The organism is Morganella sp. TYF_1 (assembly GCF_043105645.1).
In the GTDB taxonomy this organism is placed as follows: Bacteria; Pseudomonadota; Gammaproteobacteria; order Enterobacterales; family Enterobacteriaceae; genus Morganella; species Morganella morganii_B.
In genome coordinates, this window is the sequence record NZ_JBICLU010000002.1 from 1 (window position 1) to 44,250 (window position 44,250).

A 44,250-nucleotide genomic window follows, 5' to 3' on the forward strand; every position below is an offset into this window, starting at 1 on the left:
ATAATTTCTTATCTGCCGTTCTCTTTTTTCCTGCCGGACCGCGTGTTAGCGCGTTGTTCCGTGTCAGTGGAGGTGCATTATAGGGAGTCGCTTTCAGAAGACAAGTGTTAATTTTATATTTTCTGACTGTTTGCTGCATTCCCCAGCAAAACCCCTGCTTATACCGGGTTACACACAAAGTTATCCACAGGTGGTAAAAAATCACAAAATTCACAAGCAACACGCAAACGTTTGCGTTACAATCTGCTGCATTCGTGTACCGTTGCTTTTTACTCCGGGTTTTGAAATCTTATGAGATACACCGATTTCACCTGCAACCTATTGTCATCTATTCGTTGAATTCAAGGGATCCAAACTCATGCAACAGCTTCGCCCAATCCGTCGCGCTCTGCTCAGTGTCTCTGACAAAACCGGCATCACTGAATTTGCTCAGGCTCTTTCCGCCCGTGGTGTTGAATTGTTATCAACCGGCGGTACTGCCCGCCTGCTGGCTGACGCCGGTCTGCCGGTGACTGAAGTCTCCGATTACACCGGTTTTCCGGAAATGATGGACGGACGTGTCAAAACCCTGCATCCGAAAGTACACGGCGGGATCCTCGGCCGCCGCGGCACCGATGATGAAATTATGGCGAAGCATCAGATTTCCGCTATTGATATGGTGGTTGTGAATCTCTATCCGTTTGCGGAAACCGTGGCAAAACCCGGCTGCACATTGGAAGACGCGGTTGAAAATATCGATATCGGCGGGCCAACCATGGTGCGCTCCGCCGCGAAGAACCATAAAGATGTGGCGATTGTGGTAAAAAGCAGTGACTACAGCAATATCATTGCTGAGATGGATGCCGGACAAAACAGCCTGAGTTTCGATACCCGTTTTGATCTCGCCATCAAAGCCTTTGAGCATACAGCGGCTTATGACAGCATGATCGCCAACTATTTCGGTCAGAAAGTCAAACCGTACTTCGGCGATACCACTCAGCCTTCCGGTCAGTTCCCGCGTACCCTGAATCTCAACTTCATTAAAAAACAGGATATGCGCTACGGCGAAAACAGCCATCAGAATGCCGCCTTCTATATAGAAGAGAATATTCAGGAAGCCTCCATCAGTACTGCTGTGCAGTTACAGGGCAAAGCCCTCTCTTATAATAATATTGCTGATACAGATGCAGCCCTTGAATGTGTAAAGCAGTTTGATAAACCGGCCTGCGTAATCGTCAAACATGCCAACCCGTGTGGCGTAGCCGTTGCCGATACTTTACTGACCGCCTATGACAATGCCTTCAAAACTGACCCGACCTCCGCATTCGGCGGTATTATCGCCTTTAACCGCGAACTGGATGCCAAAACGGCGGCTGAAATTATTGAACGTCAGTTTGTGGAAGTGATTATTGCCCCGTCCGTCGCGGAAGATGCGCTGCCGGTTCTCGCGGCAAAACAGAATGTCCGCGTGCTGACCTGCGGTCAGTGGCAGCATCCGGTTGCTGCCCTTGATTTCAAACGGGTGAACGGCGGCCTGCTGGTGCAGGATCGCGATCTCGGGATGGTCGGCGATAACGACCTGAAAGTGGTCAGTAAACGTCAGCCGACAGAGCAGGAGCTGAAAGATGCCCTGTTCTGCTGGAAAGTGGCGAAGTTTGTTAAGTCCAATGCCATTGTTTATGCGAAGAATAATATGACCATCGGCGTGGGTGCCGGTCAGATGAGCCGTGTTTACTCCGCGAAAATTGCCGGGATCAAAGCCGGTGACGAAGGACTGGAAGTGGCGGGATGCGCCATGGCCTCCGATGCGTTCTTCCCGTTCCGCGATGGAATTGACGCAGCCGCCGCTGTCGGTATTACCTGCGTGATCCAACCGGGCGGCTCTATCCGTGATGATGAAGTCATTGCGGCGGCAGACGAACACAATATCGCGATGATTTTCACCGGCATGCGCCATTTCCGTCATTAATACCCGGAGCTGACTTATGAATATCCTGATTATCGGTAATGGCGGACGCGAACACGCGCTGGCCTGGAAAGCTGCACAATCCCCGCTGGCAACCAATGTTTATGTCGCGCCCGGTAATGCCGGTACCGCACAGGAACCAAACCTGACCAATGTGGATATCAGCGCGACAGATATTGACGGTCTGGTCGCGTTTGCCCGTGCCAATAATATCGGCCTGACGATTGTCGGCCCGGAAGCCCCGCTGGTACTGGGTGTGGTTGATGCATTCAATGCCGCCGGTCTGACTATCTTCGGCCCGGCCAAAGGTGCCGCGCAGCTGGAAGGCTCCAAAGCATTCACCAAAGATTTTCTGGCGCGTCACCATATCCCGACAGCGGACTATCAGAACTTTACTGAGGTTGAACCGGCACTGGCTTATCTGAACAAAACCGGTGCGCCGGTGGTGATCAAAGCTGACGGCCTGGCGGCCGGTAAAGGTGTGATCGTCGCCATGACCCTGAAAGAAGCACAGGACGCGGTACATGACATGCTGGCCGGTAATGCTTTCGGTGATGCCGGGCACCGCATTGTGATTGAAGAGTTCCTGACCGGCGAGGAAGCCAGTTTTATCGTCATGGTGGACGGTAAGAATGTGGTGCCGATGGCGACCAGCCAGGATCACAAACGGGTCGGTGACAATGACACCGGGCCGAACACCGGCGGCATGGGCGCTTACTCCCCAGCACCGGTAGTGACCGATACCGTTCATCAGCGGGTGATGGAAAAAGTGATTTATCCGACTGTTGAAGGTATGGCGGCGGAAGGTCATACCTATCAGGGCTTTTTATACGCCGGGCTGATGATTGATGAACACGGCGAGCCGAAAGTGATTGAATTTAACTGCCGCTTTGGTGACCCGGAAACCCAGCCGATTATGATGCGGTTACAATCAGATCTGGTTGAGCTCTGCCTGGCCGGTGCACAGGGAAAACTGGCGGGAAAAACCTCACAGTGGGATCCGCGTCCGGCGCTTGGTGTGGTGATGGCAGCCGGTGGTTATCCGGGGGATTACCGCAAAGGTGATGTGATCAGCGGACTGGATGTTCAGGAAGCAGACTGCAAAGTCTTCCAGGCCGGAACGGCGCTGAAAGAAGGTGCGGTTGTCACTGACGGCGGCCGGGTGTTGTGTGTGACGGCACTGGGTGAGGATATTGCTCAGGCGCAGAAGCAGGCTTATGCCGCACTGAAACATATTCACTGGGATGATGCATTTTGCCGCAGTGACATCGGTTACCGTGCCATTGACCGCCTGAATAAGTAAACGGCGTTAATAACCTGCGGGAGATTTACAGTGAATCTTCCGTAGGTTCCCATTTACAGAAGTTATCATTTGCCGCCAGCAGTATTTCCCGTCCTTCCGGTGAATCCAGCCATGCAATGTAGATAGGTGATGCACTGCTGCGCTGACGCTTCGCCAGGAACCGCTCTGTTTCCGCATCAAATTCAATATACGATTTATTACCCCGGCAATCCGTGACATAGTTGTCGCGCCACTGCCCCTGCTTCAGCCGGATATCACCGACCACCAGTGCGCTGTTAAGCATCAGCTGCCTGTCAGCCACAAAGGTCATCCGCGTGATTTCATCCGTGGTCAGCGGGGATTTATGCCCGTCTTTATCACGCTGCATAAAGATGGTATTGCCCTCGTGATCCAGCCGTATCTGTTCAGAGAAACCGTTATCACCCAGATATTCTGCGCGGATCTGCCAGAGCCTGCCCCTGCGGTATTCATAAACGGTGACGACAGTCTGCTGTCCGCTGCGGTAAGGACTGAAAACACTCATCAGGACACGGGGTTGGTTGTCGGCGTTGAGACGCCACATTCTGACAGCGCCGTCATCCGCGATATAGCCGGATGCGCTGAAGGGAGGAAACTCAGACTGAACAGAGCAGGCGCTGAGCAATGAGCCAAAACCCAATGCAAGCAGCCCCTGTCTGATCAACAAAAGGGGACGAAATCCCCCTCTATCAATCTGTTTTTGCAACGCAATTATTTTACTGCGTCTTTCAGTGCTTTACCGGCAGTGAAAGCAGGCACGTTTGCTGCTGCAATTTTGATTTCTTTACCGGTCTGCGGGTTACGGCCAGTACGCTCTGCACGATGGTTAACTTTAAAAGTACCGAAGCCAACTAATTGTACAGCATCGCCTTCTTTCAGAGAGTCAGTGATGGCCGCCAGAGTTGATTCCAGCGCTGCTTTAGCTTGTGCTTTAGACAGCTCTGCTTTTTCTGCGATAGCATCAATCAATTGAGTCTTATTCATAAAATATCCTTACAGTGTGTTTATCGTTTGCAAAGCATCGAGTGCGTCGGATGTGCCTTTTGACAGCCCTGATACACGCGCCCCGATAGCCACTTCTTTTCGCCCCCCACTGTAGACCAGAGACGGGGCAAATGTGAAGCCTTTAACACCGGCATTTATAGGCTTAAATCACGTTTTTTGATTTAATCGCCTAAACTAACGCCAATATTGCTGATCCCCGCATCACGGAGATCGGATTTCAAGCCTTTTATCAACTCAATATCGCGCTCTTCGCAGGCGGCCAATAAGCGGTAAATTTCCCACTGAATGTCCCACTCTTCTTCCACGGCGGGCAATTCATTTAATTCGTCGTCGGACATTTCGCGTCCGGCGTGTGTCATTTCCAGTACCGCGACAGTGCCGACAGAAATCTCACTGACCGCAATCGCATGCTCCAGTGTTTCCCCGCTCAGGCGGGTATGGATAAGCTCACTGAGTGCCGCGCAGGCATCAATCGCCGGATACACACCGTAAATATCATAGTTATCTGCATCAGGGATGACATCTTCCAGCTTTTCCAGCTGGTTATCAAAGTTCACTTTTGCGTCTTTGACGGTCAGGATTTCCCAGATGAGATCCAGAATACGCCGGTAAAGCGATGGATCGGTAAACCCGGTCTGCTGACAAAAAACGGCATAATTCGGGTACATTCTCTCGCACAGACAGGCCGTGAAAGTGAGATGCTGCCAGCTTTCCAGTTTTTCCAGCCGTAAGTGGATCGGGTTCTTTAACATTCCGCTTTACTCGTTACTCTGATGTGAGCCGCAGTTTACCTGAAAATCCATGATATCCACATCTTTACGTGGAAAATCGGGAAATTTCTGTTTCAACCGGACAAAAAATGTTCGATTTGAGGCAATACCATCAGCCCAGCGGGTCGGTTCCGGCAGGCGGTAACCGCGTGTCAGGGCTTTTACCCAGGTCAACGCGGTATTGATGCTCATATGATGACCGGGGGAAATGAACAGCGGATTACAGCGGTTTTTGCTGCGCCAGACCCAGCCGAGCGGCTCACCGTTGTCTGTCAGCAGTGACTGCGCCCCGGCCTCTTCCGCCAGCGGTTCAAATGTGCCGCATAACCGGCTTTTGGCCACACCGATGGCGGGTAAGTCCAGCAACACCCCGAGGTGACCGGCAACACCGAGACGGCGGGGATGGGCACGGCCCTGCCCGTCCACCAGCACCAGATCCGGTTTTAACGTCAGTTTCTCCCACGCGGCAAGGGCAGCGGGAATTTCACGGAAGGAGAGCAGCCCCGGGATATAGGGCAGTTGGGTGGGAATACGGGCGGTCTGATACTCCGCCACTTCCAGCTCAGGCCAGGTGAGGATCACCACAGCAGCCCGGGTGATGTTTCCCCCGTCCTCAAAGCCGACATCCACCCCCGCAATATAGCGGGGATTGAGAGGTACATCCTGCAAACTGACCTGTTGTGCCAGTTCCGTCTGCCGGGCTTTCAGGGCGCGGGTGTCAATGGCTGTCATGGTGACCTCCGTGATCTGTCAGTGATCAGCCCTGATGATATTTGGCTGACAGGCGGTGTACCGATTCAACGAATGCACCGGCATGCTCAGGCGGAACATCCTGGTGGATGCCGTGCCCGAGGTTAAACACATGACCCTCGCCCTGCCCGAACCCGGCCAGAATGGATGCCACTTCCGCTTCAATACGGGCAGGTGATGCATAGAGCATGGACGGATCCATATTACCCTGTAAGGCCACTTTATTACCGACGCGGCGGCGGGCATCCGCGATATCCATGGTCCAGTCGAGCCCCAGCGCATCACAGCCGGTTTCCGCCATGGCTTCCAGCCACTGTCCGCCGCCTTTGGTGAACAGAGTAACCGGCACACGGCGGCCATCGTTTTCGCGGATCAGGCCATCGACAATTTTGTGCATGTAATTGAGTGAAAACTCACGGTAATCACGCCCGGTCAGCACACCGCCCCAGGTGTCGAAAATCATCACGGACTGCGCACCGGCTTTAATCTGCGCGTTGAGATAGAGGATCACGCTGTCCGCCAGTTTATCCAGCAGCAGGTGCAGGGTCTGCGGTTCGGCATACATCATCTTTTTGATTTTGGTAAAGGCTTTGCTGCTGCCGCCTTCCACCATATAAGTCGCCAGTGTCCACGGGCTGCCGGAAAAACCGATCAGCGGCACATCACCGTTCAGGGCTTTGCGGATGGCGCGCACGGCATTCATGACATAACCGAGTTCCTGCTCCGGGTCCGGCACCGGCAGTTTTTCAACATCGCGGGCATTCTGGATCGGATGCACAAAGCGCGGCCCTTCGCCGGTTTCAAAATAGAGCCCGAGGCCCATCGCATCAGGAATGGTGAGAATATCGGAAAAGAGAATGGCCGCATCCAGCGGGAAACGACGCAGCGGTTGCAGGGTGACTTCACAGGCCAGTTCGGTGTTTTTGCACAGCGCCATAAAATCCCCCGCCTGTTCGCGGGTGGCTTTATATTCAGGCAGATAACGCCCGGCCTGGCGCATCATCCACACGGGGGTGACATCCACCGGCTGACGCAGTAATGCCCGCAGATAGCGGTCGTTTTTCAGTTCACTCATGACAGACTCCAAAAAGTTGTTGGCCGCGTAACGTATTGACGTCCTGAATAAAACCCATTGTAGCACGCCTGCCGCCCGGGGTCAGGGCGGTGTTATGCGTCTTCGTCATCCTGACGGCACAGTGCAACCGTATCTTCAATCAGACGGCGGGCAATGGTATCCGGCGGCGGAATAACCGGCAGATTATCATAGCGGTACCAGTCTGCACTGAGCAGTTCTGACGGATCGTGATGAATTTCACCGTCTGCATAATCCGCCAGGAATCCCATCATCAGCGAGTGCGGGAACGGCCACGGCTGCGAGGAGACATAACGGATATTCTGAATCTCAATCCGGCTCTCTTCCATCACCTCACGGGCAACGGCTTCTTCCAGGGTTTCACCGACTTCGACAAACCCGGCGAGCACGGTAAACAGCGGCGCGCTTTTGTGGCGGCGGTGCTGTGCCAGCAGAATAGAGTCATGACGGCGGATGCCGACAATAATACACGGCGCTATCTGCGGATAGTAACGCTCGCGGCAGCTGTCACACAGACACGCCCATTCACTTTCACTGTATTTCATGGCTGCGCCGCAATAGCCGCAATAGCGGTGCGAGCGGTAAAATTCCGCCAGCTGCACGCCGCGTCCGGCCATTTTGAAGAGATCATCATTCTCTGCGGCAATAATGCGCGGCGAACACATATCGGAACGCATTTTTTCGCGGATCAGCCAGACCGGCAGCCCCTGCCACTCCCCGATACGCACCGCCGGTTTCCCGGTCAGCATCCATTGCGCCGCACTGCCCTCCGGCAGTTGTCCTTCCGGCAGCCAGACGCGGTTATCCGCGCTGATCACCCAGTAGCCGGTTTCATTGCCTGTTAAAATCTGCTGCATAATAGAGACATCATGTTAATGAAATAATAATGGATTAAATCATACTCCCTTTGCCGGGAGAATACTCAGCATAACGAGGGATGCATTTCCCTGTCACCCGTCTGTCAGAAAAGTGTCACACGGGTGTCAGTTGCCTGTCACAAACACGTCATACCCTAGCCTCACCACTGATACTGAATCAGTTAACTGACGAGGGTTTTATGACACGTTTTCCTGCTGCCAAAATATTGCTGACCGCCGTTGCTGTTTCCGCCTCTTTCTCTGCATTCTCTGCCGGACAAAATACCATTCCTGAAGAACTGATTGCCGCAGCCAAAAAAGAGGGCGTGGTTTACAGTGTCGGAATGCCGGATACCTGGGCCAACTGGAAAGGCACTTGGTCTGATCTTGAAAAGCTCTACGGCATCCGCCATCAGGATACCGATATGAGCTCCGCCCAGGAAATTGCCAAATTCGCCGCTGAAAAAAGTAATGCCACCGCAGATATCGGGGATGTGGGTGCCGCCTTCGGCCCTGTCGCCGTACAGAAAGATGTGGTGCAGCCTTACAAACCGACCACCTGGGATCAGATCCCGGATTGGGCAAAAGATAAAGACGGTAACTGGGCGCTGGCCTATACCGGCACTATTGCATTTATCATCAATAATGATCTTGTCAAAGAACAGCCGAAAAGCTGGGCTGATCTGCGCAACGGTAACTACCGCGTGACAATCGGTGATGTCGGTATCGCGGCGCAGGCTAACAGCGGCGTGCTGTCTGCGGCCTTTGCCCTCGGCGGTAATGAAACCAATATCCAGCCTGCCATTGAGTTGTTTGCTGATCTCGCCAAGCAGAAGCGTTTATCCCTGAATGACCCGAGCGTGGCCAACCTGGAGAAAGGGGAAGTGGAAGTGGCGGTAATGTGGGATTTCAACGCCCTTAACTACCGCGACCAGATTGATGCCAAACGCTTTACCGTGGTGATCCCGTCTGACGGCTCTGTCACCTCCGGTTACACCACCATCATCAACAAATATGCGAAGAACCCGAACGCCGCCAAACTGGCGCGTGAATTTATCTTCAGTGATAAAGGACAGCTCAACCTGGCCGAAGGCTATGCCCGCCCTATCCGCGCCGCACACCTGACTTTACCGGACGATATCAAAGCCAAACTGCTGCCGGAATCCCAGTACAGCAACGCCAAACCGATTACTGATTTTGACGGCTGGGAAAAAACCTCCCGCCAGTTGCCGAAACTGTGGCAGCAGAACGTTATCATCAACATGAATTAACGGAATGACAATGAATAACCCAGTTATCCTGGTTGTTCTGGATGGCTTAAACTACCGCACAGCCCATGATTGCATGGGCTTTATGCAGGGGTTAGCCGAATCCGGGGACGCCACACTGTACCGCCTGAGCTGTGAACTGCCCTCGCTCTCCCGCCCGCTTTATGAATGCATTCTGACCGGTGTGCGCCCGGTTGACAGCGGTGTGGTGCACAATCAGGTGGTGCGCCTGTCACACAACGACAGTATTTTCTCCCTCGCACAAAAAGCCGGAAAAACCACCGCTGCCGCCGCTTATCACTGGGTCAGTGAGCTGTATAACCGTGCCCCGTTTGATGCAGTCCGTGACCGTTTCACTCACGATGATTCGCTTGCGATACAACACGGCTGTTTTTATCAGGTGGATCATTATCCGGACGACCATTTATTTCTCGATGCGGAATATTTGCGCCGTCACTACCACCCCGACTTCCTGCTTATTCACCCGATGAATATTGACGATGCCGGTCATAAGTACGGTGTCGATTCACAGCAGTACCGCAACAGTGCCCGCCGTGCAGACGGCCTGCTCTCCGCGTATCTGCCCGGCTGGCTGGAGGCCGGTTATCAGGTGCTGGTGACCAGTGATCACGGCATGAACAATGACCGCTCTCACGGCGGGATTCTGGATGAAGAGCGCACCGTCCCGCTGTTTGTTGCCGGTGACGCCTTCTCTCATGAGGCCGATCTTCCGGTGCAGCAGACACAGCTGTGCGGCACCATCTGCCGGTTGCTCGGCCTGAGCGGGCACAACAAAACCGCTGTACCGCGCCTGCTGCGGGAGACGCAACATGGCTGATATTCTGCCGGAGCTGACCGCGATGAAAAGTAAGCAACATACCCGCCCCCTGTCACGCCGTCTGCCGCTGAAACCGATGCTGTTACTGCTTCCTGCCGCGCTGCTGTTCGCGCTTTTCCAGCTTGCGCCGATGTTATGGGTGATTATCAACAGTTTCGTGTATGACGATGCCTGGTCATTCGGTAACTTTACCGACATCTTCAGCAGCCCTTTTTATATTCAGTCCTTTGAAAATACCCTGTGGATTTCCGGGGTATCGTCAGTCGGCGGGCTGATCCTCGCCGCACTGTTTGCCGCTTCCTTACAGCACGCCCCGCCGCGCCCGCGCCGCTGGCTGATCGCATTTACCAATATGACCGGCAATTTCAGCGGTGTGCCGCTGGCGTTCGCTTTCATCATCATTCTCGGCGTCAACGGAGCCATTACCCTGCAACTGAAAGCCTGGGGGGTGATTGAGGATTTCAATCTGTACAGCGCCGCCGGACTGATGCTGATTTACCTCTATTTTCAGATCCCGCTGGGAATTCTGCTGCTCTATCCGGCCTTTGATGCCCTGAAACCGGAATGGGAGGATGCCGCCAAAACCATGGGTGCCGGTCGCCTCGCCTACTGGCGCTATGTTGCGCTGCCGGTGCTCTCTCCGGCGCTGCTCGGCACCTTTATCATCCTGTTTGCCAATGCCGCCGGGGCTTATGCCTCCACTTATGCGCTGACCACCGGGAACTACAATATGGTGACCATCCGTATCGCCAGCCTGGTGTCCGGCGACCTGTTCCTGGAGCCGAATATGGCGGCGGCACTGTCTGTTCTGCTGATGGTTATCCTCGGATTCATCACTACTGTCTATCACTGGCTGCTGAAACGGAGTTACCATGCCACGTGCTGATCTCACACTTAATCCGCCGTCCATGGCGCGTTATCACAAAATCATGCTCAGCCTGATTGTGATCCTGCTGCTGTTGCCGATTATCGCGACCCTGCTGTATTCCTTCTCCACCCGCTGGGGAGCCACGGTACTGCCGGACGGCCTGACGTTACAGTGGTATCTGAAGCTGTGGCAGGATCCGCGTTTTCTCGCCGCGTTCGGCCGCTCGCTGTTTATCTGTTTTGTCACGCTCGCCATCAGCACCCTGGTGATCCTGCCGCTGGTGTTTGCCGTGTTTTATTACTTCCCGCGACTGAAAGGGCTGATGGAGATCCTGATTATTCTGCCGTTCGCCGTGCCGCCGGTGGTCTCTTCTGTCGGCTTACTGCAGCTGTTTGCTGACGGGCCGCTGCCGATTGCAGGGACGCCGTGGATCCTGATCGGTACCTATTTCACCATCACCCTGCCGTTTATGTACCGGGCGCTGGCTAACAGTCTGAACGGCGTGCCGCTGAAAGATCTGCTGGATGCTGCCCATCTGCTCGGTGCAGGGACTTTTAAAGCGTTTCTGCTGGTGATCGTACCGAATATCCGCAAAGGGTTGCTGGTGTCACTGCTGATCGCCTTCTCCTTCCTGTTCGGCGAGTTTGTGTTTGCTAATATCCTGGTCGGTACCCGTTACGAAACCCTGCAAATCTATCTCTATAACATGCGCCAGACCAGCGGTCACTTCACCTCCGCTCTGGTGGCAAGCTACTTTATTTTCACCCTGATCCTGACCCTGATCGCGACACGCTTAAGCCGCTGAGGAATCACTGATGAGCTATGTAATTGCTGAAAACCTGACAAAATCCTTTGCTGCCACCCCGGTCTTTTCCGGTCTGAATTTTTCTGTCAGCAAAGGGGAATTTATTACCCTGCTCGGCCCGAGCGGCTGCGGTAAATCCACCCTGCTGCGTTGTCTCGCTGGGCTGGAGCCGGTCAATGATGGAAGAATTTATGTGAATAAACAGGATATTACGTTATCACCGCCACAGCAGCGGGAAATCGGCATGGTATTTCAGAGCTATGCGCTGTTCCCGAATATGACCACCGAACGCAACATTGCCTTCGGCCTGAAGATGCAGAAAGTCCCGGAAGATGAACAGCGCAAAGCCGTTGCAGAGGTGATTGAGCTGGTCGGTCTGAAAGGAAAAGAACAGCATCTGCCGCATCAGCTTTCCGGCGGTCAGCGCCAGCGTGTGGCACTGGCACGGGCACTGGTGATGAAACCGCGCATCCTGCTGCTGGATGAACCACTTTCCGCACTGGATGCGCAAATCCGCAAACATCTGCGTCAGCAAATCCGTCAGATCCAGCGCGAACTGAATCTGACCACCATTTTTGTCACTCACGACCAGGAAGAAGCGATGCTGATGTCGGACCGTATCTTCCTGATGAACAAAGGTGAAATCGTGCAGAGTGATACCGCCGAAAACCTCTACACCCAGCCTGCCAATGAGTTTGTCGCGCGTTTTATGGGGCATTACAATCTGGTCAGCGCGCACAACGCCAACAGCCTGCTCGGCCTGAATCTCAGCGGTATTGTGGCGATCCGCCCGGAATCCATTTATGTGCGTGAGGCCGGAAGACAATACGGGGAACACATTTCCCACCCGGTTTCAGGTACAATCCGTGACAGTCAGTTACTGGGCAATATTATCCGTTATCAGGTGGATACCGGACTGGGCGCGCTGACCGTGGATCTGCTGAACCGCTCTTCTGAGCGGCTGTTTGAACAGGGCACTCAGCTGGAACTGATGTTCAATAAAAATGAAATCCGCGCCCTTGCCCCGTCAGTCAATTAAAGGAACGTCATGTCAACATTAGCGGTTTTCGATCTCGATCACACCTTAATCGCTGCAGACAGCAGCCTGTTATGGACAGATTATCTGTGGGAAAAAGGCATTATCACTGATCCGGCCTTTCTTGCCGCAGATAAGCAGATGATGGCGGATTACAGTGCCGGGAAGCTGGATATGGCCGCGTATATGGCCTTCAGTCTGAAGGCGTTGGGTAATGCCACCGTTGCACAGATTGATGAGTTGGTGGCTGATTTTACCGAAAGCAAAGTGCGCCCGCTGGTCTACCCGGATGCGCTCAAAACCCTCGCGTTTTATAAAGAACACGGCGTGCCGGTGATCATCATTTCTGCCACCGCCGATTTTATTGTCAAACCGGTGGCGAAGATGCTGGGAGTGAATCTGGCCTTTGGTATTGAGCTGGAAGTCCGGGATGATCACTACACCGGCGCATTGCAGGGGATCACCACCTTCCGGGAAGGGAAAGTGGAAAAACTGGCTAACTTTTTGGATATTCGCCAGTTTTTACCGGAACGTACGATCTTTTATACCGATTCCGCCAACGATTTACCCCTGTGCCGCTATGCCACCGATGTGCTGACGGTCAACGCCGACCCGGTATTGCAGGCAGAAGCAGAAAAACAGGGTTGGATGCAGCTGACGTGGTCGCTAAACCCAATAAACGGCTGATCTGCCTGCCTGTCACTGATAAATACGATACCCGCTGCCGGAGATACGGCAGCGGATATCAGCCGGATCAGGCCGCGTTGCTTCCCAGCCTGAATTGGGTCATGACCTGCATCAGTTGTCCCGCCTGCTGATGCAGGCTTTCCGCTGCCGCCGCATTTTCAACCACCAGCGCGGCATTCTGCTGTGTGACTTCATCAATCTGCTGTACCGCAATGCCGACCTGCAAAATACCCTGAGACTGTTCATTTGCCGCCAGCGTCAGTTCGTCAATCATCTGACTGACGCCCTGGGTCTGAGTAACAATCACCTGCATCGATTCACCGGCTTCTGCCACCAGCTTGCTGCCTGCATTCACCTGCTCAACGCTGGCATTAATCAGATTTTTTATCTCACCGGCCGCCTGTGCACTCCGTTGTGCCAGTGTCCGGACTTCGCCGGATACCACCGCAAAACCGCGCCCGTGTTCGCCGGCACGTGCGGCTTCCACCGCCGCGTTCAGTGCCAGGATATTGGTCTGGAATGCAATGGAATCAATCACGCCGATAATGTCAGTGATTGTGCGGGAAGAGTTTGAGATATCCTGCATGGCATGAATAACCAGATCCACTTTCTCACCACCGTGACGGGCGGTTTCGGACGCTTCCGCTGCCATCATATTCGCTTTTGCCGCGATCTCCGCACTGCTTTTTACCGTGGCAGATAACTGTTCCATTGATGCTGCGGTCTGCTGCAGACTGCTGGCCTGAGATTCAGTACGCTGGCTCAGATCCGCATTACCGCTGGTTATCTGCATTGTGCCGGTCACAATGCTGTCACTGTTATTACGCACCGTGCCGACGATACCGGCCAGGTTCCTCTGCATTGCCTTCAGGGTACTCAGCACACTACCGTCCGGAACCGGATGCGTTTCATCGGACGGCGACAGATCACCGGAGGCCACCCGTTCAGCCACTTCTTTCAGTTGTGCGGGTTCAGCACCCAGCGCACGGGTCAGATTGCGGATAATCATCACCCCGGAGACAATCGCCAGCGTTAACGCCAGCAGCGCGAACACCAGAATAATATTGCTCTGGCGCTCAAAATTGGTATTAAATTCCTGAATAAGCTGATTACCGGTTTCCGTGCCGTGATCGCGGCTGGCACGGAATGACAGGATATAGGCATCCGAGGCCGCATATTCGGCATCCATCATTTTCGCAATCGCCTCCTCATGCCGTCCCTGCTGATCGAGTTCAAGCACTTCCCGGGTCACGGCGGCATAGTGTTTTTCATCCGCTATCATCTTATCAAGCAACGCCCGCCCCTGCGGATCCATGCCGAACTCATTGACCATATCCAGCAGCGCCTGCGTTCTCTTACTGACTTTCCCGTCTTCTTCTTTAAAACGGTTCAGTTCTTCTGTTTTATCTTTCTTATCAGTTGCATTGATCATATCCCGCAACATGATCGCCCGCTCTTCCGTCGCATGGCGGACTTCATACGCCTGAACCTGAAGTGCATATGTCCCGTTAACGTAATTCGTGAACATCTCTTTGTCTTTATACAGGTTCATCACCGCCATTCCGGAAACCAGCGCCAGAATGGCGATCAGAACACCGAATGTGACAGATAACCTGACCCGGATCGTCATATTTTTAAGATTCATTTTTTTTCCTGATGCAGAAAGCAATCAATAAGGCCAATAAATAACCAATTGTTTTTTCTTAATATGCCGTAATAAGGCACGCCGACAGAAAACATCGGCAACTGACCGGAAATTATCAGTTTTAATTTAATTTTTTTTATCTTTAGCCGCAGCGGCGTAACCGCTGAATATCAGGGAGGATGACCGGGAATGCTTCAGGTAAATAAATGATGTTATAAAAAGGTTGTAGTTTCCGGGCAGCTTCTTATACTGAAATCTTTCTTGTCGGAGTGCCCAGCATTTATCCCTGTGATAAATCGGGCTGAGACCGTTAATTCGGGATCCGCGGAACCTGATCGGGTTAGTACCCGCGAAGGGAACAAGAGTAATCTTTTCTTTTTTAACCGCCGTTTTTCAGCCGCCGCCATGCGCGGTTTATCAGCAGCCGGTTATCACGCATTACTCCTGACGCACCTCCAGACAAGCAATTTCTCACTTTTTCTTCCGGTTTTACCGGTTTCACTGTAAGGAATTTGCTATGTCCCGTGAACAACGTATTGATACCACTGATCTCTCCCCGGGTGCAGAAACCGCAGCCCCGTCCAAAGCCCGTACCCGCCGTGAACAGCGCGATGCGGCAGAGGAATATATCAGCACCCTGAAAGGGGTGAATTTCCCGAACTCCTCCCGTATTTATCTCACCGGATCGCGCCCGGATATCCGGGTGCCAATGCGGGAAATTGCCCTGTCGCCGACCCTGATCGGCGGCGATAAAGCCAATCCGCAGTATGAAGAGAACGAGCCGGTGCCGGTTTATGATACCGCCGGGCCGTACGGCGACCCGCAGGTAAAACTGGATGTCCGCACCGGTCTTGCCCGTCTGCGTGAACAATGGGTTGCAGAGCGGGGCGATACCGAAGCGGTGACACAGCTGAGTTCTGATTTTACCCGTGACCGGCTGGCCGATAACGGCCTTGACCATCTGCGCTACCCGAACCGCCCGGCACCGCTGAAAGCCAAAGCCGGAAAATGCGTGACACAACTGCATTATGCCCGGAAAGGGATTGTCACCCCGGAGATGGAATTTATCGCCATCCGCGAAAATATGGGGCGTGAACGCATCCGGGGCGAAGTCTTGCTGCAACAGCATCCGGGACAGCATTTCGGTGCCAATCTGCCGGATAATATCACCCCGGAGTTTGTCCGTGATGAAGTCGCTGCCGGACGCGCCATTATCCCGTCCAATATTAACCACCCGGAATCCGAACCGATGATTATCGGCCGCAATTTTCTGGTGAAAGTGAATGCCAATATCGGCAACTCTTCAGTCACCTCCTCCATTGAGGAAGAAGTGGAAAAACTGGTCTGGTCCACGCGCTGGGGGGCAGATACGGTGATGGATCTCTCCACCGGCCGTTATATTCACGAAACCCGCGAATGGATCCTGCGTAACAGCCCGGTGCCTATCGGTACCGTACCGGTGTATCAGGCTCTTGAAAAAGTGAACGGTGTTGCCGAAGACCTGACCTGGGAGATGTTCCGCGATACCCTGCTGGAGCAGGCGGAACAAGGGGTGGATTACTTCACTATTCACGCAGGTGTCCTGCTGCGCTATGTGCCGATGACGGCAAAACGCCTGACCGGCATTGTGTCACGCGGCGGTTCGATTATGGCGAAATGGTGTCTGTCCCATCATCAGGAAAACTTTCTTTATCAGCACTTCCGTGACATCTGTGAAATCTGCGCGGCCTATGATGTGGCGCTGTCTCTCGGTGATGGTCTGCGTCCGGGCTCCATTCAGGATGCCAACGACGAAGCCCAGTTTGCTGAACTGCATACCCTCGGCGAACTGACCAAAATCGCGTGGGAATATGACGTACAGGTGATGATTGAAGGCCCGGGTCACGTGCCGATGCAGATGATCCGCAAAAACATGACGGAAGAACTGGAACACTGCCACGAAGCACCGTTCTACACCCTGGGGCCGCTGACCACCGATATCGCGCCGGGCTATGACCATTTCACATCCGGCATCGGCGCGGCACTGATCGGCTGGTTCGGCTGTGCCATGCTCTGTTATGTGACACCGAAAGAGCATCTCGGTCTGCCAAATAAAGAAGATGTTAAACAAGGGCTTATCACCTATAAAATCGCCGCGCATGCTTCTGATCTCGCCAAAGGGCATCCGGGAGCCCAAATCCGCGATAACGCGATGTCAAAAGCGCGTTTCGAGTTCCGCTGGGAAGATCAGTTCAATCTGGCGCTGGATCCGGAAACCGCCCGGACTTACCACGATGAAACCCTGCCGCAGGCATCCGGCAAAGTCGCGCATTTCTGTTCCATGTGCGGACCGAAATTCTGCTCAATGAAAATTTCACAGGAAGTCCGCGACTACGCCGCCGGAATGGAAGAGATGTCTGACGCCTTCCGCGCCAAAGGCAGCGAGCTGTATCACAGTGCAGAGGAGCGTATCGATGAATCTGCCTGACGCGCCGTTTGCCCGGACGGAACACCAATTAGGGCTGTATCCGGTGGTCGATTCACTGGTGTGGATTGAGCGGCTGCTGGCATCCGGCGTGCGGACAATCCAGCTGCGCATCAAAGACAAAACCGATGCACAGGTGGATGAGCAGATCCGCACCGCTGTTGTGCTGGGGAAAAAATATCAGGCGCGGTTGTTTATCAATGACTACTGGCGCCTTGCCATAAAGCACGGCGCTTACGGTGTGCATCTCGGCCAGGAAGACCTGGATATTGCTGACTTACGGGCGATTCAGCAGGCAGGTCTGCGCCTCGGGATTTCCACTCACGATGACAACGAGTTGCGGCGCGCCAAAGCGCTGCGTCCGTCCTATATCGCACTGGGACATATTTTCCCGACACAAACCAAAATCATGCCCTCATCCCCGCAGGGATTAGAAAACTTAGCCCGTCAGGTTGCCGCCACGCCGGATTTCCCGCTGGTCGCCATCGGCGGTATTTCCCTTGAACGCGCCCCCGCTGTGGCTGCCACCGGAGTCGGCAGTATTGCGGTGGTCAGTGCGATCACCAAAGCCGCTGACTGGCAGGCTGCCACCCGGCAACTGATGACACAGACCGGGGAAATCGCTGAATATCAGGAGGTCAACCATGCTGAATGATCATGATTTTATGCGCTACAGCCGCCAGCTGCTGCTGGAGGATATCGGCCCGGAAGGTCAGCTGAAACTCAAGCAGTCTCATGCAGTGATCACCGGTCTCGGCGGACTGGGCTCCCCTGCGGCACTGTATCTGGCAGCAGCCGGTGTCGGTGAACTGACTCTGATTGATGATGATGAAGTGCATCTCTCCAACCTCCAGCGCCAGATCCTCTATACCGAAGCCGATGTACCGGATAATAAAGCCCGTACGGCAGCGGCACGTCTGCGGGCGCTGAACCCGGCACTCACACTCAATGTGATCACCGAACGCCAGACCCGAAAAACACTGCAACACATTGTACAAACAGCAGATATTGTCCTCGATTGTACCGATAACATGGCGACCCGCCATGCCATCAATGCCGCCTGTGTCACGCAGCAAAAAACCCTGATCAGCGGCAGTGCGGTTGGTTTCAGCGGACAGCTTCTGGTACTGCAGCCGCCGTTTGAACACGGCTGTTACTGCTGTCTTTATCCCGATGATGTCATTCCGGAACGCAACTGCCGCACCGCCGGTGTTCTCGGCCCGGTTGTCGGCGTGATCGGCACGCTTCAGGCGCTGGAAGCGATCAAACTGCTGGCCGGATTGTCTTCCCCGCTGAACGGGAAATTACGCCTTTTCGACGGCAGACAGCAAAGCTGGAGCACATTACAGCTCCGGCGGGCAGCAGACTGCCCGGTGTGTCAGGAGGCAACCGCATGCGCATAACGGTGAATGACGAGGTGATGGATATTGATTCCCCCGTCACCGTCAGTGAACTGCTGACATTTCTCGGCCGCCCGGTGGCGGGCATTGCTGTTGCGGTAAACCAGACCATTGTTGTCCGTGGCAGCTGGTCAGAACACGTTGTCCGCGACGGCGATCAGATTTTACTTTTTCAGGCTATCGCAGGAGGTTAATGATGCTGACGATTGCAGATACCACATTTACATCCCATTTATTTACCGGCACCGGGAAATACACCAGCAGCCGGGTGATGCAGGAAGCGATTGCCGCCTCCGGCAGCCAGTTAGTCACCATGGCAATGAAGCGTATCGATCTTTCTCAGGGACACGATGATATCCTTGCCCCGCTCCGTGAACTCGGTATTAAACTGCTGCCGAATACCTCCGGCGCAAACAATGCCCGGGAAGCGGTATTTGCCGCACAACTGGCGCGGGAAGCACTCGGCACCAACTGGATCAAACTGGAGATCCACCCCGATGCCCGTTACCTGCTGCCTGACCCGGTGGAAACCCTGGCGGCGGCGGAAATACTGGTGAAAGAGGGGTTTGTTGTTCTGCCTTACTGCAGTGCGGATCCGGTACTATGCCGCCGGTTGCAGGAAGCCGGATGCGCCGCCGTTATGCCGCTGGGTGCGCCTATCGGCTCCAATCAGGGATTACAGACCCGCGATATGCTGCGCATTATTATTGAACAGGCCACGGTTCCGGTCGTGATTGATGCCGGGATCGGCGCACCAGGCCACGCCCTCGAGGCCATCGAACTGGGCGCGGATGCCGTACTGGTCAATACCGCGATGGCGGTTGCCCGTTCACCGGTCACCATGGCAAAAGCCTTCCGTCAGGCCATTGAGGCCGGGCTGCTGGCACGGGAAGCCGGACTTGCGCCGGTGCAGCAGCAGGCATCGGCCTCCAGCCCGCTGACCTCATTCCTGGGAGCACTGTGATGAGTGAAAAAACCTTCAGTGACCGCTGGCAGCAACTGGACTGGGATGACCTCACCTTACAGCTCAACAGCAAAACCGCCCGCGATGTCGAACGGGCACTGAGTGCGGACACGCTGACCACGGCGGATTTTATGGCGCTGATTTCCCCTGCCGCCCGCCCGTATCTCGAAGTGATGGCACAGAAAGCGCAGACGCTGACCCGGCAGCGTTTCGGTCATGTCGTCGGGATGTATGTCCCGCTCTATCTCTCGAACCTGTGTGCCAACGACTGTACTTACTGCGGTTTTTCCATGAGTAACCACATTAAGCGCAAGACTCTGACACCGGAAGAAATCCATACCGAATGTAAGGCAATAAAAGCCCTCGGCTTTGACAGCCTGCTGCTGGTCACCGGCGAACATCAGCGCAAAGTGGGGATGGACTACTTCCGCGAAACCTTCCCGCTGATCCGCGATTATTTCAGCACCATGATGATGGAAGTGCAGCCGATGGCGACAGAGGAATACGCCGAGCTGCGCACACTGGGGCTGGACGGCGTGATGGTGTATCAGGAAACCTACCATGAGAGCACCTATCAGCGGCACCATCTGAAAGGGAAAAAGCAGGATTTTCACTGGCGGCTGCAAACCCCTGATCGCCTTGGTCAGGCCGGGATCAGCAAGATCGGCCTGGGCGCACTGATCGGTCTGTCCGGACAGTGGCGGACAGACTGCTATATGGTTGCGGAGCATCTGCATTATCTGCGCCAGCGCTACTGGAAAACCCGTTATTCCATCTCTTTCCCGCGTCTGCGCCCGTGTGCAGGCGGTATTGAGCCTGAATCCCTGATGAATGAAGCGGAGCTGGTGCAGCTTATCTGTGCCTTCCGCCTGTTCGCACCCGATATTGAGCTGTCACTCTCCACCCGCGAATCACCGTATTTCCGTGATCATATGGTACCGGTGGCGATAAACCAGGTCAGCGCCGGTTCCCGCACCCAGCCCGGCGGCTATGCCGAAGAGGATGATCCGGAACTCGAGCAATTCAGTCCGCATGACAACCGTTCGCCGCAGCAGGTCGCCGATGCCCTGCTGGCCGCCGGTCTTCAGCCGGTCTGGAAGGACTGGGATAAATATCTGGGAAGATAAGGTAAGAAAGGCCGGTATCACCGGCCTGATTTGGGTAAGCGATCAAAAAAACTATAATTTTACTGTATATTATAATCTTAACGTGATTGTGATTATACCCATTAAAATACCTTGATTATATAAAGGAAGAAATAAATTTATGAAAATAAAAACCCAAAAATACTCAAACCCAGAATCATTATATTTTTGTCTTTTGTATATATATAGCGGAGGAAAAACAAACCAGACCCATGATGGACAATAAAAACCATTTTTTTTCAAAAAAACTCTGTCTTTAATAAAGGAAAAAAATGAAACAAGAAAAACAAGAACAGAAATAAACACCCTTGCATTAAAAACATCAGCGCCACTTATATCCCATTGATTAAAACCAATAAAATACATAAAAATAACAAACCATAAAAAAACAATATTACCTATTGTAAATAACAAATATGGAAACATCAATAACTTCAAATATACACTATTTTTTTCTTTATTCATTTTAATACCTTAACAAAAACAACACACTTTAATATCTTATTTTCAAATACGGTCTTGAGATATGGTTAACCGTCATATCCATAATGATAAGTCTGAATATTAAAATAAAAAATATTAAATAGAGCGTGTAAAATAACAGGCAGAAGTACGCCTCCGCTTTTCATTCTGGCCAGTAATAATATTATTGATAAAGAAACAAATAGTACAACTCCGGATAAACAAACGCCAAATCTGATATCATAAGCATTGTAAACAATGAAAAACAGGGTTGAAACAGAGAACAAAATTTTTCTTGAATATTTTATTAACTCATTAAATAACACGCCACAAAAAACAACCCCCTGAATGATTGGCTGAATAACAAAAACAGAAAAATAAAAAAGCACTTTAGATACAGACATTGTTTCATCTATGTCCGAATAATACCTTCCAGCCTCAAACTCAATACCCGTTAATTTTTCAATCAAAAATAAAACAAATACCACTGGCACGATGATAAATGTCAATTCAGTAACTGTTTTTATTTTTATAGTACCAATAAGCACAGGGGTATTTGTTTTATTATAAAAAAACAAGATAGCAAGAACTACTGCTAATTTAATAAAGTCAACTATAAATCTAAGTGATATATCAAATGACTCAAAAATATAACTGCTAAATATTATCACATATTCATCAGAATAAAATAAAAAAACAAGCATAACGACACATAAAACAACGGGCTTACTAAATAATTTGTGATTACTCATATCAATCATAACTCTGTATTAATAATATTAAATTCATTATGTTAATTAGCTTTTTAATTTCCAAAAAAAATCTTAAGGCATCGTTTAACACAAAGTGTAAAAACCACCGGTCAGTACCATAGAGCGGGCAATAGCACAGTAAGACATTCATTATTTTGTTAATTCACGGGTATTCTCCTCAAACCGTGTCAGGGCTGTTTTAACGCTGTGCCGCCGCCCGGCGCGCCTCCCGGATTTTCAGTAATTTATTATAACTTGGGTAGATTTTTCCTTTTTGTTCTTCCTCTCCGTCCGGATAGGTCATGACGCTTTTATTTTCCGGTTTGTTTTCTTTTATATCCGTCCAGCGGCTGAGCATCTCCTGTTCATAATCCACCGTCAGGTGAATATTTTCCGCACCCGCCAGCCGGTACGTGACCATGTCGTCTTCAGCAACCAAATTAAATATCGTTTCGTGTTTGCCAAGACGCCGTTCACGAATCAGAGGAAATAATAATAATGACTCACTGAAATCACCCCGGTGCGGAATATAGCCGCCGTTAAACACCGCCGGGGCATAATTTCCGGTGATAAACACCGTTTCAAACCCATAATTTTTCGTGATTGCCGGGTCAACGGTATGAGGATGTTTCAGTCTGACCTCATAGGTGAGACTGCTGAGTGTCCAGTCACAGTATCCGCCCCCGGACACCGGTACCGCTGCACTCACCCGGCCGTTCACTGCGGTCAGCGGGTAGTCCGCCCGGTTCGTTTTCGCCACCTCATAAGGCTTATCGCGGCTGTCATATTCGGTACGGGTGCATTTTTTTGAACGGTAGACGGCCGATAACGGCAGCGATTCCAGTGCGTCCGGTACCGTCGCGGTAAAATGAATAAGCTTCCCATTCACCGGCGGAGAAAATGCGGTATTCTGTACGCATCCCTGTGACAGTAATAATATAGGTAAGAGAGGTAATATGTTTTTATGACGCCGTAATTTCATAAGTAACTTCCTTGTAGCGTTCAATGGCGTGCTTTAATACGGTACTTTTATTGATGTCCTGCGCAACGGCATATTTCAGAGTATCTTCATGTGCACTAAATATACGTTTTCTCCTGCCAAGACCGGATTAGTGATCACTATTATTTTTACGATCATTATATATTTTCATCAGCTTTTTATATTCAGGGAAGAGCTCTCTGGTTTTTTCCTGTTCACCATCAGGGTAAATAAGAGTAGCCATCGTATTTTTTTCCTTATTTTTAGGTCCGATATTGTACGTTTTCATATCTGATTTGTAGTCTATGATCAGATTGATATTTTTAGTATTTTTTACTTTATAGGTTAGGGTTTTATCTTTTCCGATTAGCCAGAATGACTTTTCATGACCACCAATAAAATCCTCGGTAATCAAAGGAAACAGTATCAGCTCTTCATTCACGTCCCCTGTTTTTTTCTCGTAACCACCATCAAAGGTGGCCGGGGCATGATTATCAAACACAAAGGTAGCTTCTTCACCTAAATTATCCGAAATTAGCGGATCTATTTTAGCCGGATTCCTGAGTTTAACTTCAAAAACAATATTACTGAGTCTCCAGTTGCACGCCCCCCCCCCAGATTCGGGAATATCGGCTTCCATCTTACCCTGCGTGAGCATGGTCAGCGGATACTGCTCCCGGTGATACCCCGGCACGGTATAGGTTTTCCAGTCAGCATTCTGCAGCTCTTTGCGGCAGATGTCAGAACGGTAGATGGTATGAAGCGGTAACGCCTCCAGCTCACCGGGTACGGTGGCGGTAAAATGGATACGCTCCCCGTTCACCGGCGGAGAAAATGCGGTATTCTGTGCGCATCCCTGTGACAGTAATAATATAGGTAAGAGAGGTAATATGTTTTTATGACACCGTAATTTCATAAGTAACTTCCTTGTAGCGTTCAATGGCGTGCTTTAATACGGTACTTTTATTGATGTCCTGCGCAACGGCATATTTCAGAGTATCTTCATGTGCAATAAATATACGTTTTCTCCTGTCGAGACCGGATTAGTGATCACTATTATTTTTACGCTCATTATATATTTTCATCAGCTTTTTATATTCAGGGAAGAGCTCTCTGGTTTTTTCCTGTTCACCATCAGGGTAAATAAAGGTAGCCATCGCTTTTTCTTCCTTCTTTTTAATTCCAATTCTGTGCGTTTTCATGTCTGATTTGTAGTCTACGGTCAGATTAATGTTTTTAGTATTTTTGACTTTGTAGGTTAAGGTTTCATATTTTCCGATTAGCCAGAATGACTTTTCATGGCCACCAATAAAACTTTCTGTAATCAAAGGAAACAGTATCAGCTCTTCATTCACATCCCCTGCTTTCTTTTCGTAACCACCATCAAAAGTGCCTGGGGCATGATTATCAAACACAAAGGTAGCTTCTTCACCATGATTTTTTGAAATTAACGAATCTATTTTAGCCGGGTTCCTGAGTTTGACTTCAAAAACTATATTACTGAGTCTCCAGTTGCAGGCCCCTCCCCCGGATTCGGGAATATCGGCTTCCGCCTTACCCGGTGTGACCATGGTCAGCGGATATCGCTCCCGGTGATACCCCGGCACGGTATAGGTTTTCCAGTCAGCATTCTGCAGCTCTTTGCGGCAGATATCAGAACGGTAGATGGTATGAAGCGGTAACGCCTCCAGCTCACCGGGCACGGTGGCGGTAAAACGGATATGTTCCCCGTTCACCGGCGGGGAAAATGCGGTATTCTGCGCGCATCCCTGTGACAGTAATAATACAGGTAAGAGCGGTAATATGTTTTTATGACACCGTAATTTCATAAGTATCCTCCTTGTAGCGTTCAATAGCTTGTTTCAGTAACGTATTTTTATTGATGTCCTGCGTGACGGCATATTTCAGGCTGTCTTCGAGTGCAATAAAGGTCGTATTACGTTTGGCATTCAGCGGGTAAGCATCGTGATGATTAATCAGGGCCTCAAAACGTTGTTTAGCAACATTTAATACCGGCGTTTTTTCCGGTGCTAACATATTCAGCAGCCGGTTATTGATAATAACCTGATACTGACTGCCCATAAAATGGTCAAGCGGCATGGTAATCAGTGTGTCTAACCGAGGGTTATTTAACGGCCGGAAAACATCTTCCAGCATGCGTTTATCCGCCTCTGATAACCGCATCAGTTCAGCCTGTTCGTTCTGCAAGTCTTTATTGATCGATGCCTGTATCTCCGGGAACAGGTAGAACTGGTATTCGCCGTTCATACGCCAGCGTTTCGTGCCGGTAAAGTCGTTTTCCCGCCCGCTTTTGCTGGGAATTTTTTCCTCTCCAATCTGCCGGGCTCTGAAAAAGCTGACCGGATGACCATGATGGCAATACACTTCCCCGAAATCAGGCAGACTTTTTTGCAACGGGATGGTTGACATAGTAAAAGAGGTCCACAGTCCACCCAGTATCGTGCCCAGACTGCCGCCGACGTCGAAGAGCCAGCTGTCCATATTGGTATCAAACGGAACGCTGGTCACCGTATCAGCATCATTGACATGACGGAAATGAATCAGGGATGACAGGGATGACAGGGATTTTGCACCGCTGATAGTCAGGACCCTCGGCATTCCGTAGGTGTACAGGAGCGGATGGTTATCTCTCAGTGCTGCCGCCTGCAATAACCCCAGTGCGCCGCCCAGGCTGTGGCCGGTGATAAATAATTTTTTCTCCTTCGCGATATCTCTTAGTTTATCAATTTTTTCACCAAAATATTTCCCGATACATTGATACGCCTCCAGAAAACCCCGGTGAACTTTTGATTCACCGCCGGGAACTAATTCTGCCGGGCAGGGGATCGGCTGATAGGTTGCATCGGTCAGTATGCTCCGCTTACTTGCCGTGCCGCGCCACGCCACGATAATTTGTGACGCATTTTCCACAAAAAACATTTTTGTGTCATGATCACCTTTTTCATAATCCTTTGACTGCGAGGCATCCAGAAATACCGCCGGGCTGTAACGTTCTCTGAACGGCACATCAGTGACGATGGCCGGGTAATTAAAACTGTCTTTAAGTACCGGTGCCAGGGATAAATCAAAGCACTGCTGATAAAAAAACGAGGCGGTAGTATCCGGTTTCCGGATATATTCGCGCATATCCTCAGTTTCATTCGGGTCGGCCATAACCTCATCTTTATACACCAGCAGGGACAGCAGCCCCAGATTATAGGCATTCACCATATCGTAGTCCGGAGTATGGCGGAGAATTAAAGACCAGGCTCTGAACGGACATACCTCAATGACATGACAGCGGTTCCAGTCGGTATTGAAGAAAGTCTGTCCGTTAAATTTGTCTTCATCCGGAAAATGGTAATGAGGCAGCCCAAAACGGGACTGTTTCCACTGCGGGATATCCGGGGCTTTGTCACACAATTCACCGATGACAGCATAGCGGTAGCCACGGTTTACGGATTCCGCCGCCGGTTTCACGGTAGAATGGAATTCTCCCCGCAGTGTCCGCAGCGGACGATCCTCCATTTCATCAGTGAGTGCCTGAGCATCGAGGGTCAAAGTTGCCAGTGTGCGCGGTAAATTATCCTGCCGCAAATACCCCTGCTTATCAGTACATCCTTTTCTGACACCGCCCCCCCTGACTGTGAGTGTGTAATGGAGGCCTGCCAGAGGTTTATTAAATTCATCAACAAGCACACACTCAATCCAGGCGTTTAATTTAGCGCAGTCTGTGCAATAAGGGTCATTATACTTTACTGTGTCAGGTTGCATCGGTAATCCCTGTCTGCGGGTGAATAATATTCTGGTCTGTCAGATAACGGATAAAGAGCGCATTGCCTGCCCAGGTCACATCCGTCAGATCCTCCCGGCAGGTATCCATGTAATCATTAATCAGCGCCATCAGACGGCCGGGAGGTTCATCCAGCTGAAGAGCCAGCTCAGAATGATCCTCCCAGAACTGAATATAAAAATTATCGGTGATATTACGCCGTGACTGCGCAGAGTGATTCCAGGCCTCTGTCAGGTGGCGGCCCGGAACAAAAAGACCGGAAGATACAATTGTGCCGGTATCTGCGGGACGGCTCAGGATGATATTGCCGTCCGGGGACGGGATACAGCAGCCGGCGGCCGGCGCCAGCAGGGAAGCCCAGTCTGCCGGTTTGCAGGCAGGGATAATCACAGCCGCAATTCTTGCATCGAACAGCCGCAAAATGCAGTCCTCCCCCTCAAACAGCATCCGCTGGTAGTGCTGCCAGTGGGTTATCTGTGCATCCCAGCTGCCGGTACTGTGATAGGCCCAGCCCCAGCTTTCATCCGGAAACGGGTTGTTATCCAGATACTGCCCCATTCCGGACAGGGCCTGCCATTTGACACGGACAAGCCAGGGGCCGGCTGAGCCCAGGTGTGACAACGGTGTGCCGGCATACAGCGGCTGCGCCTCATCAATCCAGTCATACCGGTAAAACAGGTCTGACGGATCAGGGCGGGCCAGCTTATTCAGCAGAAAATAAACGTCATGCTGACTGTCCGATGTCAGCCATGTCCGCCAGTCTGTCGTCTTCATAGCTCTCATGCCTCCCCGGCCGGTTTCACCATCAGGCCGCCCGGATGCTGTGAGGCCAGCGCACAGTGTTTTTTCGCCGGATGCGGCGGTTCAGCCGGCGGTACCCCGTCCGGCGGCTGCAGCCGGACAGGGATACCGCCGCCGGGTGCATTGTCGCCGACATTCATATTACCGGACGAAAAAATTGCCCCCGGGGTAATACGGATAAAACTGTCGCCGACTTTAAGGGTGATTTCGGTTCCGGCCTCAATGATGATTTTTCCGTCACTGACGTGATGTGTCTGCTGTCCGCTGGATGTCACCAGGTTTCTGTCTGCCCGGGTATGTTGTTCACCTTTGATATGCTGCGAGGTATCCCCGGCTATCTGATGTTTTTGTGATCCGTCAATAATGACATGCTCATCACCGGCCAGTTCGGTATAACTGTTATGATCGATCCGCTGTTTCAGGTCATTTTGTATATGCCAGGTTGCGTCATTTTCGACATGCACATTCATGTCTTTCTGAGCATGAATATACACCTCTTCCTGATCGGCCAAATCATCAAAGCGCAGCTCATTAAACCCGTCCCCTTTATGGGTTTTGGTGCGGAACGTGGTGCGGGTTTTCTCTTTCGGCAGGTTCAGCGGCGGACGGTTGCGCCCGTTATAGGTGCAGCCGGTGATGACCGGACGATCAATATCCCCGTTAAGGTACGAAATAATGACTTCCTGCCCGATACGCGGTACCGACATAAAGCCGAAACCGTCCCCGTTCCAGCCATGGGCAACCCGCACCCAGCAGGAGGCGCTGTGGTCCGGTCTGCCGTAGCGATCCCAGTGAAAATAGACTTTCACCTCACCCTGATCGTTAGTGTAGATTTCCTCTCCGTCCGGCCCGACCACCGTTGCCAGCTCGTCACCGTCCGCCTGCGGGCGGAAACGGTACGGCGGCCGCCATTCGCGGGAGCCGGGAATGAACTGCACGGTATTACTGAAGGTGGTGCCTTCACCGCCGCTGTTATCCGCCAGCGGCTGGGTACCCCGGTGATTAACCGTAATGACCTGCCACGACTGATTCATCACCCCTGACGGGTGGTTTTTCAGGGTGAAGATTTTCCCCGGCCTCAGGGCAAAACAGTTGGTGCCCGCACTGCCGGTCTGGCGTTCATTCTGGGACTGTTCATAGCGCAGCATCGTAAAGTAGCCGCCCGGCTCATCCTGCTGAAAACGACCGTAACTTTCAAAGGTACCGTGCTGCCGGTGTATATCCCCGGTCAGCTGATGTTCAAGGGGGTAGGAGGGATTCTGCGGGTTGTAATCTTTCCGGATCTGAATATCACTGCACAGCTTTTCGGCGTAGCGCCAGGAGAATGCCGTGCTGTCACCGGTGTCCGTATCCGGCTGCGGGTTGTAGGTCAGGTGAATACCGGCAGTCATACCGAGATGACTGTCACTGTAAAAGAGTACCGGGCCTTCCTCAAACCAGAAATTAATACCCTCTTCTGCCGCCAGGCGGCACCAGAAATCATACGCGGATTCCCGCTTCTGGGTGATGTAATCGCGCTTCCCGTGCAGTTCGCCGTCGTAAAATTTCAGGTCATTTTTGACGTGTGCCTCATCCAGCAGGGTAGCGAGAACTTCCGGTACGGATTGCTGCCGGAAGATACGGCTGTCCTGGTTAAGGGTCATGATCCACATTTCCGGGCGGATCAGAAAGTGATACCAGGTTTTGTTGCCGTCGGTGTTGCCCTGTTCAGCGGAGGCCAGCAGCCCCTGCACGGTACGCACTTTAACACCGTTGCGGGTGACCGTCAGTGATGCGGCAGAGCCGAGATGATCCTCAAAGGTGATCGACGGCAGCAGGCTGACGGCGCTGAGGGTCAGCGAAAACAGTGAGGACAGGGATTCACTGAGGGAAAACTCGGTGACCTGAAAGGTCTGCTCCGGCAACCGGCCGATTTTGCAGGTAAACACCAGGCCGGACTGCCCCGGCAACAATTCAGAAACGGACGGGATCATGCCGGCTCCATAAATAAGGACAGACGAATTCTGCACACCGTTGTCGCCAGACAGTGCTGTGCAGAACCCATCAAAAAACAAACCGGCACGGCAGAAATACCGTCCGGCACGGTATCATTACGCTTCATCCGGCACACCGGGCAAGTGCGGGAGGGAATAATAGATTTCACATAACAGGCTGTAAAGCATGGCTGACCGGCGGCATGGCACGAAATATTTATCTTTCGTTGAAAATGGTGTGAGAATAGGAATATAACACTGAGAAAAAGGCTGATTATGATATTTTTGGCATGATAATCCGATAATCAGTATTCACTGCGCGGGTAAATAAAGAAAAACGCATTATATTACAATTTGTTATGCTCACTTTAAATGACAGCCAAAGAAACAAAGATGTAATGAAATATGTCACTTTTATAACATGTTGAATATTAATAATTAAATTAACAAATTATCGTCAAACAGGAAAAATGCGCTTTTTGATAGTGGATGTTTCTGAACTAATAAAAATATTAAGATTTAAATTATTTCGTTACTGTCGAGCAAAAAGCGCGCTATCCCGCAAAAAAACGGCCCGATAATCGTGAGTATCAGGCCGTGAGTCGTTATAGAAAAATCATGCTATCGGTCAACAACAATATCTTTATTCACCACTTCCGGACCACTGTTGCCAATCATGGTGGCAAATTTCTCAATCGGGTCGGTACGCAGTGCATACAGACGTTTCAGCGCATACGGGTTATCGCCGAGGCGGACTTTCCCCTGAATGGTGGTGACAGCCATCGTCATACCCGCCTGCTGTGCGGCATCCATCGCATCCTGATTATATGCCCCGAAAGGATAAGCCAGATAATGCTGTTCCGGATTCAGTTTTGCCAGTACGCGCTGTGAACGCTGGTAATCCAGCAGGAGTGTATGTTCTTTGCGGCTGAAAATAATCGGGTTTTTGCGGTTATCCAGACGGTGCAAAAAGTGGGTATGTGACTGAATATCAAACACATCCCGTGACTGCATCAGTTCCGGCCAGCACATAAATTGTAATCCGTCCGGTGCCCATTTCTGCGGTTTTGATTTCACCCGCGAGGAAATCACAAACAGGGTGGCTTTCTGATCATTCTGCTTCAGGATCGGATAAGCATAGCGGTAAACCGATTTCAGGCCATCGTCGAACGTCAGCGCCACCACTTTGCCCGGCAGGTTATTTTCCTTCGCCAGATAACCGGCCACGTCATCAAGGGAAATCGTCCGGTAACCGGCCTGCTTCAGATAATCCATCTGTGCCTTAAAGGCCTCAACGGATGTGGTGGTCGAGGTATGACGGAAATTCCTGTTTTCACTGTCTTTCAGGATATGGTGATACGTCAGGATCGGGATCCCTTTATCCAGCTCCACATCCGATAAACGGATGTACGCCAGTCTGTCTGCCAGGCGGATAGTCAGCCAGACAATTTTTTCACCCTCCCGGTTTTCCCTGACCATTTTAGCCAGCACCGGATAACGCAGATCACCAAACAGAGTGGCAACCGGGGATTTCGATTCATCCGGCGTGCCAAATACATTGGTGTTACGGATGGTTATCAGATAATCATAAATCGGATTATTGAGTTCATTCAGTGTGTCCAGCGGCGGCACGACTTTGGGTTTTTTATCTGACAGATGTTCGCTGCTGATAAAACCGCGGTCATTGCCAAACTGTAACTCACGGAATTCCCCTTTCATCGGATAAATATAAAAACCGTGTGACGGGTTCAGTTCCGCAACCCCCTGCATCACACCGGCGACCGGTGCGAAAATCACCTGCGGTTCTTTTACCTGAATCAGTACCGGCGATTCATCTTTCAGTAACCATTCCTGTGAATCGGAAGGGGCTTCCGCCGCCCGGCTGATACCGGCGACAGAAAATAAAATCATAAAAATAAACAATACGTTGCGCATAATATGCCCGTTTGCTTGCTGTTCTGCACAAAAAAGCCCTCCTTAAAAAGGAGGGCTGTTCAGTCAGTTACATTGCTGTATCACTTACTCTTTGCTGCCACCGAAGCCCGCGTTCAGAAGCTCAGCTAAGTTAGCTGTTGCTTCATCAGCGCTGACCGGCTGTGGTGCTGCATCGGCAGTTTCTGCCAGATGACGGCGGCGGATACGATCCTGGTGGTACGCGAAACCGGTACCGGCCGGGATCAGGCGACCCACAATGACGTTCTCTTTCAGACCGCGCAGTTCGTCGCGTTTACCCGCAACGGCCGCCTCGGTCAGAACGCGGGTGGTCTCCTGGAACGATGCCGCAGAGATAAAGGACTCTGTTGCCAGAGACGCTTTGGTGATACCCAGCAGATCACGTTCGAAGGTTGCAGGAATTTTACCTTCCTGCTCCAGCAGACGGTTTGCCACTTTCACGCGTGCATATTCAACCTGCTCACCTTCGAGGAACTCAGAGCTTCCCGCAGAGGTGATGGTGACTTTACGCAGCATCTGACGAACGATAACTTCGATGTGTTTATCGTTAATCTTAACGCCCTGTAAGCGGTAAACTTCCTGGACTTCGTTCGCGATATAACGGGCAACCGCATTCACGCCGCGCAGACGCAGGATATCGTGCGGTGATTCCGGACCATCGGATACGACGTCACCACGTTCAACCATTTCGCCTTCGAACACGTTGAGCTGACGCCATTTCGGAATCATCTCTTCATACGGATCGCTGCCGTCGATTGGTGTGATCACCAGACGACGCTTACCTTTGGTCTCTTTACCGAACGAGATGATACCGCTGATTTCAGCCAGGATCGCAGGCTCTTTCGGACGACGCGCTTCGAACAGATCCGCAACGCGCGGCAGACCACCGGTAATATCCTTGGTACCGACAGATTCCTGCGGGATACGTGCCAGCGTGTCACCGGCGTTGATGGTAACACCATCATCCAGCTGAACAATCGCTTTACCCGGCAGGAAGTAAGCGGCAGGCATATCCGTGTTCGGGATCAGAACATCGTTACCCTGTGCATCAACAATTTTCAGTGCCGGACGCATTTCTTTCGCACTGGTGGTACGTTCTGCAGAATCCAGAACAACCAGTGAGGACAGACCGGTTAATTCATCAGTCTGACGGGTGATGGTCTGACCATCGTGCATATCTGTGAAGCGGATAACACCGGATACTTCACTGACGACCGGCATGGTATGCGGATCCCAGTTAGCGACCGTTTCACCGCCGTTGACGGCTTCACCGTCACCTTTGGAAAGCTGAGCACCGTAAGGCACTTTATAGCTTTCTTTGGTACGGCCGAATTCATCGATCAGACGCAGTTCAGTGTTACGTGAAGTCACCACCAGTTTACCGGCAGTGTTACCGATAAGCTTCGCGTTGAACAGTTTCACTGTACCTTTGTTACGGACCTGAATGCTCGATTCCGCAGCAGCACGGGATGCCGCACCACCGATGTGGAACGTACGCATCGTCAGCTGTGTACCCGGTTCACCGATTGACTGTGCCGCGATAACACCCACCGCCTCACCGGCGTTGATGATGTGACCACGCGCCAGGTCACGACCGTAGCATTTCGCACAGACACCGAAGTCAGTTTCACAACTTACAACGGAACGTACTTTCACGCTGTCGACAGAGTTTTCTTCTAACAGGTCACACTGTTTTTCGTGCAGCAGGGTGTTACGCGGGATAAGAATATCCGCAGTACCCGGCTTCAGAATGTCTTCAGCAGCCACACGGCCTAATACGCGGTCACGCAGAGGTTCTTTAACATCACCACCCTCGATAACCGGGGTCATGACGATACCTTCGTGCGTACCACAGTCATCTTCAGTGATGACGAGGTCTTGTGCCACGTCAACCAGACGACGGGTCAGGTAACCGGAGTTTGCTGTTTTCAGTGCGGTATCCGCCAGACCTTTACGCGCACCGTGGGTTGAGATGAAGTACTGGAGTACGTCAAGACCTTCACGGAAGTTCGCGGTGATTGGCGTTTCGATGATGGAACCATCCGGTTTCGCCATCAGACCACGCATACCGGCCAGCTGACGAATCTGTGCGGCAGAACCACGCGCACCGGAGTCGGCCATCATAAAGATACTGTTGAAAGAAACCTGCTGTTCTTCTTCGCCGTCACGGTTAACCACGGTTTCAACAGACAGGTTTTCCATCATCGCCTTGGCAACACGTTCGTTGGCTGCGGCCCAGATATCGATAACTTTGTTATAACGTTCGCCGGCGGTAACCAGACCAGACTGGAACTGCTCCTGGATTTCGGCCACTTCCGCTTCCGCTTCCGCGATGATCCCGGCTTTTTTCTCCGGAATAACCATGTCATCGATACCAACAGATGCACCTGAACGGGCAGCGTAGGCAAAACCGGTGTACATGATCTGGTCAGCAAAGATAACGGTCGGCTTCAGACCCAGAATACGGTAACAGGTGTTCAGCATTTTGGAGATTGCTTTTTTACCCAGCGGCTGGTTAACCAGTGAGTAAGGCAGACCACGCGGAACGATACGCCATAAGATGGCACGGCCGACAGTGGTATCAATCATGCTGGTACGCTTGGTGACATTACCTTCGCCGTCTTTCACTTCTTCAGTGATACGGACTTTCACACGGGCATGCAGAGACGCATGACCGGCGCGGTATACACGCTCAGCTTCGGTTGAACCGTTCAGTACCATGCCTTCGCCTTTGGCGTTAACACAGTCACGGGTCATGTAGTACAGGCCCAGAACAACGTCCTGAGAAGGTACGATAATCGGATCGCCGCTTGCCGGTGACAGGATGTTGTTGGTGGACATCATCAGGGCACGGGCTTCGAGCTGCGCTTCCAGGGTCAGAGGGACGTGAACCGCCATCTGGTCACCATCGAAGTCGGCGTTATATGCCGCACAAACGAGCGGGTGCAGCTGGATAGCTTTACCTTCGATAAGGATAGGTTCAAACGCCTGAATACCCAGACGGTGAAGTGTCGGTGCACGGTTCAGGAGAACCGGGTGCTCACGGATAACTTCATCCAGGATATCCCATACGACCGCTTCTTCGCGCTCAACCATTTTCTTGGCAGCTTTGATGGTGGTAGCAAGACCACGCAGTTCCAGCTTACCGTAGATGAACGGTTTGAACAGTTCCAGTGCCATTTTCTTAGGCAGACCGCACTGATGCAGACGCAGGTACGGACCTACGGTGATAACAGAACGACCGGAATAGTCAACACGCTTACCGAGCAGGTTCTGACGGAAACGACCCTGTTTACCTTTGATCATGTCTGCCAGCGATTTCAGCGGACGCTTGTTAGAGCCGGTAATTGCACGACCACGACGGCCGTTATCCAGCAGCGCATCCACGGCTTCCTGCAGCATACGTTTTTCGTTACGTACGATGATGTCAGGTGCAGCCAGATCCAGCAGGCGTTTCAGACGGTTGTTACGGTTGATCACACGACGGTACAGATCGTTCAGATCTGATGTCGCAAAACGACCACCATCGAGCGGAACTAACGGACGCAGATCCGGTGGTAACACCGGCAGCACTGTCAGGATCATCCACTCCGGTTTGTTACCGGACTGAATGAACGCTTCCAGCAGCTTGATACGCTTGGTCAGTTTCTTACGTTTGGTTTCTGAATTGGTTTCATTCAGTTCTTCGCGCAGGTTTTCGACTTCCTGTTCCAGATCCATTGCTTTCAGCAATGCCTGGATGGCTTCCGCACCCATTTTCGCGTCGAACTCATCACCGAACTCTTCCAGAGCGTCGAGATACTGTTCTTCTGTCAGGATCTGGCTGCGTTCCAGGCTGGTCATCCCGCCTTCAACAACAACATAAGATTCAAAGTACAGAACACGTTCGATATCACGCAGCGGCATATCCAGCAGCAGGCCGATACGGGACGGCAGTGATTTCAGGAACCAGATGTGTGCGGTCGGTGATGCCAGTTCGATGTGACCCATGCGCTCACGGCGCACTTTAGTCTGAGTCACTTCAACACCACACTTCTCACAAATCACACCACGGTGTTTCAGACGTTTGTACTTACCGCACAAACATTCGTAATCTTTTACCGGCCCGAAGATACGCGCACAGAAAAGCCCGTCACGCTCAGGTTTGAACGTACGGTAGTTAATGGTTTCCGGCTTTTTCACTTCACCAAATGACCATGAACGAATCATGTCAGGTGAGGCCAGACCAATTTTGATCGCATCAAACTCTTCGGTCTTGGTTTGCGCTTTCAGAAACTTTAATAAGTCTTTCACGAAATGGCTCCTGTCGGAGTTAGACCTGTGAGACAAACGGTCGTCTGTTTGTCCCTTAAACCAGATTTACTGGTGCTGCCCGTGTACCACGGGCAGCCACAACGGTAATTACTCGTCTTCCAGCTCGATATTGATACCGAGGGAACGGATTTCTTTCAGCAATACGTTGAAAGATTCCGGCATTCCCGGCTCCATCTGATGACTGCCGTCAACGATGTTTTTGTACATCTTCGTACGACCGTTAACGTCATCCGATTTCACCGTCAGCATCTCCTGGAGGGTGTAAGCGGCACCGTATGCTTCCAGTGCCCACACTTCCATCTCCCCGAAGCGCTGACCACCGAACTGCGCCTTACCACCCAGCGGCTGCTGGGTAACCAGGCTGTAAGAACCGGTAGAACGCGCATGCATCTTGTCATCAACCAGGTGGTTCAGTTTCAGCATATACATATAGCCGACGGTAACCTGACGCTCGAACTGCTCGCCGGTACGACCATCAAACAGTGTGATCTGACCAGAAGTCGGTAAGCCACCCAGAGTCAGTAATGCTTTGATTTCCTGCTCTTTTGCACCATCGAATACCGGTGTTGCTGTCGGCATACCTTTTTTCAGGTTGTTCGCCAGACGCAGAACTTCTTCATCACTGAAGGTGTTCAGATCCACTTTCTGACGCGGGTCATTACCCAGGTCATAGGCTTTCTGGATGAATTCGCGTAATTTCGCGATTTCCTGCTGCTCTTTGATCATCTGGTTGATTTTGTCACCGATGCCTTTCGCAGCCATACCCAGGTGGGTTTCCAGAATCTGACCGATGTTCATACGCGATGGTACGCCCAGCGGGTTCAGTACGATGTCAACAGGGTTACCTTTTTCATCGTATGGCATATCTTCGATAGGGTTAATTTTTGAGATAACCCCTTTGTTACCGTGACGACCCGCCATTTTATCACCAGGCTGGATCTGACGTTTAACAGCCAGATACACTTTAACGATTTTCAGCACGCCCGGTGCCAGATCATCGCCCTGGGTGATTTTGCGGCGTTTCGCTTCCAGTTTCTTGGCGAACTCAGATTTCAGTTCGTCATACTGCTCGGCCAGCTGTTCTAACTGATTCTGTTTTTCTTCATCAGTCAGAGCCAGTTCCAGCCAGCGCTCGCGCGGCAGTTTGTCCAGTTTGTCCGCTTCCATACCGCCGTTGATCAGAACAGAACGGATACGGCTGAACAGACCGGCTTCCAGAATCTGGAGCTCTTCGGTCAGGTCTTTCTTCGCGTCACGCAGCTGCATCTCTTCGATTTCGAGAGCACGCTTGTCTTTTTCCACGCCATCGCGGGTAAAGACCTGGACGTCGATAACCGTACCGGAAACACCGTTCGGTACGCGCAGAGATGAATCTTTCACGTCTGACGCTTTTTCACCGAAGATAGCACGCAGCAGTTTCTCTTCCGGGGTTAACTGTGTTTCACCTTTCGGTGTCACTTTACCGACCAGAATGTCGCCGCCTTTCACTTCCGCACCGATATACACGATACCGGATTCATCCAGTTTGGAGAGAGCAGCTTCACCCACGTTAGGGATGTCGGCGGTGATCTCTTCCGGCCCCAGTTTGGTGTCACGGGACACACAAGCCAGTTCCTGGATGTGGATAGTGGTGAAACGGTCTTCCTGAACCACACGCTCGGACACGAGGATGGAGTCTTCGAAGTTGTAACCGTTCCATGGCATAAATGCCACGCGCATGTTCTGACCCAGTGCCAGTTCGCCGAGGTCAGTTGACGGACCATCAGCCAGCACGTCACCGCGTTCAACCGGCTCGCCCAGCGATACACAAGGAGTCTGGTTGATACAGGTGTTCTGGTTAGAACGGGTATATTTGGTCAGGCTGTAGATGTCGATGCCCGCTTCGCCGGCATACATTTCATCTTCATTTACCTTGATAACGATACGTGATGCGTCAACGTACTGAACAGTACCGCCGCGTCTGGCTACGGCTGTAACACCGGAGTCAACCGCTACCGCACGTTCCATACCGGTACCAACCAGCGGCTTGTCAGCGCGCAGAGTCGGAACCGCCTGACGTTGCATGTTCGCACCCATCAATGCACGGTTGGCGTCATCGTGTTCCAGGAACGGGATCAGGGATGCACCGACAGAAACCACCTGCTGGGTGGAAACGTCCATATACTGAACCTGATCACGGCTGAATAAGCTGGATTCACCTTTGTTACGGCAGGTAATCAGTTCATCAACGAAGTGACCTTCGTCATCTAACACGGTGTTTGCCTGTGCAATGATGAAGTTACCTTCTTCGATTGCAGACAGATAATGAATTTCATCGGTAACAACATCGTCACGCACTAAACGGTACGGGGTTTCCAGGAAACCATATTCGTTAGTCTGTGCATAAACAGATAAGGAGTTGATCAGACCGATGTTCGGACCTTCAGGGGTCTCGATAGGACATACGCGACCGTAGTGAGTCGGGTGAACGTCTCGTACTTCGAAGCCGGCACGCTCACGGGTCAGACCGCCCGGGCCTAATGCTGAGATACGGCGTTTGTGCGTAATTTCTGACAGCGGGTTGTTCTGGTCCATAAACTGGGACAGCTGGCTGGAACCGAAGAACTCTTTAACCGCAGCAGAAATCGGCTTGGCGTTAATCATATCCTGAGGCATCAGGTTATCCAGATCACCCAGTGACAGACGCTCTTTCACCGCACGCTCAACACGGACCAGACCGACACGGAACTGGTTCTCTGCCATTTCACCGACAGAACGGATACGACGGTTACCTAAGTGGTCGATATCATCCACTTCACCGCGGCCGTTACGGATGTCGATCAGTTTCTTCATGACATCAGTAATGTCCTGCTGGCTCAGGATCCCGGTACCGTCAGAGTCATCACGACCCAGTGAACGGTTGAACTTCATGCGGCCGACCGCAGACAGATCATAACGATCTTCAGAGAAGAACAGGTTCTCGAACAGGTTTTCAGCAGCTTCGCGGGTTGGCGGCTCACCAGGGCGCATCATGCGGTAGATTTCTACCAGTGCGCTTAAACGATCGTTGGTCGGATCCACACGCAGGGTTTCTGACATGTAGGCGCCGTGATCCAGGTCGTTGGTGAACAGGGTTTCAATGGTTTTGTGACCGGACTGGCTCAGACGCGCCAGCAGATCCAGTGACATTTCCATGTTCGCCGCACAGATTAATTCGCCGGTCGCTTCATCGATGTAATCACGCGCAACCACTTTACCTGCGATATATTCAACAGGCACTTCAATCTGGTTAACTTCGTCTTTTTCCAGCTGGCGGATATGACGGGCAGTGATACGACGACCTTTCTCAACATAAACTTTACCGTTCGCTTCGATATCGAAGGATGCGGTTTCACCACGCAGACGCTCAGGAATGAGGGTCATGGTCAGTTTATTGTTGCGGATTTCAAAGGTGGTTTTTTCGAAGAACAGGTTCAGAATGTCTTCGGTGCTGAAATTCATCGCACGCAGAATGATCGATGCCGGTAATTTACGGCGGCGGTCAATACGGACAAATAAGTTGTCTTTCGGATCGAATTCGAAATCCAGCCATGAACCACGGTAAGGAATGATACGTGCGTTATACAGCACTTTACCGGAAGAGTGCGTTTTACCTTTGTCACTGTCAAAGAACACGCCCGGGCTGCGGTGTAACTGAGAAACGATAACACGCTCAGTACCGTTGATAACGAACGTTCCGTTTTCAGTCATGAGCGGAATCTCGCCCATGTAAACTTCCTGTTCTTTAATATCTTTAACTGTGCCTTCCGGTGCTTCACGCTCGTAAACAACCAGGCGCAGTTTTACGCGCAGCGGTGCGGAAAAGGTTACGCCGCGGATCTGACATTCTTTAACGTCAAATACCGGCTCACCCAGACGGAAACTGACATATTGCAGTTCAGCATTACCACTGTAGCTCTGAATCGGGAAAACGGAACGGAACGCGGCTTCCAGGCCGTTCTGACCGTCCGGATCGAGTTCAATGAATTTCTGGAATGAATCCAGCTGGATAGAAAGGAGATACGGTACATCCAGCACTTGCGGACGTTTACCAAAATCCTTACGAATACGTTTCTTCTCGGTATAGGAGTAAACCATAGGGTTCCTCAGCTCGCTTGATCAGTGACCCGGCCTGCCCGTATCGGACGGACAGTCGCTACAACTATCTAATTTGGACAGAAAATTGAACATTTTCTGTTAATACCCATTGCTATTACTCTTAAATCATTTCATTGCGCTGCTGACTACCGAGCTACCCGAGCGAATCGCAGTCATAAACACAGTATATTAAGTCGTCAATAGCAAAAAGTATTCGGAGAGTTTGCGGGTGTCAGATAACACAACTGTTACCCCGAAAACACACGCATGCGCATTAGCGCAAAAAGGCTGGTGACCAATAAGTCACCAGCCATCAGCCATTTTCAGGCTGCTACTGCAAAAAGTGGCTTATTTAACTTCAACTTCCGCGCCAGCTTCTTCCAGAGATTTTTTCAGAGTTTCAGCTTCATCTTTGCTCACACCTTCTTTCAGTGCAGCAGGTGCGCTTTCAACTAAGTCTTTAGCTTCTTTCAGGCCCAGACCAGTTGCGCCGCGAACAGCTTTGATTACTGCAACTTTGTTAGCGCCTGCAGCTTTCAGAATAACGTCGAACTCAGTTTTCTCTTCAGCAGCTTCAGCAGGGCCCGCAGCAACTGCTACAGCAGCAGCAGCAGAAACGCCGAATTTTTCTTCCATCATGGTGATCAGTTCAACAACGTCCATTACAGACATTTCAGCAACTGCGTCCAGGATTTGTTCTTTAGTGATAGACATACGATATGTTCCTAAAATTCAGAATAAGTTTATACGTTAAAAAGCAACGAAGAAAAGAAAGGGCAATTAAGCAGCTTCTTTCTGATCGCGTAACGCTGCCAGAGTGCGAACCAGTTTGCCTGCAGAGGCTTCTTTCATGGTTGCCATCAGGCGCGCGATTGCTTCTTCGTAAGTCGGGAGTGTTGCTAAGCGATCGATATCTTTCGCTGCAATTAACTCACCTTCAAAGGCTGCGGCTTTAATCTCGAATGCAGGGTTCGCTTTCGCGAATTCTTTGAACAGACGAGCAGCAGCGCCCGGGTGTTCATGAGAAAATGCAATCAAGGTAGGACCGACGAATACGTCTTTCAGGCACTCAGAAGAGGTACCTTCAACAGCACGACGCAGCAGGGTGTTACGTACTACACGTACAGTAACGCCAGCTTCACGACATGCTTTACGCAGACCGGTCATTTTATCTACAGTCACACCACGGGAATCCGCGACAACTGCAGACAGCGCACCTTTGGCAACTTCGCTGACTTCAGCAACAATCGCTTGTTTGTCTTGAAGATTTAATGCCATTAGCTTCTTGCTCCTGGTTTAGCCGGGTAATACAACCCCGGAACTCACTTCACTCAGCACCGGAAGGTGGAGAGCGCTAAAACACGGTGAGCAGAATACTCGAATAAAATTCTTGTGGCTCTGTCACCGTCTACGCAGGAAAATTAAGTAATCACTTACACCTGCGGTCTTGGACGGGGCCCGGAAAAGGCCGGGCTCCAACCGAAATTCTGGGCTGTGCCTGATTCCGTGATAATTTCACTAAATCAAATACAGCAAACATTGGGCGTCAGATTCTACAGAAACCTGACCCCAATGTAAAGCGCTTACTATCCGCAGATATTAAGCAGCAGCAGTCAGACCAGACTGGTCGATTGCAACACCCGCACCCATGGTGGTAGACAGGCTGACTTTCTTGATGTACACGCCTTTCGCTGAAGATGGTTTTGCTTTTTTCAGCGCAACCAGCAGAGCTTCCAGGTTTTCTTTCAGTTTATCAGTGTCGAAATCTACTTTACCGATAGTGGTGTGGATGATCCCGTTTTTGTCGTTACGGTAACGAACCTGACCGGCTTTAGCGTTGTTCACAGCTTCAGCAACGTTAGGCGTTACAGTACCTACTTTCGGGTTTGGCATCAGGCCGCGCGGGCCTAAGATCTGACCTAATTGGCCAACAACGCGCATTGCATCCGGAGATGCGATAACAACGTCGAAGTCCATTTCGCCGGCTTTGATTTTGTCAGCCAAGTCTTCCATACCAACCAGTTCTGCGCCGGCAGCTTTAGCAGCTTCAGCGTTAGCGCCCTGTGCGAACACAGCGACACGGACAGAACGACCGGTACCGTTTGGCAGTACAGTTGCACCGCGAACGTTTTGATCAGATTTACGTGCATCGATACCCAGGTTAACGGCAACGTCAACGCTTTCAACGAATTTAGCAGTCGCTAATTCTTTCAGCAGGGCTACGGCTTCATTGATGTCGTACAGTTTGGTCGCATCAACTTTTTCACGGATATTGCGCATGCGCTTGGTCAGTTTAGCCATCGATTAACCCTCCACTACCAGGCCCATGGAACGAGCAGTACCTTCGATAGAACGCATCATAGCTTCTACATCGGCACCAGTCATATCCGCTGCTTTAGTCTCAGCAATCTCACGAACCTGAGCAGAAGTAATTTTACCTACTTTCTCTTTGTTCGGTTTGCCGGAACCAGATTTCAGACCTGCAGCTTTCTTCAGTAAAACTGCCGCTGGCGGAGTTTTAGTGATGAAAGTGAAAGAACGGTCAGCATAAACGGTGATAACAACCGGGATTGGTAAACCTTTTTCCATGCTGTCTGTTTTGGCGTTAAACGCTTTACAGAATTCCATGATGTTCACACCCTGCTGACCCAGTGCAGGACCAACCGGCGGACTTGGGTTTGCCATACCAGCTGCAACCTGCAGTTTGATATAGGCTTGTACTTTCTTAGCCATTTAAAAAATCCTCAATATGGGTAATAGCGCCGGTTATCCCGGCTCCCCTATGAATACAGGCCCGCGTAAAAAACGCGAACCCCTGAAAAACAAAAGGCGCGAAATTGTAGATAAATTTCCCGCCCTTTGCAAGCCCGGAAAAAAAACCGTTACGGTTTTTCGACCTGACTGAAATCCAGTTCGACCGGTGTTGCACGACCAAAAATAGAGACTGATACCTTCAGGCGGCTCTTCTCGTAGTCGACTTCTTCAACAACACCATTAAAGTCTGCAAACGGACCATCGGAAACACGGACCATTTCGCCCGGTTCGAACAGCGTTTTCGGACGCGGCTTATCACCCACCTGCTGCAGGCGGTTCATAATCGCATCAACTTCTTTATCGCTGATCGGTGCAGGACGATCGGATGTTCCGCCGATGAATCCCATTACACGCGGTACGTTACGCACCAGATGCCAGGATGCATCGTTCATCACCATCTGGACCAGGACATAGCCCGGGAAGAATTTGCGCTCACTTTTGCGGCGCTGACCGCTGCGGATCTCGACGACTTCTTCCGTTGGCACCATGACTTCGCCAAATGAATCTTCCATCCCGTTGATTTTGATATGTTCACGCAGAGACTGCGCAACCCGGCTCTCGAATCCGGAGAAAGCCTGGATGACATACCAACGTTTTTTAGGAGAATCCGACATCTTTAGAACCTCAGAAGGATGTTATATAGGAAACAAGACGGACAAGGATACCATCAAGGCCCCATAACACTAACGACATAACCGCTGTGACTGCCGCAACGATCAGTGTTGTATGCAGTGTTTCCTGACGTGTAGGCCAGATCACTTTACGCATTTCAACCCGTGCTTCGCGGGCAAAAGTCAGTGTCGCTCTGCCTTTCGTTGTCCACAGTGCAATACCACCGGCTAATGCGATGACGACAACAACTGCCAGCGCACGCAGCGCAAGATTAAATTCGCGGAAGTAGTAGTTCCCGCCGATGGCGGCGATCAGCAGAACTGCGACCACTAACCATTTGGCAATGTCAGCACCACGGCCGTTTTGTTGAGCTTCGCTATTCGCACTCATAAACCAACCTGTAACCATGAAATAAAAAAGTCAGCCGGACTGCCTCGCTGTTGCAAAACAAATCAGACCAAAATTAGGGACAGATGCAATTGTATCTGACTTGGCGTCATAATCCAGCATGAGTTTCGTATTCTTCGAGATACTCACCATTCGTTGCGTGAGAGCCTATCTCACCAGTAGTTGATGATCAACTAGTGATGAGATAGGTTCTTCATAAAACAACGCAGAAAAAGGGCATCAAATGATGCCCTTTTTAGGATTATTACATCCGTAATTAACCCATTACTTTCGCTACAACACCCGCGCCAACGGTACGACCGCCTTCACGGATTGCGAAACGCAGACCATCGTCCATCGCGATTGGGTGGATCAGGGTGACGATCATTTTGATGTTGTCGCCCGGCATTACCATTTCAACGCCTTCCGGCAG

39 protein-coding genes, 1 pseudogene and 1 riboswitch are annotated in these 44,250 nt (G+C 51.4%); of the genes and pseudogenes, 14 read left to right on the top strand and 26 right to left on the bottom strand.

What is annotated here, in order from left to right; genetic code table 11:
• Positions 1-358: 358 nt before the first annotated feature.
• Positions 359-1,948 (top strand): bifunctional phosphoribosylaminoimidazolecarboxamide formyltransferase/IMP cyclohydrolase, encoded by a 1,590-nt coding sequence (gene purH, locus ACF8OF_RS00710; protein ID WP_262868440.1) that lies wholly within the window; start codon positions 359-361, stop codon positions 1,946-1,948.
• A 16-nt stretch (positions 1,949-1,964) separates the two neighbouring features.
• Positions 1,965-3,248: a phosphoribosylamine--glycine ligase gene (gene purD, locus ACF8OF_RS00715; protein ID WP_392495391.1), complete on the top strand. Its 1,284-nt coding sequence runs from the start codon at positions 1,965-1,967 to the stop codon at positions 3,246-3,248.
• Positions 3,249-3,273: 25 nt separating this feature from the next.
• Here the strand turns inward: purD and ACF8OF_RS00720 are convergent, their stop codons facing one another.
• The 6 genes from ACF8OF_RS00720 to nudC form a co-directional block, all read right to left on the bottom strand.
• The gene (locus ACF8OF_RS00720; RefSeq protein ID WP_392505286.1) at positions 3,274-3,906 is read right to left on the bottom strand and encodes a DUF1481 domain-containing protein; all 633 of its coding nucleotides are present in this window, start codon (positions 3,904-3,906) and stop codon (positions 3,274-3,276) included.
• Between the two features lie 71 nt (positions 3,907-3,977).
• Positions 3,978-4,250: a nucleoid-associated protein HU-alpha gene (gene hupA / locus ACF8OF_RS00725; protein ID WP_046895341.1), complete on the bottom strand. Its 273-nt coding sequence runs from the start codon at positions 4,248-4,250 to the stop codon at positions 3,978-3,980.
• Positions 4,251-4,432: 182 nt separating this feature from the next.
• Positions 4,433-5,023 carry a YjaG family protein gene (locus ACF8OF_RS00730; protein ID WP_025154564.1) on the bottom strand — a complete coding sequence of 197 codons (591 nt, stop codon included), beginning with the start codon at positions 5,021-5,023 and terminating at the stop codon, positions 4,433-4,435.
• Between the two features lie 6 nt (positions 5,024-5,029).
• Positions 5,030-5,773 (bottom strand): deoxyribonuclease V, encoded by a 744-nt coding sequence (gene nfi, locus ACF8OF_RS00735; protein ID WP_279800426.1) that lies wholly within the window; start codon positions 5,771-5,773, stop codon positions 5,030-5,032.
• Positions 5,774-5,798: 25 nt separating this feature from the next.
• Positions 5,799-6,866, bottom strand: a complete 1,068-nt coding sequence (hemE, locus tag ACF8OF_RS00740) for a uroporphyrinogen decarboxylase (protein WP_392495393.1) — start codon at positions 6,864-6,866, stop codon at positions 5,799-5,801.
• A gap of 92 nt (positions 6,867-6,958) precedes the next feature.
• Positions 6,959-7,741, bottom strand: coding sequence for an NAD(+) diphosphatase (nudC, locus tag ACF8OF_RS00745; protein ID WP_029991326.1), 783 nt, complete (start codon positions 7,739-7,741; stop codon positions 6,959-6,961).
• A 200-nt stretch (positions 7,742-7,941) separates the two neighbouring features.
• Here nudC and ACF8OF_RS00750 point away from each other — a divergent pair, with 200 nt between their 5' ends.
• Genes ACF8OF_RS00750 through ACF8OF_RS00775 form a run of 6 tightly spaced genes read left to right on the top strand, consistent with a single transcriptional unit; the run spans position 7,942 to position 13,243 of the window.
• The gene (locus ACF8OF_RS00750) at positions 7,942-9,012 is read left to right on the top strand and encodes an ABC transporter substrate-binding protein (protein WP_279800429.1); all 1,071 of its coding nucleotides are present in this window, start codon (positions 7,942-7,944) and stop codon (positions 9,010-9,012) included.
• Positions 9,013-9,022: 10 nt separating this feature from the next.
• Positions 9,023-9,847: an alkaline phosphatase family protein gene (locus tag ACF8OF_RS00755; protein WP_392495394.1), complete on the top strand. Its 825-nt coding sequence runs from the start codon at positions 9,023-9,025 to the stop codon at positions 9,845-9,847.
• A gap of 22 nt (positions 9,848-9,869) precedes the next feature.
• Positions 9,870-10,733, top strand: coding sequence for an ABC transporter permease (locus tag ACF8OF_RS00760; protein WP_392495411.1), 864 nt, complete (start codon positions 9,870-9,872; stop codon positions 10,731-10,733).
• Entirely contained in the window at positions 10,720-11,520 is an 801-nt protein-coding gene (locus ACF8OF_RS00765) for an ABC transporter permease (protein ID WP_392495395.1), read from the top strand. The genes ACF8OF_RS00760 and ACF8OF_RS00765 overlap by 14 nt, the downstream gene beginning before the upstream one ends.
• A 10-nt stretch (positions 11,521-11,530) precedes the next feature.
• The gene (locus ACF8OF_RS00770; protein WP_108655612.1) at positions 11,531-12,559 is read left to right on the top strand and encodes an ABC transporter ATP-binding protein; all 1,029 of its coding nucleotides are present in this window, start codon (positions 11,531-11,533) and stop codon (positions 12,557-12,559) included.
• A gap of 9 nt (positions 12,560-12,568) precedes the next feature.
• A complete protein-coding gene (locus tag ACF8OF_RS00775; RefSeq protein ID WP_392495396.1) occupies positions 12,569-13,243 on the top strand; it encodes an HAD family hydrolase in 675 nt (224 codons plus the stop codon).
• Positions 13,244-13,310: 67 nt separating this feature from the next.
• On the opposite strand, the gene ACF8OF_RS00780 is transcribed toward ACF8OF_RS00775, so the two are convergent.
• On the bottom strand, positions 13,311-14,888 hold the full coding sequence (locus ACF8OF_RS00780; RefSeq protein WP_392495397.1) for a methyl-accepting chemotaxis protein: 1,578 nt from the start codon (positions 14,886-14,888) through the stop codon (positions 13,311-13,313).
• Between the two features lie 255 nt (positions 14,889-15,143).
• Positions 15,144-15,263, top strand: a riboswitch (TPP riboswitch).
• A 142-nt stretch (positions 15,264-15,405) separates the two neighbouring features.
• On the opposite strand from ACF8OF_RS00780, the gene thiC reads away from it, so the two are divergent.
• Genes thiC through thiH form a run of 6 tightly spaced genes read left to right on the top strand, consistent with a single transcriptional unit; the run spans position 15,406 to position 20,843 of the window.
• Positions 15,406-17,355 carry a phosphomethylpyrimidine synthase ThiC gene (gene thiC / locus ACF8OF_RS00785; protein ID WP_392495398.1) on the top strand — a complete coding sequence of 650 codons (1,950 nt, stop codon included), beginning with the start codon at positions 15,406-15,408 and terminating at the stop codon, positions 17,353-17,355.
• A complete protein-coding gene (gene thiE / locus ACF8OF_RS00790; protein ID WP_392495399.1) occupies positions 17,342-18,007 on the top strand; it encodes a thiamine phosphate synthase in 666 nt (221 codons plus the stop codon). Before thiC ends, thiE begins: the two co-directional genes overlap by 14 nt.
• The gene (locus tag ACF8OF_RS00795) at positions 17,997-18,755 is read left to right on the top strand and encodes a HesA/MoeB/ThiF family protein (protein ID WP_392495400.1); all 759 of its coding nucleotides are present in this window, start codon (positions 17,997-17,999) and stop codon (positions 18,753-18,755) included. The genes thiE and ACF8OF_RS00795 overlap by 11 nt, the downstream gene beginning before the upstream one ends.
• The gene (gene thiS / locus ACF8OF_RS00800; protein WP_262861362.1) at positions 18,746-18,946 is read left to right on the top strand and encodes a sulfur carrier protein ThiS; all 201 of its coding nucleotides are present in this window, start codon (positions 18,746-18,748) and stop codon (positions 18,944-18,946) included. The genes ACF8OF_RS00795 and thiS overlap by 10 nt, the downstream gene beginning before the upstream one ends.
• A gap of 2 nt (positions 18,947-18,948) precedes the next feature.
• Positions 18,949-19,716, top strand: a complete 768-nt coding sequence (locus tag ACF8OF_RS00805) for a thiazole synthase (protein ID WP_262861377.1) — start codon at positions 18,949-18,951, stop codon at positions 19,714-19,716.
• On the top strand, positions 19,716-20,843 hold the full coding sequence (thiH, locus tag ACF8OF_RS00810; protein WP_004242297.1) for a 2-iminoacetate synthase ThiH: 1,128 nt from the start codon (positions 19,716-19,718) through the stop codon (positions 20,841-20,843). The genes ACF8OF_RS00805 and thiH overlap by 1 nt, the downstream gene beginning before the upstream one ends.
• Positions 20,844-20,912: 69 nt before the next feature.
• Here the strand turns inward: thiH and ACF8OF_RS00815 are convergent, their stop codons facing one another.
• The 19 genes and pseudogenes from ACF8OF_RS00815 to tuf all read right to left on the bottom strand — a co-directional run.
• Complete coding sequence (locus ACF8OF_RS00815; RefSeq protein WP_392495401.1) at positions 20,913-21,326, bottom strand: hypothetical protein; 414 nt, start codon at positions 21,324-21,326, stop codon at positions 20,913-20,915.
• A 65-nt stretch (positions 21,327-21,391) separates the two neighbouring features.
• Positions 21,392-22,075, bottom strand: a complete 684-nt coding sequence (locus tag ACF8OF_RS00820) for a type II CAAX prenyl endopeptidase Rce1 family protein (protein WP_392495402.1) — start codon at positions 22,073-22,075, stop codon at positions 21,392-21,394.
• Positions 22,076-22,274: 199 nt separating this feature from the next.
• On the bottom strand, positions 22,275-23,057 hold the full coding sequence (locus tag ACF8OF_RS00825) for a hypothetical protein (RefSeq protein WP_392495403.1): 783 nt from the start codon (positions 23,055-23,057) through the stop codon (positions 22,275-22,277).
• A 127-nt stretch (positions 23,058-23,184) separates the two neighbouring features.
• Entirely contained in the window at positions 23,185-23,970 is a 786-nt protein-coding gene (locus ACF8OF_RS00830) for a hypothetical protein (protein ID WP_392495404.1), read from the bottom strand.
• 127 nt (positions 23,971-24,097) lie between these two features.
• Positions 24,098-24,883: a hypothetical protein gene (locus tag ACF8OF_RS00835; RefSeq protein ID WP_392495405.1), complete on the bottom strand. Its 786-nt coding sequence runs from the start codon at positions 24,881-24,883 to the stop codon at positions 24,098-24,100.
• The gene (locus ACF8OF_RS00840) at positions 24,864-26,651 is read right to left on the bottom strand and encodes a lipase family protein (RefSeq protein WP_392495406.1); all 1,788 of its coding nucleotides are present in this window, start codon (positions 26,649-26,651) and stop codon (positions 24,864-24,866) included. Before ACF8OF_RS00840 ends, ACF8OF_RS00835 begins: the two co-directional genes overlap by 20 nt.
• A 166-nt stretch (positions 26,652-26,817) precedes the next feature.
• Positions 26,818-27,621 carry a DUF4123 domain-containing protein gene (locus ACF8OF_RS00845; RefSeq protein ID WP_392495407.1) on the bottom strand — a complete coding sequence of 268 codons (804 nt, stop codon included), beginning with the start codon at positions 27,619-27,621 and terminating at the stop codon, positions 26,818-26,820.
• A gap of 5 nt (positions 27,622-27,626) precedes the next feature.
• The gene (locus ACF8OF_RS00850) at positions 27,627-29,621 is read right to left on the bottom strand and encodes a type VI secretion system Vgr family protein (protein WP_392495408.1); all 1,995 of its coding nucleotides are present in this window, start codon (positions 29,619-29,621) and stop codon (positions 27,627-27,629) included.
• On the bottom strand, positions 29,618-29,749 hold the full coding sequence (locus ACF8OF_RS00855) for a hypothetical protein (RefSeq protein WP_262861373.1): 132 nt from the start codon (positions 29,747-29,749) through the stop codon (positions 29,618-29,620). Before ACF8OF_RS00855 ends, ACF8OF_RS00850 begins: the two co-directional genes overlap by 4 nt.
• A 493-nt stretch (positions 29,750-30,242) precedes the next feature.
• On the bottom strand, positions 30,243-31,556 hold the full coding sequence (locus tag ACF8OF_RS00860) for a polysaccharide deacetylase family protein (RefSeq protein WP_262861620.1): 1,314 nt from the start codon (positions 31,554-31,556) through the stop codon (positions 30,243-30,245).
• A gap of 84 nt (positions 31,557-31,640) precedes the next feature.
• A complete protein-coding gene (gene rpoC / locus ACF8OF_RS00865) occupies positions 31,641-35,867 on the bottom strand; it encodes a DNA-directed RNA polymerase subunit beta' (RefSeq protein ID WP_025154588.1) in 4,227 nt (1,408 codons plus the stop codon).
• Between the two features lie 108 nt (positions 35,868-35,975).
• Positions 35,976-40,004: a DNA-directed RNA polymerase subunit beta gene (gene rpoB / locus ACF8OF_RS00870; RefSeq protein WP_279800449.1), complete on the bottom strand. Its 4,029-nt coding sequence runs from the start codon at positions 40,002-40,004 to the stop codon at positions 35,976-35,978.
• A gap of 348 nt (positions 40,005-40,352) precedes the next feature.
• The gene (rplL, locus tag ACF8OF_RS00875) at positions 40,353-40,718 is read right to left on the bottom strand and encodes a 50S ribosomal protein L7/L12 (RefSeq protein ID WP_004242306.1); all 366 of its coding nucleotides are present in this window, start codon (positions 40,716-40,718) and stop codon (positions 40,353-40,355) included.
• A gap of 66 nt (positions 40,719-40,784) precedes the next feature.
• The gene (gene rplJ, locus ACF8OF_RS00880; RefSeq protein ID WP_004242307.1) at positions 40,785-41,282 is read right to left on the bottom strand and encodes a 50S ribosomal protein L10; all 498 of its coding nucleotides are present in this window, start codon (positions 41,280-41,282) and stop codon (positions 40,785-40,787) included.
• A gap of 321 nt (positions 41,283-41,603) precedes the next feature.
• The gene (rplA, locus tag ACF8OF_RS00885) at positions 41,604-42,305 is read right to left on the bottom strand and encodes a 50S ribosomal protein L1 (protein ID WP_025154590.1); all 702 of its coding nucleotides are present in this window, start codon (positions 42,303-42,305) and stop codon (positions 41,604-41,606) included.
• A gap of 3 nt (positions 42,306-42,308) precedes the next feature.
• Entirely contained in the window at positions 42,309-42,737 is a 429-nt protein-coding gene (gene rplK / locus ACF8OF_RS00890) for a 50S ribosomal protein L11 (RefSeq protein ID WP_004238484.1), read from the bottom strand.
• A gap of 149 nt (positions 42,738-42,886) precedes the next feature.
• Positions 42,887-43,432 (bottom strand): transcription termination/antitermination protein NusG, encoded by a 546-nt coding sequence (gene nusG / locus ACF8OF_RS00895; RefSeq protein ID WP_025154591.1) that lies wholly within the window; start codon positions 43,430-43,432, stop codon positions 42,887-42,889.
• Between the two features lie 10 nt (positions 43,433-43,442).
• Positions 43,443-43,820 (bottom strand): preprotein translocase subunit SecE, encoded by a 378-nt coding sequence (gene secE / locus ACF8OF_RS00900; RefSeq protein WP_025154592.1) that lies wholly within the window; start codon positions 43,818-43,820, stop codon positions 43,443-43,445.
• Between the two features lie 274 nt (positions 43,821-44,094).
• Positions 44,095-44,250, bottom strand: a pseudogene (gene tuf / locus ACF8OF_RS00905) (elongation factor Tu); the annotation flags it as partial.

Bases quoted from the DNA above. Each gene is read 5' to 3' on its own strand.
- ACF8OF_RS00815 (WP_392495401.1), bottom strand. From the start codon at position 21,326: ATGAATAAAGAAAAAAATAGTGTATATTTGAAGTTATTGATGTTTCCA.
- nfi (WP_279800426.1), bottom strand. From the start codon at position 5,773: ATGACAGCCATTGACACCCGCGCCCTGAAAGCCCGGCAGACGGAACTG.
- nudC (WP_029991326.1), bottom strand. From the start codon at position 7,741: ATGCAGCAGATTTTAACAGGCAATGAAACCGGCTACTGGGTGATCAGC.
- ACF8OF_RS00860 (WP_262861620.1), bottom strand. From the start codon at position 31,556: ATGCGCAACGTATTGTTTATTTTTATGATTTTATTTTCTGTCGCCGGT.
- ACF8OF_RS00770 (WP_108655612.1), top strand. From the start codon at position 11,531: ATGAGCTATGTAATTGCTGAAAACCTGACAAAATCCTTTGCTGCCACC.
- nusG (WP_025154591.1), bottom strand. From the start codon at position 43,432: ATGTCGGATTCTCCTAAAAAACGTTGGTATGTCATCCAGGCTTTCTCC.
- rpoB (WP_279800449.1), bottom strand. From the start codon at position 40,004: ATGGTTTACTCCTATACCGAGAAGAAACGTATTCGTAAGGATTTTGGT.
- rplK (WP_004238484.1), bottom strand. From the start codon at position 42,737: ATGGCTAAGAAAGTACAAGCCTATATCAAACTGCAGGTTGCAGCTGGT.
- ACF8OF_RS00835 (WP_392495405.1), bottom strand. From the start codon at position 24,883: ATGAAATTACGGTGTCATAAAAACATATTACCGCTCTTACCTGTATTA.
- ACF8OF_RS00805 (WP_262861377.1), top strand. From the start codon at position 18,949: ATGCTGACGATTGCAGATACCACATTTACATCCCATTTATTTACCGGC.
- ACF8OF_RS00850 (WP_392495408.1), bottom strand. From the start codon at position 29,621: ATGATCCCGTCCGTTTCTGAATTGTTGCCGGGGCAGTCCGGCCTGGTG.
- ACF8OF_RS00845 (WP_392495407.1), bottom strand. From the start codon at position 27,621: ATGAAGACGACAGACTGGCGGACATGGCTGACATCGGACAGTCAGCAT.
- ACF8OF_RS00855 (WP_262861373.1), bottom strand. From the start codon at position 29,749: ATGAAGCGTAATGATACCGTGCCGGACGGTATTTCTGCCGTGCCGGTT.
- ACF8OF_RS00750 (WP_279800429.1), top strand. From the start codon at position 7,942: ATGACACGTTTTCCTGCTGCCAAAATATTGCTGACCGCCGTTGCTGTT.
- ACF8OF_RS00830 (WP_392495404.1), bottom strand. From the start codon at position 23,970: ATGAAATTACGGTGTCATAAAAACATATTACCTCTCTTACCTATATTA.
- ACF8OF_RS00780 (WP_392495397.1), bottom strand. From the start codon at position 14,888: ATGAATCTTAAAAATATGACGATCCGGGTCAGGTTATCTGTCACATTC.
- secE (WP_025154592.1), bottom strand. From the start codon at position 43,820: ATGAGTGCGAATAGCGAAGCTCAACAAAACGGCCGTGGTGCTGACATT.
- ACF8OF_RS00795 (WP_392495400.1), top strand. From the start codon at position 17,997: ATGCTGAATGATCATGATTTTATGCGCTACAGCCGCCAGCTGCTGCTG.
- hupA (WP_046895341.1), bottom strand. From the start codon at position 4,250: ATGAATAAGACTCAATTGATTGATGCTATCGCAGAAAAAGCAGAGCTG.
- thiE (WP_392495399.1), top strand. From the start codon at position 17,342: ATGAATCTGCCTGACGCGCCGTTTGCCCGGACGGAACACCAATTAGGG.
- thiC (WP_392495398.1), top strand. From the start codon at position 15,406: ATGTCCCGTGAACAACGTATTGATACCACTGATCTCTCCCCGGGTGCA.
- ACF8OF_RS00760 (WP_392495411.1), top strand. From the start codon at position 9,870: ATGAAAAGTAAGCAACATACCCGCCCCCTGTCACGCCGTCTGCCGCTG.
- purD (WP_392495391.1), top strand. From the start codon at position 1,965: ATGAATATCCTGATTATCGGTAATGGCGGACGCGAACACGCGCTGGCC.
- ACF8OF_RS00825 (WP_392495403.1), bottom strand. From the start codon at position 23,057: ATGAAATTACGGCGTCATAAAAACATATTACCTCTCTTACCTATATTA.
- purH (WP_262868440.1), top strand. From the start codon at position 359: ATGCAACAGCTTCGCCCAATCCGTCGCGCTCTGCTCAGTGTCTCTGAC.
- thiS (WP_262861362.1), top strand. From the start codon at position 18,746: ATGCGCATAACGGTGAATGACGAGGTGATGGATATTGATTCCCCCGTC.
- ACF8OF_RS00775 (WP_392495396.1), top strand. From the start codon at position 12,569: ATGTCAACATTAGCGGTTTTCGATCTCGATCACACCTTAATCGCTGCA.
- ACF8OF_RS00820 (WP_392495402.1), bottom strand. From the start codon at position 22,075: ATGAGTAATCACAAATTATTTAGTAAGCCCGTTGTTTTATGTGTCGTT.
- rplL (WP_004242306.1), bottom strand. From the start codon at position 40,718: ATGTCTATCACTAAAGAACAAATCCTGGACGCAGTTGCTGAAATGTCT.
- rplJ (WP_004242307.1), bottom strand. From the start codon at position 41,282: ATGGCATTAAATCTTCAAGACAAACAAGCGATTGTTGCTGAAGTCAGC.
- hemE (WP_392495393.1), bottom strand. From the start codon at position 6,866: ATGAGTGAACTGAAAAACGACCGCTATCTGCGGGCATTACTGCGTCAG.
- rplA (WP_025154590.1), bottom strand. From the start codon at position 42,305: ATGGCTAAACTGACCAAGCGCATGCGCAATATCCGTGAAAAAGTTGAT.
- thiH (WP_004242297.1), top strand. From the start codon at position 19,716: ATGAGTGAAAAAACCTTCAGTGACCGCTGGCAGCAACTGGACTGGGAT.
- ACF8OF_RS00730 (WP_025154564.1), bottom strand. From the start codon at position 5,023: ATGTTAAAGAACCCGATCCACTTACGGCTGGAAAAACTGGAAAGCTGG.
- ACF8OF_RS00765 (WP_392495395.1), top strand. From the start codon at position 10,720: ATGCCACGTGCTGATCTCACACTTAATCCGCCGTCCATGGCGCGTTAT.
- ACF8OF_RS00755 (WP_392495394.1), top strand. From the start codon at position 9,023: ATGAATAACCCAGTTATCCTGGTTGTTCTGGATGGCTTAAACTACCGC.